General features: G+C 67.4%; 30 protein-coding genes (1 of these 30 running past the window's edge). 13 read left to right on the forward strand and 17 right to left on the reverse strand.

Annotation, left to right across the window (positions count from 1 at the left end; genetic code table 11):
• Positions 1-842 precede the first annotated feature (842 nt).
• Entirely contained in the window at positions 843-1,967 is a 1,125-nt protein-coding gene (gene ald, locus ACODS4_RS19815) for an alanine dehydrogenase (protein WP_488866707.1), read from the reverse strand.
• 185 nt (positions 1,968-2,152) lie between these two features.
• Here ald and ACODS4_RS19820 point away from each other — a divergent pair, with 185 nt between their 5' ends.
• On the forward strand, positions 2,153-2,629 hold the full coding sequence (locus tag ACODS4_RS19820; protein ID WP_488866709.1) for an Lrp/AsnC family transcriptional regulator: 477 nt from the start codon (positions 2,153-2,155) through the stop codon (positions 2,627-2,629).
• Positions 2,630-2,730: 101 nt separating this feature from the next.
• Here the strand turns inward: ACODS4_RS19820 and ACODS4_RS19825 are convergent, their stop codons facing one another.
• From ACODS4_RS19825 to ACODS4_RS19840, 4 genes are all read right to left on the reverse strand, one after another.
• Positions 2,731-4,425, reverse strand: coding sequence for a methyl-accepting chemotaxis protein (locus ACODS4_RS19825; protein ID WP_488866711.1), 1,695 nt, complete (start codon positions 4,423-4,425; stop codon positions 2,731-2,733).
• A gap of 121 nt (positions 4,426-4,546) precedes the next feature.
• Complete coding sequence (locus ACODS4_RS19830; protein ID WP_488866713.1) at positions 4,547-5,359, reverse strand: transporter substrate-binding domain-containing protein; 813 nt, start codon at positions 5,357-5,359, stop codon at positions 4,547-4,549.
• A 510-nt stretch (positions 5,360-5,869) separates the two neighbouring features.
• Positions 5,870-7,312 carry an MmgE/PrpD family protein gene (locus ACODS4_RS19835; RefSeq protein WP_488866715.1) on the reverse strand — a complete coding sequence of 481 codons (1,443 nt, stop codon included), beginning with the start codon at positions 7,310-7,312 and terminating at the stop codon, positions 5,870-5,872.
• Positions 7,309-8,160, reverse strand: a complete 852-nt coding sequence (locus tag ACODS4_RS19840; protein WP_488866717.1) for a class I SAM-dependent methyltransferase — start codon at positions 8,158-8,160, stop codon at positions 7,309-7,311. Before ACODS4_RS19840 ends, ACODS4_RS19835 begins: the two co-directional genes overlap by 4 nt.
• Positions 8,161-8,667: 507 nt before the next feature.
• Here ACODS4_RS19840 and ACODS4_RS19845 point away from each other — a divergent pair.
• Positions 8,668-10,338 (forward strand): DUF3369 domain-containing protein, encoded by a 1,671-nt coding sequence (locus ACODS4_RS19845; protein ID WP_488866719.1) that lies wholly within the window; start codon positions 8,668-8,670, stop codon positions 10,336-10,338.
• A 6-nt stretch (positions 10,339-10,344) separates the two neighbouring features.
• On the opposite strand, the gene ACODS4_RS19850 is transcribed toward ACODS4_RS19845, so the two are convergent.
• On the reverse strand, positions 10,345-12,654 hold the full coding sequence (locus tag ACODS4_RS19850) for a SulP family inorganic anion transporter (protein WP_488866721.1): 2,310 nt from the start codon (positions 12,652-12,654) through the stop codon (positions 10,345-10,347).
• Positions 12,655-13,231: 577 nt separating this feature from the next.
• Here ACODS4_RS19850 and ACODS4_RS19855 point away from each other — a divergent pair.
• Genes ACODS4_RS19855 through ACODS4_RS19875 form a run of 5 tightly spaced genes read left to right on the forward strand, consistent with a single transcriptional unit; the run spans position 13,232 to position 17,795 of the window.
• Positions 13,232-14,596 carry a lyase family protein gene (locus ACODS4_RS19855; protein ID WP_488866723.1) on the forward strand — a complete coding sequence of 455 codons (1,365 nt, stop codon included), beginning with the start codon at positions 13,232-13,234 and terminating at the stop codon, positions 14,594-14,596.
• A 17-nt stretch (positions 14,597-14,613) separates the two neighbouring features.
• Positions 14,614-15,423, forward strand: a complete 810-nt coding sequence (locus ACODS4_RS19860; RefSeq protein WP_488866725.1) for a transporter substrate-binding domain-containing protein — start codon at positions 14,614-14,616, stop codon at positions 15,421-15,423.
• A 27-nt stretch (positions 15,424-15,450) separates the two neighbouring features.
• Positions 15,451-16,212, forward strand: a complete 762-nt coding sequence (locus ACODS4_RS19865) for an amino acid ABC transporter permease (protein WP_488866727.1) — start codon at positions 15,451-15,453, stop codon at positions 16,210-16,212.
• On the forward strand, positions 16,209-16,988 hold the full coding sequence (locus tag ACODS4_RS19870) for an amino acid ABC transporter permease (protein WP_488866729.1): 780 nt from the start codon (positions 16,209-16,211) through the stop codon (positions 16,986-16,988). The genes ACODS4_RS19865 and ACODS4_RS19870 overlap by 4 nt, the downstream gene beginning before the upstream one ends.
• Positions 16,989-17,000: 12 nt before the next feature.
• Complete coding sequence (locus tag ACODS4_RS19875) at positions 17,001-17,795, forward strand: amino acid ABC transporter ATP-binding protein (protein WP_488866731.1); 795 nt, start codon at positions 17,001-17,003, stop codon at positions 17,793-17,795.
• A 19-nt stretch (positions 17,796-17,814) separates the two neighbouring features.
• Here the strand turns inward: ACODS4_RS19875 and ACODS4_RS19880 are convergent, their stop codons facing one another.
• The 3 genes from ACODS4_RS19880 to ACODS4_RS19890 form a co-directional block, all read right to left on the reverse strand.
• The gene (locus ACODS4_RS19880) at positions 17,815-18,543 is read right to left on the reverse strand and encodes an SDR family oxidoreductase (RefSeq protein ID WP_488866733.1); all 729 of its coding nucleotides are present in this window, start codon (positions 18,541-18,543) and stop codon (positions 17,815-17,817) included.
• Between the two features lie 69 nt (positions 18,544-18,612).
• On the reverse strand, positions 18,613-19,620 hold the full coding sequence (locus ACODS4_RS19885) for an alpha/beta hydrolase (RefSeq protein ID WP_488866735.1): 1,008 nt from the start codon (positions 19,618-19,620) through the stop codon (positions 18,613-18,615).
• A 220-nt stretch (positions 19,621-19,840) separates the two neighbouring features.
• Entirely contained in the window at positions 19,841-20,089 is a 249-nt protein-coding gene (locus ACODS4_RS19890) for a hypothetical protein (RefSeq protein ID WP_488866737.1), read from the reverse strand.
• A 502-nt stretch (positions 20,090-20,591) separates the two neighbouring features.
• Here ACODS4_RS19890 and ACODS4_RS19895 point away from each other — a divergent pair.
• The 6 genes from ACODS4_RS19895 to ACODS4_RS19920 all read left to right on the forward strand — a co-directional run bounded on the left by ACODS4_RS19895 (position 20,592) and on the right by ACODS4_RS19920 (position 32,121).
• Entirely contained in the window at positions 20,592-24,140 is a 3,549-nt protein-coding gene (locus ACODS4_RS19895; protein WP_488866739.1) for a hybrid sensor histidine kinase/response regulator, read from the forward strand.
• Positions 24,141-24,194: 54 nt separating this feature from the next.
• The gene (locus ACODS4_RS19900; protein WP_488866741.1) at positions 24,195-24,884 is read left to right on the forward strand and encodes a response regulator transcription factor; all 690 of its coding nucleotides are present in this window, start codon (positions 24,195-24,197) and stop codon (positions 24,882-24,884) included.
• Between the two features lie 130 nt (positions 24,885-25,014).
• The gene (locus ACODS4_RS19905) at positions 25,015-26,187 is read left to right on the forward strand and encodes a DNA polymerase IV (protein ID WP_488866743.1); all 1,173 of its coding nucleotides are present in this window, start codon (positions 25,015-25,017) and stop codon (positions 26,185-26,187) included.
• A gap of 204 nt (positions 26,188-26,391) precedes the next feature.
• The gene (locus ACODS4_RS19910) at positions 26,392-28,536 is read left to right on the forward strand and encodes a response regulator (protein ID WP_488866745.1); all 2,145 of its coding nucleotides are present in this window, start codon (positions 26,392-26,394) and stop codon (positions 28,534-28,536) included.
• A complete protein-coding gene (gene hypF, locus ACODS4_RS19915) occupies positions 28,536-30,773 on the forward strand; it encodes a carbamoyltransferase HypF (protein WP_488866857.1) in 2,238 nt (745 codons plus the stop codon). The genes ACODS4_RS19910 and hypF overlap by 1 nt, the downstream gene beginning before the upstream one ends.
• A gap of 61 nt (positions 30,774-30,834) precedes the next feature.
• A complete protein-coding gene (locus tag ACODS4_RS19920) occupies positions 30,835-32,121 on the forward strand; it encodes a hypothetical protein (protein WP_488866747.1) in 1,287 nt (428 codons plus the stop codon).
• Positions 32,122-32,134: 13 nt separating this feature from the next.
• On the opposite strand, the gene ACODS4_RS19925 is transcribed toward ACODS4_RS19920, so the two are convergent.
• From ACODS4_RS19925 to ACODS4_RS19960, 8 genes are all read right to left on the reverse strand, one after another.
• Positions 32,135-33,241 carry a prohibitin family protein gene (locus ACODS4_RS19925; RefSeq protein WP_488866749.1) on the reverse strand — a complete coding sequence of 369 codons (1,107 nt, stop codon included), beginning with the start codon at positions 33,239-33,241 and terminating at the stop codon, positions 32,135-32,137.
• Positions 33,241-33,435 (reverse strand): hypothetical protein, encoded by a 195-nt coding sequence (locus ACODS4_RS19930; protein ID WP_488866751.1) that lies wholly within the window; start codon positions 33,433-33,435, stop codon positions 33,241-33,243. The genes ACODS4_RS19925 and ACODS4_RS19930 overlap by 1 nt, the downstream gene beginning before the upstream one ends.
• Positions 33,436-33,562: 127 nt before the next feature.
• Positions 33,563-34,240 carry a YcjF family protein gene (locus ACODS4_RS19935; RefSeq protein WP_488866753.1) on the reverse strand — a complete coding sequence of 226 codons (678 nt, stop codon included), beginning with the start codon at positions 34,238-34,240 and terminating at the stop codon, positions 33,563-33,565.
• Positions 34,230-34,577, reverse strand: coding sequence for a hypothetical protein (locus ACODS4_RS19940; RefSeq protein WP_488866755.1), 348 nt, complete (start codon positions 34,575-34,577; stop codon positions 34,230-34,232). The genes ACODS4_RS19935 and ACODS4_RS19940 overlap by 11 nt, the downstream gene beginning before the upstream one ends.
• The gene (locus ACODS4_RS19945) at positions 34,574-36,229 is read right to left on the reverse strand and encodes a cyclic peptide export ABC transporter (RefSeq protein ID WP_488866757.1); all 1,656 of its coding nucleotides are present in this window, start codon (positions 36,227-36,229) and stop codon (positions 34,574-34,576) included. Before ACODS4_RS19945 ends, ACODS4_RS19940 begins: the two co-directional genes overlap by 4 nt.
• Positions 36,226-37,875, reverse strand: a complete 1,650-nt coding sequence (locus tag ACODS4_RS19950; protein ID WP_488866759.1) for a cyclic peptide export ABC transporter — start codon at positions 37,873-37,875, stop codon at positions 36,226-36,228. The genes ACODS4_RS19945 and ACODS4_RS19950 overlap by 4 nt, the downstream gene beginning before the upstream one ends.
• Positions 37,876-37,917: 42 nt before the next feature.
• Complete coding sequence (locus tag ACODS4_RS19955; protein ID WP_488866761.1) at positions 37,918-41,424, reverse strand: alpha/beta fold hydrolase; 3,507 nt, start codon at positions 41,422-41,424, stop codon at positions 37,918-37,920.
• A protein-coding gene (locus ACODS4_RS19960) for an amino acid adenylation domain-containing protein (RefSeq protein ID WP_488866763.1) crosses the window boundary here: on the reverse strand, positions 41,421-57,671 show its 3' portion. It continues 756 nt past the right edge of the window; only the last 16,251 of its 17,007 coding nucleotides appear in the window; the start codon falls outside the window, past its right edge — the gene reads right to left on this strand; its stop codon occupies positions 41,421-41,423. Before ACODS4_RS19960 ends, ACODS4_RS19955 begins: the two co-directional genes overlap by 4 nt.

Below are 57,671 nucleotides of genomic sequence, written 5' to 3' on the forward strand. Positions count from 1 at the left end.
CATAAATGGCCCCAAGCGATAGGCCGTTGATCAATTGCTGTAGAAAATAATCCATAAGGTCAGGCTCTCCCAATCTCCCAGACGACGTCTCCCAGACGACCGGCTTTCGTCGATGGCATGGAGTGATCGAAACGGCTGTCGCCGCCTAATCAATGGAACCGGCGTGTGTGGCGGCGAGGGGCCGGGAATGGATGAACGGGGGAGAACATCCAAACCCGAGGCAGGGGACGCTTGGCCCCCCGCCGCCGCACCCGGTTTTGACCGCAACCCCGCCGAAGGATGGCCCGGCGGGGTTGCTGTCAGCGACAGCGCTGCGCGCGCAGCATGGCGCGGGGAGCCGTCGATCGCCGGACGCTTGCCCGACCAACCGACGCGCCCACGCGGCGCGCGTGCAAAATGATAGGAGTCACGGTTGGCGTGGATAGGACGTTGGCCCCTCGATTCCAGCCAGAAACACGGCAAACCACCATACCCACAGCTCCCCCTTACGCGGCGTGGCGACAGGCCACGGCGTTCCCACCGGCCGTAATAGCCGGGCTGCGTCCGAACGATGCGATGACCAGAACGGGCGGCGTTTCCACCCGTTCTGGTTCAGTTGGCGTTACACGCCGAGCCTTAACCCTGTTCAAAACTGTTCTTGATCTTTGGCCCCGGCACTTTGGCGCCGGTGGTGTATGCTGACCTTATTCTTGTCACAAACAGGTAAGGCAAAGTGATCCGTGGACGCAACACTCTCTTTCAAACTCTCAAAAAAAACAACAATCCAACGGTTTGGCGTGATTGTTTCCGTTGAAAGTTTCTTGAAATAAGCGTGTGGCGATATTTTGTTCAGTTTTGCGATTTCAGTCCGCAAGCAGTGAATTCGGGTCCCGGAAGGGGTGTCCCAACGCCTCGGCGACCGCTGGGTGCGTGATCGCGCCCGCATGGACGTTCAGGCCCGCGACCAGATGCGGATCCTCCGCCAGCGCCCGCTGCCAGCCTTTGACGGCGAGCGCCTGGGCGAAGGGCAGGGTGGCGTGATTCAGCGCCTCGGTCGAGGTGCGGGCGACCGCGCCCGGCATGTTGGCGACGCAGTAATGAACAACGCCGTCAACGATGTAGGTCGGATCCGAATGGGTGGTGGCGTGACTGGTTTCAAAACAACCGCCTTGATCGATGGCGACGTCGACCAGCACCGATCCCTTGCGCATGCGGGACAACTGGGCGCGCTTGACCAGCTTTGGCGCGGCGGCCCCGACCACCAGCACGGCGCCGACCACCAGATCGGAGTCCGCGACCAGCTTGTCCAGCGCGTCGACCGAGGCGTAAACCGTCTTCAGGCGCGGCCCGAACAGATCGTCAAGCTGGGCCAGACGCGGCACGGAGCGGTCGGCGATGACGACGTCGGCTCCCAGCCCCAGCGCCATGCGCGCGGCGTTGGCGCCGACCACGCCGCCGCCGATCACCAGAACCTTGCCCGGCAGCACGCCCGGCACGCCGCCCAGCAGCACGCCCGATCCGCCGGTGCTTTTCTGCAAAGCCACCGCGCCGACCTGGATGGCCATGCGCCCGGCGATTTCCGACATTGGCGCCAGCAGAGGCAGGCGACCATTGCGGTCGGTGACGGTTTCATAGGCGATGGCGGTGCAGCCGCTCTCCATCAGCAGCCGCGCCTGTTCCGGATCGGGGGCGAGATGCAGATAGGTGAACAGCAATTGGCCGGGGCGCAGCATGCGGCATTCCGCCGGTTGCGGCTCTTTCACCTTGACGATCATGTCGGCGCTGGCGAACACCTGTTCGGCGGTCGCCGCGATTTCGGCTCCGGCGGCGCGGTAATCGTCATCGGAAAAGCCGATTTCGGCTCCGGCTCCCGTCTGGACCAGCACCGTCTGGCCGCTCGACGTCAATTCGCGAACCGATCCCGGCGTCAGGCCGACCCGGTATTCGTGATTCTTGATTTCTTTGGGAACGCCAACGCGCGTGACCATTCGGATCCTCCCAAAATGTCCAGAGCCAGACCGTACCGGGCGCTGAAAACGTCAGCGGGGCGGATTGTCTTGATGGCCCTATCTTACGTCGGGGGAACGGGGAGGATCTCTGCAAAGCCTTGCATGATTCCACGATAATGCGATTGTGGATTCGCACGAATCACCAATGTCTCGTATAAACTTGCATGCACGCTCTGGACGCCCTCGATCACAAAATTCTCCGGCTTCTTCGCAAGGATGGCCGCATGAGCAACGCCAAGCTGGCGGCGGAAGTCGGCTTGTCGCCATCGGCTTGTCTTCGCCGTTTGCACATGCTGGAGCATTCCGGCGTCATCCGGGGCTACACCGCCATCGTCGAGACGGTGGACGAGGAAAAATCGGTGGTGGTGATCGTTCAGATCACGTTGGAGCGGCAAACCGATGATTATTTCCGCCGTTTCGACGCCGCCGTTCGCCGCTGCCCGGAGGTGCGGGAATGCTATCTTCTGTCGGGAAGTTCGGATTATTTTCTGAGGGTGGTGGCGCAGGATGGCGCTGATTATGAGCGGATTTTTCAGGATTCGCTGTCGCGCCTGCCCGGCGTCGTGCGCATCCAATCCAGCTTCACCATCCGCAGCGTGATTCGCCCCGGCATGGCGATGCCGGACGATTCGGGGGGCTGAACGGATTTTGGCTGAGCGGCTTTGTGATCGAAAAGAAAAAGCGCGCGGCCAGCGTCTGCGCCACGCGCTTTTTTGATTGCGGCCTTGCTATCCGAATCGCCTCACGCCGGGGTGTCCGGATGGACGCTGCTGATGAAGCTTTTGAACTCGCGCGACAGCAGATCCGATTGCTGGGCCAGATCCTTGGAGGCCCGCAGCACCGTTTGCGCGGTCGAGCCGGTCTTTTCGGCGGCTTGCGAGACGGTGGTGATGGATTGCGTCACCTCCGCCGTGCCGCTGGCCGTCTGGTGGACCACATCGACGATTTCGGTGATCGACACGCGCTGGTCGCTGACCGCGTGCATGATCTTGTCCACGGTGTCGTGGATCGAGGTGATCGTCCGCCCGGTGGTGCGGATGGCGTCGATGGCGCTGCTGGTCGCCGTCTGCATCTCGATGATCTGCTGCGAGATCTCTTCAGTCGCCTTGGCGGTCTGATTGGCCAACCCCTTGACCTCGCTGGCCACCACGGCGAACCCCTTGCCCGCCTCGCCCGCGCGCGCCGCCTCGATGGTGGCGTTCAAGGCCAACAGGTTGGTTTGTCCGGCGATGGCGCCGATGAGCTTCACCACCTCGCCAATCCGCTGCGCCGCGTTGGACAGGCCGGAAATCACCTCATTGGTGCGCTCAACCTCGCGGACGCCGGCTGTGGCGATGTCGGCGGAGGAGGCCACGCGCTTTTCGATGGTGGTGACGGAGTTCAGCAGCATGTTCGCCGAATCGGTGACGCTCTGCATGTTGAGCGACGCCTGATTGGACGTGGACACCACCGCGACCACCTGTCGGCTGGTGTCTTCGGCGATGTGCAGCATGTTTGACGCGTTGTTCTCCATCAACTGGGCCGAGGAGGAGACCGCGTTGACCACGCTCTGCACATTTTCCTGGAGCGTGTTGACCAAATGGACCAGCCGTTCGCGCTTCTGCCGCTCTTCTTCCGCCGCTTGCATCTTGCTGACCTGCTCGTCCTGGATGCGCAGCAGGTTGCCTTTGAAGACTTGGACGGCTTCGGCCATCTTGCCGATCTCGTCCCGCTGGTCGGCGCCGGGGATTTCGACGGTGACGTCCCCGTCCGCCAGTCGAGTCATCGCCTTGGTCATGCCGATGACCATCCGGGCGATGAAGCGCGTGACCAAAAGGCTGAGCAGCGTGCACAGAATCAGAACGACGGTGAGACTGCCGATCATCGTGATCCGCGATTGCTCGGTGTCGGACAAGGATTCGGTGATCTGAGTGTCGAACGTGGATTCGATCTTGGTGCGAACGCCCTTGATGCCCGCGTTCAGGCTTTCAAATTCCTTGGCGACGTCGTTGAGCTTCAGCGTGCCGGTGCTCATGTCGATGTGAAGCAGCCGGATCGTCTCGTTCACATGGGACAAATAGAGGTCGGTCGGCGTTATCAGCTTGCCAACGTCTGAGGTGGCTCCGCCTTCCTGGGCCATGCCCTTCAGCATCGCGGCGACGCTTTCGCCATCCTTGGTGATCTGGCCGGTCAAGCGCTTGATGTCGTCCGCCGGGAAATAGTTACCCTCCCAACTGGCGAGGAGGAAGAGGTTGCGTTGGACGTCCCCCAACCGCTGAACCACCTCATAGACGCGCTGGAGACGGGGCAGGCCCCGTTCATGAAGGTCAACGGCGACCTGCATCGCGTTCCGGCCCTGTTGCAAGCCAACAAACAGGATGGCGAACAGGGCCACCGTGTAGACCACGGGAGCGATCAGCAGCTTGATCCGCAGAGGAAGATGAGCCAACGCAGTCATAGACATTATTCGAACCCACCCTTTTATCCGGTAAAGAACAAGTGGCGGCGGTCGGTTGGGCTTCCAGGATCAACCGCCGCCACTTCCAAATTATCAATCGCTGACTATTGTTCAGCCGATCTTACGTGTTTTTTTCCTTTTGAGCCTTGAGGAAGCTGGAGGCCGGAAGCTTCCAGGTTCCTTCCAACTCGATCAGCTTGCCGGTCTTGTGCCAATCCTTGACGACGCCGACCATATACTCATGAAAAGCGGTCTCGCCCTTCTTGACGGCCAGCACCCACGGATCATCGTTGCGTGACGGAAGCGGCAGTTCATAACCCGCCCATTCCGGTTCCTGGAGCTTGCCCGCGAAGAAGGTGACGTCAAAGGCCATGCCGACGCATTTTCCGTCCTTCAGGCCGTTCAACGCTTCGGTCGTGTCCTTGAAGTTGACGATCTGCGCGCCGAAGGTCGCCACGTCGGCGTTGTAGAAGGCGCCCTGAACGCCGCAGACCTTCTTGTCACGCAGGTCTTCCCAAGCCGTCAGCTTTGGATTGGCGTTCTTGGGGGCCAGAAGGCTTTGCGCGCTGGCGTAATAGGCCGGCTGCACCACCTCGACCGCTTCCGCCCGTTCCGGCCGGTAGGACATGGTGGCGATCATCAGGTCGATTTTGCCCTGTTGCAGGAACTGCATGCGGTTGGCGGACACCACCGGCACGATCTTCAGCTCCACGCCCAAGCGCTTGGCCACATCGCGCGCAAGGTCGATCTCGAAACCAGCGGGTTCGCTGGAGGCGTTGAGCGCGCCGAACGGAGCGAAGTCGGTTTTGTTGCCGACCACCAGTTGACCACGCTTCTTGACCTCGTCCAGGACGCCGTCGGCCTTGGCGGATCCGGCAAAGGAAGACCCCAAAAGGATGCCGGCCACGGCCAGGGCTGCCCATTTCATCGTCATTGCGTCCTCCACATGAGTTGAAAGCGGGATGGGATGGCGACGTTGCCGATCCAGAGCGGCCCCACCGACAGGAGCAGGCGAACCTGCCGCCTGACCGTAGGCGCCGGGCCGTTCAGGCCGTTGTTTGTCGCGCTTCGTTCGCAAGGTCGCCCGTCCGCAATCCGGTTGTGCAAACAGTGATGTTTTTTTCTTATCAAGTGCAACGGTGACGGAGACTAACCTCTAACCGCGCAGCCATCACCGCGTTTATATTCCTTTAGGATGCTAATCAAATACAAGAATTTGAAAAAATTGGTAATATATAACTTTAGATAGATTTTTCCGCGCTGGAATTGGCGATTCGCGGCGGCATGGTGGTTTCGGCAATGGTGATGGAGCGATTCCGGTCGCAAATCAGCGCGAGGGGGCGGAATAAGAGCGTTTGGGGACCGTCAGCGACTTTTGGCGCGCCAGAACGCACAAGGCCCGCCGATGCGTTCATCGGCGGGCCTTGTGGGGGCTGGGCTGGGTTTATGATTGCTCGGGGAACAGCGCTCCGAGATCGTCCAATTGTTCCAATGTCAGCAAACGCCTCAGCAGGCTGTCCGCCGCCGCCGCGCCGATGACCGGATCGGCGCAGGCGTGGAATTTGGCGTGGAGCATGGCGTCGGGCATTGGTTGGGTCGGCATTCCCGTGCAAACGCCTCGGAACCGGCTCAGCGTTCGACCATCCCGCAGAGTCATGGTGACGCGGGAGCCTTCGGGGTACAGCTCCATCGCCTTGGGGTCGGCGGCCATCTCGGGATCAAGCCGCATCTCGACCCGAGCCATCGCCGTCAGCAGGGCGGGATCGGCCAGGACGGTCGGGTTCAGATGGCTTGGCGTCAAGGCGCCGAAGGCCAGGGCGCAACCAACGGCGAACGGCATGCTGAATTGGGATTCGGCGGGGGTCTGCGGTTGGGGATAGCGCAGGCTGATGTGAACCAGCGGCGTCACGTCGCACCGGACATGGGCGACGTCGTCCCCGCTCAGGCTGTTTTCGCGCAACAGTTCGCAGACGGTTTCGACGGCGGCCTGGGCGGCGGAGCACACCGGGTACATCTTGAAAGCCACGCCCGGTTCGATCAACACCGGGGGGGCGCCAAGCTGGTCCAGCGCCGTTGGATCGATCTGGCCATCGTTCAGCACCTTGGCCCAGCCGTTGTCGCCTTCCAGAATGGTCAGCGGGCCGTCAATGCCCATGCTGGCCAGAAGGGCGGCGGTGACGCCGGCTTCCGACGCGCGCCCGGCCATCACGGGCTTGACCAAGCGCCCCAGACAGGCGCGCAGCCCCATCACCTGGGTGGCGGCGATGGCCATGGCGTGCGCCGTCTCGTCGGGAGCGAGGCGGGAAATCCGGGACGCGGCGGCGGCGGCCCCGATTGCGCCCAGCACGCCGGTGTTCCAGAATCCCTTGAAATAGAGGTGGTCGCCCATCATGCGCCCCACCGCGTAGGTCGCCTCCGACCCGGCGATGAAGGCGTCGAGCAAGTCGCGCCCGTTGGCTCCCACGGCCTGACCGGCGGCGAGGGCGGCGGGGAGAACCACGGCGCTGCCATGCGCGATGCCGACGTAACAGGTGTCGTCCAGATCGTCGGCGTGGGCGGCGACCGTGTTGGCGAAGGCGGCGCCGGCGCTGACCAGTCCGGCTTCGGCCCGATCGGCGGGCGTCGCGCCGAACAGGGCGCCGGCGCCAGGCGCGTATTGCATCCGGGCCAGGCGCCGCGCTGTTTGGGCCGCCGGGCGTTGGGTTCCATCCACAGCGACGCCGACGGTGTCGATGATGGAGCGGATGGCGGCGCCGCGCAGACGGCTGCGGACATCCGGGTCCAAGTCAGGGTTGTCGAGGCGGAAGGCGGACACCCAGACGGCCAGCCGCCGCAGCAGGGCGTCGGCGTCGGCGTTGGCGGCGTCGCCGGTGGTTGTGGCGTTCATCGGCTGGACACCGCGTAGAGGCCATAGCCCGCCATTGCGGGAATCATCCGTCGGGCCACATCGTCGACGACGGCCCAGCGCAGGGAGTGCGAGATGGTGGTTTCCGTCAACAAGCTTTCAGCCTCAAGCTTGTTGACGGAGAAACCGGCGTCGGACAGATCGCGGCGGAAGGTTCCGCTGAAATACACATGATAGTAGAGGTCGAGGCGCGCGCCGTCGTCGGTGAGGCGCGAATAGGCGATGTCGTTCGGCTCCAGCGGCGTGCCTTCAAACTCGCGCGGCCCGAGGCCGACCCGGCGCAGGAGGTTTTCCTTGTGATAACGACGCATGCCGTTTGGCACGGAGGCGACGAAACGACCGCCGATTTGAAGACGCTGGCGGATGCCGCGCAGGGAGGCGAGGCGACCGGCTCTGGTCGGGATGTGCGACAGGACGCCGAACATCGACATGGCGCCGTCATATTCGGGGCATTCGTTGAAATCGCCGCAGATCAGACGCACGCGATGCCGCTGGGGGTGATTTTCCAGGCGCTTGCGCAGCTTCTCCAAGGCGATCGCGCAGACGTCGAAACCGATCAGCTCAGCGTCGGTGTGTTCCAACATCCGCATCAGGTAACGGCCTGTGCCGCAACCGAAATCCAGGATGCGTTTGCTGCCCTTGAGATCCTTGACGACGCGTTCGAGGGCGAAGGGGCTGACGTCGGGGTAGCGATTGTCATAGAGACCGCTTGTGTAATATTTACGATACGTCTCCACCATCGCATCCGCCGCACGTCCCTTGACGGAATCCATTTGCATTGGCGTCGCCTCGGCGCTGATAGGCGGCAGGCATTGCGATTCGGGCGTCATTGTGAATATCTCCGGTCTCTGAGATAAAGATGATGGGCGATTTCGATTTCGGAATTTAAATAAATTTAGTTCCGTGAATAATCAATAGAAAAGTAAGCTTTTTAGAATGTATACTATGGTATGTAGCTGCGCTTCCAAATTTGGGTTTAAAGTCCTTAAAAATACTTCTTCGCATCGCGTGTGAATACATAAATATTTCATAAATGAAACAATAACTTGTTTTCCCAGAAACAGACATGATTGAGCGGACATCCGTGAGAATGAAGGAGAATTTAGAAATTCATAATGTTGAAGAGGGGCGTTTGCCGCTTGGAGCGCATGGTGGAGCGCCGCTAAAGGGAATCAATTTATAAGGTTATTTCTATCAAGGCGGCATTGGTCAAAAATAGGCTTGATTCAACTTATCAATCTAAAAAATTGTCCATCATAGACCCGCTCCGTCGTTTTTAGTATGTTGCCCCCGGCCACGGGCCGAGGCGTCCATCTGGTTTCAGCAGGTCATCAGCCATGAAGCAGTCGCAGATTCACGATGGAAGCAACGGCGGCATCGGCGCGCCGCCCCCGTCCTGGAAGGTGTTGATCGCGGATCCCCAACCGGATCTGCACGAGGCGGTTGGCCGTTGTCTGGCCAGCCTGCGTCACGATGATCGGGGCGTTGAGTGTCTGTCCGCCTTTTCTGCGCGGGAGGCGACGGCTCTGTTCGGTCAGCACCCGGACATCGCCGTGGTCCTGATGGATGTTGGCCTGGACGGGCCGGAGGCTGTGTCGCGCCTGATCGAGCATATGGACAAAGCGACGGCGACCTGGGCTGGTCCCGGCCTGCGGCCCCGCGTTGTTTTGGGCGTCCGCGATCCCGACCAATGGCCGGAGCGCGCCGCCTTCGAGGCCGCCGCCATCGACGGGTATGTCGTCACGGCTCCGATGGCGACGGATCGCCTGTATGGCGCCGTGTTGTCGGGGATTCGCCTGCACGCGTCGATGATCGCGCAGGACCGCAGCCAAAAGGGAATGGCGCGGGTGATGGTGTCAACCGCCGGGATATTCGAGCTGCGGTCTTCTCATCATTTCTATTTCAATCTTCTGTTGCAGATCAACAGCCTGTTCAATGTTGTTCAGGATTCGTTGCTCTTCGTCGTTGGCGACAGCGCGCCCAAGGACGATGTGGCGCGCATCCGCGCCGCGTCCGGGCGGTTTTCCGCCCTGCGCAACCAAACCATTGCGGCCATTGAGGATCCACGCATCGCCGCCGCCGTGCGCGAGGTCTTTCAAAATGGGCGCACGGTGCAGACCGGCGAGCATTTCGCTTTCGCCATCAAGACACGGTACGAGGTGATGGCGGTCGCTTTCATCGATGGGGCGCTTGGCCTCAGCCCGATGGAACGGCAAATGATCGAAATCTTCCGCACCAAGGCGACCACGGCCTTCAGCAACATGATGCTGATCGACGAGTTGAACGCTTCGCAAAAGGCGGCGGTGTTCGCTTTGGCGCGGGTGGCTGAATACAAGAAAAACCTGATTCAGGGGCATCACAAGCGAATCGAGCGCCTGGTCAGCGAAACCGCGCGCGAGATGCTGCAACGCTCCTATCACCCCGAGGAGTTGGACGAGGATCTGGTGGCCAAGGTTGGCGTCGCCAGCGTTTTGGCCGACATCGGCATGATGGTGGTGCCGGATCAAGTGATGCACAGCACGCGGGTGCTGGATGGCGATTCCGTCGAATTGATCCGTCAGCACACCATCGTTGGTTGGGAAATCCTGCGTGACGCCGCGACCATGCTGCGCGGGCGCTCCATCCTGGCGATCGCGGCGGAAGTGGCGCTGTCTCACCACGAACGGATGGACGGCAGCGGCTATCCGTCTCGTCTGGTCGGCAAGGCGATTCCGATATCCGGGCGGATCGTGTCGGTGGTCGATGTGTTCGACGCGCTGATTTCCGACCGTGAGCATCGCGAAGCCTGGGCGGTCGACGCCGCCCTGTCTTGGGTGACGGAGGAGTCCGGGCGGCTGTTCGATCCTTTGGTCGTCAAGGCGTTTCAGACTGTGGTGGCCCGCATCCGCGAGGCCGAACCCGACTGGCTGGCGACCGAAATCGCGTCCCCAGCGTTGGCGGGCAAGATCACGACGGCCAAACGTGATCTGCGGCGCATGATCGACCGCATCACGCATCTGTTGAATTGAAAGGGTTTACGCCCGCTTCAGGGAGCGGCGGGAGGCCGCTTCCCGACGCAACATGGCGCTTTCGTTTTGCGACAGCCGCAGCCGCTTGGCCATCAGGCGCAGGATGATGGCGTGGAAACGGGCCGCCAACCGGGGATGGTCGATGTTGAGCTGCTCCATGCTGTCGTTCGGCAGACCGTAAACCACGCTGGGAACCTCGGCGATCGCCGTCGCCTGGTGGGTGCCGGAGGTGTAGAGGTCTTCCTCCCCCACCATGGCGCCGCCGACCAGACTGGCGACGCGGCGGGGAGAGCCGTTTTCATCCTCGACCATCACCGAAACGCGGCCTGAATCGACCAGATAGAGCATCGTCGCCGGTGTTCCCCGGCGAAACAGCAACTCGCCGCTGTCCAGATAGAAGGGCTGGAGATAGGTTTTCAGAAACTCCACGGCGATGCCGTCGCCCAGCCCGGTCAGCAGCCATTCGTTCAGCATCGGGAACTGATCGTCCATCCGCCCCTCGAAGGTCGCCAGAATCTGCTCCTCGGCCCACTCCGTCGCGGCGTCCAGCGTGGGAAAACTGTCTTTTTTTTGCAGGCGCAGGCTGCCCGCGCTGTTGAGGACGCGGAGGATTCGCGGAGAAAGTCCGGTGAACACCACCGTCACGCCAGCCCGTTGGGCAATTTGCCGCACCTTGAAGAAGGTCATCGCCGCCGAGGTGTCGACGCCATCGACGCCTTTGAAGTCGAGAATCAGGAAGCGCATCACATGGCGCACCGCCAGATCATGGCGAATCCGGTCCAACAGCGGGCTGGCCATGCCGAAGAAGATGAAACCGCGAAAGACGATGACGCGAATCGCCTCGCCCTGCTGGTCAAGAACCGTCTGCTCCTCCTCCGACCGTTGGAAGGTGCTGCGGAACTCAACGCCGCTCAGATCATGCTGGACGACGTCGACGCGGCTGTAATTGATGGCGAAATCCAGGCAGGCGCCGATGATGCCCGCCAGCATCCCGACGGTGAAGCCGAACAGGATCGTCACCACCAGGATGAGGATGATGAGCAGATACTCGCGAACCAGCAGGCGCGACCAGGATTCGACCAGCCACTCGTGCATCAACGTCGCGCCCAGCGAGAGCAGGAAGGCGCCCAGAACGATCTTCGGCAGATAGCCGACCAGGGTCGGCGCGACGAACAGAACGGCGGCGCACAGCGCGGCGACGATCAACCCGCTGACCCGCGTCACCGCCCCGGCGCGCAGAATGGTCAGGCTGCGCCCTGGCGACAGCAGCGCCAGATAACCGCCCGCCAGCGCCGTGACCAGATTGGCCAGCCCATGGCCGCGCAATTCCCGATCCAGATCCATGTCCTGGCCGGTGGCCACCTCCATGCCGGTGGCGCACAGCAAAATGGTGATGGCCGCCACCATCATGACCGCCGCCATTTCGCCAGCGTGGGACAGCAACAGCGCCCACTGAAAATTTTGGACGTTCAACAGATCCCAAGGGGGGAAGACGCGGATGTCGGTCAATCCCTGGAACAGCCAACCATCGGCCCGCGCGGTGGCCAGATCGACGCCGGACAAAGCGAGACCGGCGTAGACGGCGGCGATGTCGACGACGAGCAGCAGCGGCAGGGCCAGCGGATGACGGGAGCGTTTCATCACGGCGAAAAACAAGGCCGCCATGGCGACGGCCACCAGCAACTGAAGCGATGGCCCCTGGTCCAGCAAGCGGTGCAAACCAGCCAGAGTAAGGGGGGTGTTGGCGACGATTCCCAGCGCGCCGCTGGTCATCAGCCAACCCGTCGCCGCCAGAAAGCCGCCCATCACCGGAAAGGGCACGAAGCGCACCCAACGCCCCATGCGGAAGCTGCCCAGCAGATACAGCATCGCGCCGGTCGCCAGCGTGCTGATGAACAGCGCCAGCATGACGTGCGGCAGGACCATGCCGCCCAGGCCCATCTCGTTGAGTTGGGTCGCCAGCGCGGCGAGCATGATGGACAGGACGGAGGTCGTGTTGGAATCAGGACCGGCGACCGAGAAATAAAGGGAACTTATCAGGCTGACGATCAACGCGCCCAGAATCGCGGTGATGAGGGTGACGGCGACGCCATAAGGCAGATAGCCCTCCAGCGGCCCGGAAAACAGGAGGGCGGCGTACGAGGAGCCATAGGTGATGGAGATGAAGCCGGACAGCGCCCCACCAGACAGGTCGCCGATCAAGGCGTGCGAGGTCAGATAGGCGCCGATCCGGCGAAGAGGATCGGACGGCATCCAGCGCGGCGTTGCAGCCCCTGTGGCCCCGCCGTCCTGTTTCCGCCCTTCACGCTCTGTCATGCCGCCTCCCACACCATCCGACAACGGGTCGTCCGACTGGAGTTCCCGTTTTGGAGCCTTGTTGAGCGATGGCGGTGAAACCGCCCCCATGGGTCAACCGGCGCTTATTCAATTCGCCTGAAATGGACCTGATCGCATATTTTCCGAAAGGCTCGCGAGTATATTGTTATTCATATGTCTTTAAGGTAGTACCATGCAGCGTGTTGCACGTTCTATATGATTTCAGCACAGTCATCGCGATTCGAAGGATGAACGGTGTGTCACTCCGGTTGTCGATCAGACAGGCGTCCGATCCTGAGCGTGCCCGTGTCGCCAGCCTTGGTTTTTGGCGGGCGTATCTTCATTCGCACGATGAATGGATAATATTTATCAATATATCATGGGAAAAAAGAGAAAATCTGTAACAAAAGAAATTTGGTTGTGCGGCGGATGTTGCTCGCATACTCTGGTATTAATCGGATGACTGCGCAAGCAATATTCTGAATGGCGGCTTATGGGTGATGGAATGATTGGTAGTTCTGAAATAGGCCCATCAAATATTTTTGATTCTTCGGAATCGAGAATCGAATTCGACTCTTTGGGGCAGGTCGTCCTGGCCGCCGATTGCCTTTATGGCGTCCACACATGGCGGGCGGCGCGCAATTTTCCGGTATCAGGGCGTGGGCTGGCTCAAGAAGCGACTCTTCTGAACGCCCTGACCCGCGTCAAGGAGGCCGCCGCCCGAGCCAATCTTGCGCTTGGTCATCTGGCGCCCGATCAGGCGCAGGCGATCATCGACTCCTGCCGCGCGGTGTTGGACGGCGCGCATCGCGACGCCTTCGTCGTCGATCTGATGGAAGGGGCCGGCGGCACCTCCTGGAACATGAACGTCAACGAGGTTCTGGCCAATCTGGGGCTGCTTCGGCTTGGCCATCGACCGGGCGACTACCGCCATCTGCAACCCAACGATCACGTCAATCTCAGTCAATCCACCAACGACGTCGTGCCGACCGCCATTCAATTGGCGGCTTGGACCTATGGCGACGGGCTGGTCATCGCGTTGGGTCGACTGGCGGACGCGCTGGGTGAACGGGCGGTGGACTTTGCCGACGTGTTGCGTTTGGGCCGAACCTGCTTGCAGGACGCCCAGCCGATGACGCTGGGGCAGGCCTTTGGCGGATACGCCAGTCTGGTTCGTCGTCTGGCGCGGCAGGTGGGCGCGCTGTTGCCGGGTTTGGGCGCGGTTCCCTTGGGGGGAACCGCCATCGGCACCGGATTTGGCGCCGCGCCCGGCTTTCGGGATCGGGCGTTGGCCGAACTGTCCGATCTGACCGGACGCGCCTTGCGCGCGCCGGACGACGCGTTTGACGCGATGCAGAACGCGGACACGCTGTCCCGCCTGTCGGGCGAGTTGCGCACCGCCGCTCTGGCGCTGGCCAAGCTGGCCGGGGATTTCAGCCTGTTGGCGTCCGGTCCGGTCGGTGGTTTTGGCGAGGTGACGTTGCCGCCGGTGCAGTCCGGTTCCTCGATCATGCCGGGAAAGGTCAATCCGGTGATGCCGATGACCCTGTCGCAGATTGGCTTCGCGGTGGCCGGAAACGACGCCTGCGTCGCCATGGCGGCGCAGCAGGGGCAGTTGGAGATCAACGCCTTTGGCCCGGTGATCGCCAACCGCCTGTTTGAATCCTTCGCGTTGCTGATCCGTGGCGTCACCCTGTTCACCGACCAATGCGTGACGGGCCTGACCGCCAACCGGCAACGCTGCCTGGATCATCTGCTGGCGTCGGACGCGGTGGCCACCGGCTTGCTGCCCCGCGTCGGTTATGTCCAGGCGACGGAGCTGGTGAAAGGCGCGCGCCGCGCGGGCCAGCCCTTTCTCGACTCGTTGGAGCAGGCCGGGTTGCTGACCCGTGACGAGGCGCTTACCCTGATCCGCACCACGGCCATTGCCCGCAATCTTTGATACGAGAGAGGTTCCTCATGCTCTCCAGAATCGCCGCTTCCTTGCTTTTGCTGCTGCTGACGATCACGGCGGCCGTCGCGGGGGTTGACGATATCAAGGCGATCCAGGCGAAGGGCGTCCTTGTCGTCGGTGTGAAGGCCGACTACCGGCCCTGGGGGTTCATCGACCCGTCGGGGGACTTCGTCGGCATGGAAATTGACATGGCGAAGGAGATCGCCAAGCGTTTGGGCGTCCGCCTGGAAATGGTGCCCGTCACCACGGCCAACCGCATCGAGTTTTTGCGGCAGGGCCGCATCGATCTGATCCTGGCGACCATGTCGGACACCCCGGCCCGCCGTCAGGCGACGACGGTGATTGATCCGCCCTATTACGCGGGGGGCACCAACATCCTCGCCCGCAAATCGATGAACTTCCACCGCTGGCAGGATCTGCGCGGACGGCGCATCTGCGGCCTTCAGGGCGCCTACTACAACCGTCCGGTCGCGGAAAATTGGGGCGCGATCATCGTCGCCTTCCCTGGCGTGCCGGAGGCTTACATCGACCTGCTGGCGGGCAATTGCGACGCCTTCGTGCAGGACAGTTCGCTCATCGCGTCCGCTTTGGTCAGCGACAGCGCGAAATGGGCGGATTTTGAGATGCCGATGGAGACCTTTGGCGAACAGGCCTGGGTGATGGCGGTGTCGGCGGCCAATCGTGACGGCACGTTCGCCACCTTTCTGTCGCGGTTGAGCGTCGAATGGCACCGGACGGGACACTTGATCGAGCTGGAAAAAGTCTGGGGCATCCCGCCGTCCCCTTTCCTGAAAATGATGCACGAGAAGTTATAGGTCGTTGTTTTTCCGGAGCAGACTGGCATGAGCGGCGTTTGGGAATGGTTTGCTTGGTTGAATCAGGCGCACGGCATAAATCTGCCGGTGTTCTATGATTCCTATGACCGGCAACGCTTCTTCGCCGGTCTGCTGACCACGTTGGAATTGTCGGCGCTGAGCGTGGTCGCCAGCGTCGTCATCGGGCTGATCGGCGCGTGGCTGTTGGGCACCTCGTCGGTCATCGCCCGGCGGCTGGTGCATGGCTATGTTCACGCCTTCCGCAACACGCCGCCGTTGATTCAATTGTCATTTCTGTATTTCGCGGTGGGCAATCTGTTGCCGCGTCTGGAGGGGGCGGGCGGGAGCAGCCGTCCGCTTCTCGACGGGTTCGCTTGGGCCGTCATCACCCTGTCGCTGTTTGGCGGTTCTTTCAACGTCGAGATTTTCCGTTCCGGAATCGAGGCGGTTCCAGAATCCACCGTGGAGGCGGCGGAGGCGTTGGGGTTTGACCGTTGGCGCTTGTACCGTCATGTCGTTTTGCCGTTGGCGTTGCGGATCTGCTTGCCGGCGCTCAGCAACAATCTGGTCAATCTGGTGAAGACCTCCACTCTGGCTTACGCCATTGGCGTGCCGGAGCTGTTGTACGTCTCGGCGCAAGTCTGGTCGGACACCATGAATGTGCGGGAGATGATGAATCTTCTGCTGGTCGCCTATGTCGGCATTGTTGGCGCGCTGTCCTTTGGTCTGCGTCGGCTGGAGACGGCGTTGCGGGTGCCAGGCCTTGGCACGGTCGGGGGGCGGCTGTGAACGCTCTTCGGATTTCCGGCTGGTTGGGCGTCGGCTTGATTGGGCTGCTGCTGGTCAGCGTGCTGTTTGGCCAAGTCCAGGCGGCGGACGGATCGGCCAGTCTGTTGGCGACCATGTGGAAATGGGCGCCGCTGATCGGTCAAGGGTTTTTGCTGAACATCCTCATCAGCGTGCTGGCGATGGCGCTTGGCACCATCGCCGGGCTTGCGCTTGGGTTGGGGCAGATGTCGCTGGTCTGGCCGTTGCGGCACGCCGCGCGGATCGTGACTCAATTCTTCCGCAACGCGCCGTGGCTGGTTCTGCTGTTCTATTGCATTCTGCTGCTGCCCTATGAATTGCGGTTGGGCGATCTGGTGGTGGCGATGCCCGCCTGGATCAAGGCCACCGTCGGCCTTGCCCTGCCGGTGATGGGCAACGTGTCGGAGATCGTGCGCGGCGGGGTCCAGGCGTTGCCCCCGGCGCAGTGGGATTCCGCCGAATCGCTGGCCTTCAACCGGCGTCAGACATTGTGGATGGTGATCCTGCCGCAGGCGATCAAGCCGATGCTGCCGCCCTGGATGAATCTTTACGCGGTGCTGATTATGGCGACCCCGCTGGTGTCGGTGGTCGGGGTCGAGGAGGCGATGACCCTGACGCGCTTCGCCCTGTCCGCCGAAAACCGCAGCGAACTGTTGTTGCCGATGTATCTGGCGCTGCTGATCGCCTTCTTCGCCTATTGCTACCCCATCGCCCGCTGGACCGCCCGCCTGGAGCGCCGGTTTGCCGTCAAACTCTGAGGAGGTCCGTTGATGCTCGACACCATCGCCGAACGCCCGGCCCCACCCGCCGCCGCGCCCACCCGTCCGGCGGCGGCTCCGGCGGTCATGCTCGCCAACGTCCGCAAAAGCTTTGGAGCGACGCGGGTGCTGAACGGGGTGACGCTGTCGGTCAAACGGGGAGACGTCACCTGCGTGATCGGCCCGTCGGGGTCGGGCAAATCAACGCTTCTGCGCTGCATCAACGCGTTGACCCCGATTGATTCGGGAACGGTCGTCGTCGAAGGCATCGCGGTTCATGCCCCGGCGCTCGACAAGATCGCCTTGCGCCGCCGCGTCGGCATGGTGTTTCAGCAATACAATCTGTTCCCCCACAAGACGGCGCTGGAGAACGTCATGATGGCGCCGCTCCATGTTCTGCAAGAGGACCGGGAGGAGGTGGAGGCGCGGGCGGTCGCGTTGCTCACCAAGATTCGTTTGCTGGACAAGGCCCATTGCTACCCCGGCGCTCTGTCCGGCGGGCAACAGCAGCGCGTGGCGATCGCTCGCTCGCTGGCGATGCGGCCCACCATCATGCTGTTCGACGAAGTGACCGCCGCCCTGGATCCGGTGATGGTCAAAGAGGTTCTGTCTACCATCCGTGATCTGGCGGAGGAGGGCATCACCTGCATTCTGGTGACTCACGAAATGGGTTTCGCCCGCGAGGTCGCCGATCAGGTGTGCTTCACCGATCATGGAATCGTTGTGGAGGAAGGGCCGCCGGAGAAGATCTTCACCCAACCCGAGGATCCGCGCACTCGCGATTTCCTTGGCCATGTGACGTTCTAAACTGTGATTTTTTAGGGCTTTACGCCAGATTGCGCACGTCGGCGACGGGATCGCGTCCGAACGCGTCGCTCAACAGGTGGGCGAGCATGGTGGCGGCGCAGGCCTCCGGCGAGGTCAGGGCGTCGCTGTTCTTCAAGGAGACGAATCGCTCCCGCAGGACGAAGCGGTCCTCCGGCGTGGCGCGCAGGGTGGCCTGCATGTCGGTGTCCACCACCCCAGGGGCGACGCTGGCGATGCGCAGACCGGCGCGCGCGTCGGCGACGACGGCGCGGGCGTGGTGGTCCAGCGCGGCTTTGGTCGCGCCATAGACGCTCCACCCCGGATAGGCGCTGCGCCCCGCCCCGCTCGACACATGCAAAACCCGGCGGTCGGGCTGGCCGTCGGTGGCGGCGATGACGGCGTCGGTCAGCATCAGCGGCGCCGTGACGTTCAGCGCGACGGCCCGCGCGATGGCCGCCGGATCCAAGGTTCCAGCGGGACCGATCGGTTCCACCATCCCGGCGTTGTTGATGAGCAGAACCGGGCCAACGCCGGGACCGTTCAGAAAACGGTCAAGCGGTCCGCCCTTGACCGTCAAGGCGGCGACCGCGTCGGGGTTGGAAAGATCGACGGGGATCTGTTCCATACGCCCAGCCAGCGCCTCATTGCCCACGCGCGCCAGCCCCAGAACGGCGGCGCCCCGGTCGAGCAGAGCGGCGGCCAACGCCGCGCCAAGCCCACGGGAATGGCCGGTGACGATGGCTTTCATGGTGATGGTCCTATGGGAGCGTGTGGTTTCGGCGGAACTCCAGAAAGGTCGGCGATGCGGACGCCCGCGTCAAGCTTGGGCTGGCTGTGCGCCGCGCGTGAACGCCTCGGTCAGACGCTGGCGCACCGCCAACGCGGCGCGGGTGACGGCCCCGTCCGCCGCCTCGACCAGCCGGGTCATGCTGGCGAAGGAGTGGGGCAGGGATTCATACACCGACAAGGTGAACGGAACGTCGGCCGCCGCCAACCGTTCGGCCAGCCGCAGGCTGTCGTCGCGCAGGCAATCCAGACCGGCGGCCAGCAACAGAAGCGGCGGCAACCCTTTGAGATCGGCCAGCAGCGGCGCGGCGCGCGGGTCGCGGGTTGGTTCGGCGTGGCCGAGATACTGTTCCCAATACCAGCGCATCCGCGCCGTGGTCAGGCCATAACGGCCATCGCCAAAGCGGCGGTGCGACGGCGTGTGAAAATCATGCGCGAACATGCCGTAGAACAGCAGGCCAAAGGACACGCGCGGTTCGCCCGGCGCGCGGGCGGCCAGCGCGACCCCCAGCGCCAGATTGGCCCCGGCGGAATCGCCGCCGACGGCGACGCGCTCGCCGTCCAGTTCATGGGAGGCGCCATGGCGAGCCACCCAACGCAGCGCGGCCAAGGCCTCGTCATGTTGATGAGGGAAGCGGTGTTCGGGGGCCTTGCCATAGGCGACGGCGACCACAGCCGCGCCGCTGCGCAGGGCGAGCAGCCGCAGCAGCCGGTCGTGGGTGTCCACGCTGTTCACGGCGAAGCCGCCGCCGTGGAAATAGAGCAGCACCGGCAGCGGGCCGTCCTGTGTCGTTGGCGGGCGGTAGAGCCGCAGCCGCAAGGGTCCGACCGGCCCCTCGGCGACGATGTCGCGGACGGAAATGGGGGGCGCGTCCTGGTTCAAAAAGACATGGGCGCGCTCCGCCGTCGCGCGGGCCAGGGCGATGGGCATGGTCAAGGGATCCGCCGAAGCCAACCCCAACGCGGCCATCCGCTCGTGCAGGGCGGTGACTTGCGGGTCCAAACGGTCGAGCGCGAAAAGCTGATTGGTGTCCGGCATAACCCCATCCCCTTGATCGAGCGATCCATGGGCCAGACGCTACGCGGCCATATATCTACTGTCAATATAGATTATATATAGAATAAACAGCAAAATAATTTTGTTAAAAAATGACGCAGCCAAGATTCTGGCGGCGCGTCGCGGTCGCCAGAACAAGGGGCGGGCGGGGGCGGCGGAGAAACGGGCGGGAGGAGGGCGCGCGCCTCCCGTCCCATTGGGGTCAACGCACGCGGTGGCGCAGCGGGCGGACGTTGGTTTCTGTTTCCGCCGCTTCGGTTGGTCGAACTTTTTTCAGTTGAACGATGAACCGCTCGGCGCCGTTTTCCATCACGGCAATGCCGGTCAGCCCATGCGCCCAGTCGCACGGAACGACGTGAATCTCCTTGATGGTGGCGGTGCCGGCCGCAAGCTCGGCGCGGTCCAGCACAACGTCACCGACCCGGAACCCCAAATAGGCATCGATCAACATTCTGATTGGGTGTCCGTCTTCCGTTTCCGGGAGCCTCCCGGCAGGGGGCGTGATCCCGCGTGGTTCAACCTGGACTCCATCTTGCCACAGATTGCGCCACGCGCGACGCTTTCCCAAGCAGAATGGCGAAAGCGCAATTTTGTTTCAATGGGCGTGATGCGGGCGGCGTGGAAAATGTGGAAGCGGCCATCCGCGCGTGAGGGAGGGTGCGCGAATGGCCGCTTCCCTGGTTCCGGCCTGGACCATCGCGGCAGCGGCGACTGGGACGGGCCTGCCCATTCCCGGAGTGGGAGATGCGCGCCGGACCCTGAGTGGGGGTGTTCTACTCCGTCCTCCCAACCATGCGCGCCCCCTACCTTGGTTCAAAAATGCCCACAGATTGGGCAGTTCTGGCGCTGGGCGTTGTCGCTTCCCCCGCTGTTGCTTTAGGCTGCAAGCCGTGGAGATCCGGTGGTTGGCTGAGCCAACCATGGTCTCAAAAGAGGGCATAGGGGATGTCGCCGTGCAGAGTTGGCTGGTGTTGGCCGTGTCGGCGGCCTATCTGGGCGTGCTGTTCGCCATCGCCTGGTGGGGAGATCGGCGCGCCGCTGGTCGGGCAGGCGGCGGGCTGTTGTCGATGGGGTCGCGCTGGTCGGCGGTGTTCTACGCGTTGACCCTTGGCATCTACAACACTAGCTGGAGCTTTTACGGATCGGTTGGCCGCGCGTCGGTCAGCGGGGTGGATTTTCTGCCGATCTATCTGGGGCCGACCGTGCTGCTGTTGCTGGCCCGCCCCGTCTTCACCAAGACCATCGCCATCACCAAGGCGCAGAACGTCACCTCGATCGCCGATTTCATCGGCGCGCGCTATGGCAAAAGTCAGGCGGTGGCGGCGCTGGTGACTCTGACGGCGCTGATCGGCGTGCTGCCCTACATCGCCTTGCAACTGAAGGCCGTGGCGGCCAGCTTCGACGTGCTGACCGCCGCGACGCTGGAAGAGGCGGCGCGGATTCGCCCGGTGTGGGGCGACACCGCCTTCGCCGTGGCCCTGTCGATGGCGGTCTTCACCATTCTGTTCGGCGTCCGCCACATCAACGCCAGCGAGCATCATCGCGGCCTGATGCTGGCCATCGCCTTTGAAAGTCTGGTGAAGCTGACGGCCTTCCTCGCCGTGGCTCTCTTCATCGTCTTTGGCATGTTCGACGGCTTCGGCGATCTGCTGACCCGTCCACAGGCGGCGGCGCTGCTGACCCCGGATTTTCTGCACCCGACCTGGTGGTCGAACACGGTGATTTCGGTCATCGCCTTTCTCTGCCTGCCGCAGATGTTCCATGTCGTGACGGTGGAGAACGACAACCCCCGCCATGTCCGGGCCGCCGCCTGGATGTACCCGGCCTATCTGCTGGCGCTCAGCCTGTTGATGATTCCCATCGCGGTGGCCGGGCTGGTGACGTTCGGCGATGGGCGGATCAACCCCGACACCTTCATGATTACCCTGCCCATCGCCGCCGAGGCGGGGGCCTTCAGCCTGATGGCCTTCATCGGCGGGCTGTCGGCGGCGACCGGCATGGTCATCGTCGCGGCGGTGTCGCTCAGCACCATGCTGTGCAACGACGTGGTGATGCCGCTTCTGTTGAGCCGCCCGCGCTTCGCCGCCCGTGTCGGCAGCCGCGACATGGTGGGCGCGCTGTTGCTGGTGCGGCGGCTGTCGGTGGTCGGCATTCTGCTGCTGGCTTACGCCATGCATCGTTTGGTGGATCGCGACTACCCGTTGACGGTCATCGGGTTGCTGTCCTTCGTCGCGGTGGCGCAGTTCGGCCCGGCTTTTTTCGGCGCGCTGTATTGGCCGCGCGCCAATCGTGTCGGGGCGTTGGCCGGGTTGGGGGCTGGGTTTCTGTTGTGGGTCTACACGTTGCTGATCCCATCGATGACGCGGATCATTCCGGTGTCCGACGCCTTCCTCGACAACGGTCCTTGGGGGCTGAGTTGGTTGAAACCTCAGGCGCTGTTCGGCGTCGAGGGGATGGATCCGATTTCCCACGCCAGCTTGTGGAGCTTGTTGGTCAATCTGCTGGCCTTCGTCATTGGCTCCCTGCTGGCCCGGCCCAGCGCGGTGGAACGGACTCAAGCCATCGCCTATCTCGACGCCGTTTGTGACGATGGCGAGGAGGAGGAACGACGCCCGTCGGCCCGTTCGCTCGCCAAACTGGCTGACTTGCGGGCGCTGGCCATCCGTTTTGTCGGGCCGGAGCGCGGCAACGCCGCCTTTGACGGCTATGGCGTCGGGCGCGGCGGCGGGGCGGGGCCGGCGGATCTGGACGCTGTGCGATTCACGGAAAACCTGATCGCCGGGGCGGTGGGCGCGGCGTCCGCCCGCGTGGTGATGGCGGCGTCGCTGCAAGGCCGCGCCCTGTCGCGCGGCGACGCCATGGCGATGCTGGACGAGGCGTCGGAGGCGTTGCGCTTCAACCGCAAACTGCTGCAAACGACCTTGGAGAATGTTGGACAGGGAATTTGCGTGATCGACGCCGATTACCGGCTGGCGGCTTGGAATCACCGTTATCTGGAGCTGCTGGATCTGCCGCCCGACCGGGTGCGGGTCGGCGTTCCCTTCGCCGAATTGATCCGCTTCAACACCGAGCGCGGCGAGTATGACGCCGAGGATCTGAAGGCGCTGCTGGTCAACCGCGACACCACGACCATGGCGTGGCCCTACCGCTACGAGCGCCGCCGCCCCGACGGCACCGTGCTGGAGATCGCCTGCAACCCGATGCCGGAGGGCGGCTACGTCTCCACCTACACCGACGTGACCGAACGTTATCGCGCCGCCGAAGCGCTGCGCGAGGCCAACGAGAGCCTGGAGCGCCGGGTGCGCGAACGCACCGTCGCCCTGCAACAGGCCAAGGGCGAGGCGGAGGCCGCCAACGCCAGCAAGACGCGTTTCCTTGCCGCCGCCAGCCATGATCTGTTGCAGCCGCTCAACGCCGCCCGGCTGTTCGTGTCGGCGCTGGAGGAAAGCGTGCGCGGACCATTGCCGACCGGGCCGCAACGCGAGGCTGAGCGCGGCATGGTGGACAACGCGGCGGCGTCCTTGCGCTCCACCGAAATGCTGTTGGGCGGGTTGCTCGACATCTCGTCGCTGGACGCCGGGAACGTCCGGCCCAAGATCCGCGCCTTCGCCATCGGCGATTTGCTGAGCGGCCTCGCGGTGGAGTTTTCCGCCTTGGCGCAAGAGCGCGGCTTGACCTTGCGCGTGGTGTGTTGTGGGGCTGTGGTGCGTTCGGATCCGCAATTGCTGCGTCGGGTGTTGCAGAATTTCCTGTCCAACGCCATCCGCTACACGCCCAAAGGCCGGATTCTGCTGGGCTGCCGACGTCGTGGCGAGCATCTGCGGATTGAGGTGTGGGACAGCGGCCCCGGCATCCCCGAAAGCAAGCGGCGCGAGGTGTTTGAGGAGTTCCGCCGTCTGGGAACCGCCACCAGCGGCGGCGTGGCGGCGGACAAGGGGTTGGGCTTGGGGTTGGCCATCGTCGATCGCATCGCGACGCTGTTGGGCCATGCGGTGACGGTGCGGTCGACGTTCGGGCGCGGCACCGGCTTTTCCGTGGATGTGCCGGTGACGGAGCATCGCCCGATGCCGCTCAACCGACCCTCCGCCCCGCCCGCCGGGGTGCTGGCCGGTGGGTTGCTGGTGCTGTGCGTTGACAATGAAGACGCGATTCTGGCGGGCTTGCGGGCGTTGTTGGGGCAATGGGGCTGCCGGGTGGCGACGGCGTCGGACGTCGATGGAGCCTTGGCGGCTCTGGCGGGGATGGGCGAGACGCTTCCCGATGTGGTCTGCGTCGATTATCACATCGCCGAGGGGTTGACCGGCCTTGCCGTGCTGGAACGGTTGCGCGAACTGTGGGACCGTCCGGTGAAAGGGCTGCTGCTGACCGCCGACCGTTCCGAAGCCGTGCGGCTGGAGGCGGAACGCTGCGGCTGCGGGGTGATCTACAAGCCGGTGAAACCGGCCTCGCTGCGCCGCTTTCTCAACGGGGCGGCGCTGCAAACGGCGGCGGTCGCCGAATGAAAAGCCGGAACCGGACAAAAGCCGGACGGTCCAGCGTTAGGGGGAAACGACGGCATGAGCAGCGACAAAGAAACCACGACCACAACGACCGCGACCACGACCATCGTCATCGGCGACGACCATCCGCTGGTGCAGGCGGCCCTGCGCGACGCGCTGGGCCGGGCGATGCCGGAAGCCGCCGTGATCGAATGCCCGGATCTGGACGCCGTGATGGCGGCGGTGGCGGCCCGGCCCAACGCGGTTGATCTGGTGTTGCTCGACCTCAACATGCCGGGAACCCATGGCTTCGCCGGGTTGTTCCTGATGTTGGCCCATCACCCGACGGTGCCGGTCGCCATCCTGTCGGCGCTTCAGGACGCCGACACCATCCGCCGGGCGCTGGCCTATGGCGCGTCGGGCTACATCCCGAAATCGCTGTCAATGGCGGCGATGGCCGACGCGATCCGCGCCATTCTGGCGGGCGACGTGTGGGCGCCGCCGCTCAGCGCGCTCGACACCCCCGAAGCGGACGAGGCCGAAGCCGCCCGCCGCTTCGCCTCCCTCTCGCCGCAGCAGTTGCGCATCTTGACGATGATCGTCGACGGCAAGCTGAACAAGCAGATCGCCGGGGATCTGAACGTGTCGGAACAGACGGTCAAGGTCCATGTCTCCAGCATTCTGCGCAAGCTGAACGTGGTCAGCCGCACCCAGGCGGCGGTGGTGGCTGGGCGGCTGGCGGTGGACGGCGACGGGTTGCGGCCCTAAGTCTCAGGGCATTTGTTCCTCATTCGTACTCAACAGGCTGGTCCGGCGCGCGCGATGTTGCTAGAATGGGCGGGCGCGGATCGCCGCCGTTGGGTTGGGCGGGCGAACCGGGCCGGAGGTTTTGGCTGGGATGAGCGCGCCCTGTGTTTGCCGTGATTGCGCCGCCGCGTTTGACGGGGAGGCCGCGCGTTGCCCGAAATGCGACAGCCGCCGCCTGTTCCGTCACCCGGAACTGCATGATCTGACCATCGGCCATATTGATTGCGACAGCTTTTACGCCACGGTGGAAAAGCGCGACCGGCCAGAGCTGGCCAGCCGTCCGGTGATCGTCGGCGGCGACGACCATCGCGGGGTGGTCGCCGCCTGCTGCTACGTCGCCCGGATGTCGGGGGTGCGCTCGGCCATGACGATCCGCGAGGCGCTGGACCGCTGCCCCGACGCCACCATCATCCGGCCCGACATCGCCAAATACAAAGAGGTCGGCCACCGCGCCCGCGCGATCATGGAGGCCTTCACCCCGCTGGTCGAACCGATCAGCATCGACGAGGCCTATCTCGACCTGACCGGCGTTGAGGAGCGTCTGAGCGTCAGCCCGGCCCAGGCGCTGGTCGAGATCGTCCGTCGCTTTGAAAGCGAGTTGCGCATCACCGCGTCCATCGGCCTCAGCTACAACAAGCTGTTGGCCAAAATCGCATCCGACCTCGACAAGCCGCGCGGCTTTTCCGTGCTGGGCCGGGCCGACGCGGCGGCCTTTCTGGCGCCCAAGCGCGTCACCATCCTGTGGGGCGTCGGTCCGGCCTTGGAACGCAAGCTGTTCACCGACGGCGTCACCCGCGTCGGCGATCTTCAAGACAAGGACGAGCATTGGCTGGTCAAGCGTTATGGCGCGATGGGCCGGGTGCTGTTCAACTTCGCGCGCGGCGAGGATTCCCGCCGGGTTCAACCGGAATCGGTCAGCAAGAGCGTTTCGTCGGAAGAAACCTTCGATTGGGACGTCACCGCCTTGCCCGCGCTGACGCAGGAGCTTCGTCCGCTGGCCGCCAAGGTGTCACGCCGTTTGGAGCGCGAGGGGCTGTTGGGCCGCAGCGTGGTGCTGAAGCTGAAGACCAAGGATTTCCAACAGCTCACCCGTTCCCGCCGGGTTGAGCCGACCAGCGCCGCCGACGTCATTTTCGCCGCCGGGCTTTCCCTTTTGGAGCGCGAGGTGGACGGGCGCGCTTTCCGCCTGATCGGCATTGGATGCACGGATCTGGTCCACCCGGCGACCGATCCAGATCCGGAACTGGATCTGTTTGGTCACTGATTTGTCGCTATGGCCTATGCGACTTGGCTAGGCAGGGTCGCGCGGAACGCCACCTTGACGCTTGCCACGGCGCCCCCGATGATCCACAAACCGCGCTGGTTGCAATCTTGGCGGTGGGGGGTGAGCCTTAGCGTCATGGTTGCACGATCCATCTTGCCGTCCTGGCCTGGCCTGTGGCTTTCTCACTTGCGCGCGAGTCGGCCCTTGAGACTTCTGCTTTTGATCGGCGCGTTGGCCTTGACCGCCATCCTGGCGGCGACGGCCCAGTACATCCAGATTTTGCGCGACAAGGAAATCGACGGCGCCAAGCGCGAGTTGGCGACTCTCAATCTTTCCCTGTCTGAACAAACGGCGCGGGCGCTTCAAAGCGTCGATCTGGTGCTGACCAGCGTCATCGACCGGATGAAGACCGAAGAGATCGCCACGCCGGAGGATTTCGTCCGCCTGCGTTCTGACCAGGACACCTACGACCTGTTGAAGGCCAAGGCTTCGGTGGTGCCGCAGATCGACGCGGTGACGCTGATCGGGGCGGATGGACAACTGGTCAATTTCTCGCGTTTTTACCCGCCACCGGCCATCAGCGTGGCCGAACGCGATTACTTTCTGGCCCTGAAAGACCGCGACACCGACGAGCCGTTTCTCAGCCAGCCGGTGGAAAATCGCGGCAACGGCGCTTGGACCGTCTATCTGGCCCGCCGGGTCAGCGCGCCCGATGGCCGCTTTCTCGGGCTGGCGCTGGGGGCCATCGATCTCGATTATTTCCAGCGGCTCTATCGCGGCTTGCGGGTTGGCGACGCGACCAGCAGCATCAGCTTGTGGCGACGTGACGGCATCTTGTTGACCCGCCATCCGGCGCTGCCCGGGGTCGGCAAGCCGGTTGGTCAGCGCCTGTTCCTGGATGTGTTGTCAAAGGCCGAATCCGGGGTGTTCTTGGCCCCGGACGGGCTGGACGCTGGAACGCGGGTGGTGGCGACCCGCGCCGTTCAGACCTATCCGGTGGTGGTGAACGTCACCCGGACTTTGGCGGATGTGTTGGCGGGATGGCGATCCCAGGTCGCCACCATCGTCGTGGCCGGGCTGGTTGGGGCGCTGGCGGTGCTGTTGGCGTTGTGGGCGCTGGCCCGCCAGTTTTGGGCTTATGAGGCGACGACCCAGGCGCTGGCGGAGGCGCGGCAGGCGATGGAGGGGCGGGAGCAGGCCGAACAGGCGTTGCGGCAGGCTCAAAAAATGGAAGCCATCGGCCAGTTGACCGGCGGCGTCGCCCATGACTTCAACAATTTGCTTCAGGCCATCGGCATCAACCTGCACGTCATCGAAAGCCGCTGCCAGGATGAGCGGGTGGTCGGGCCGGTCCGCATGGCGCTTCAGGCGGTGGAACGCGGGGCGACGCTGACTCAGCATCTTCTGGCCTTTTCGCGTCGTCAGCAGCTTCGCCCGGCGATCGTCGATGTGGACGCGCTGACCGCGCGGGTGGCGGCGTTGCTGGAACGGACGCTCGGCGGCGCGGTTCGGGTGGAACGCTGGTCGGCGCCCGGCCTGTGGCCGGTGATGATCGACGCCAACCAGTTGGAAATGGCGCTGCTCAATCTGGCCATCAACGGGCGTGACGCCATGCCCGACGGCGGCGTCTTGACCATCACCGCGACCAACCGGACGGTCGGCGAGTTGTCGGTCGCTGGTTTGCCGTCGGGTGACTGCGTCGCCATCGCCGTTCGCGACACCGGGACGGGCATGACGCCCGAGGTGGCGGCCCGCGCCTTTGAACCTTTTTTCACCACCAAGGAGGTTGGGCGCGGCACCGGCCTGGGTCTCAGCATGGTGCATGGGTTGGCCACCCAATCCGGCGGCGGCGTGGCGATTGACAGCCAACCCGGTCATGGAACCACGGTGACGTTGTTCCTGCCGCGCGCGGCGGCCAAAGTGACGGCGCTTTCTCCTGCGCCAGCGCGGGCGCTGGTGGGCCAGGCGGCGAGCCTCTGCTCGATCCTCTTGGTGGACGATGAGGATCTGGTGCGCGGCGCCACCGCCGATTTTCTGACACAGGCGGGTTTTGCCGTGCAAGAGGCGGCGGACGCGGAAACCGCGCTTGGCTTGCTTGACCAGGGATCGCCGGTTGACGTCATCGTCACCGACCATATGATGCCAGGAATGAACGGGTTGGACATGGTCCGCGCCATCCGGGCGCGCAACAACCCCATTCCCATTTTGATGGTCACGGGTTACGCCGAGGAGTTGATGGCGGAGGTGGTGGATGTGGCCGATGGTTTGTCGCTGCTGGCCAAGCCGGTGATGCCGCAGAGCTTGGTTCGTTCCATCCGATCCATGACGGCGATGAATTCGGCGGCTTGATGGGCGTGACGCGGCGGTTGCGGATTCGGGTGCGCGGGCAGGTCCAGGGGGTGGGGTTTCGCCCGCAAGTCCACGCGCTGGCTCTGCGTTTCGGTCTGACCGGCTGGGTACGCAACGACGTTGAGGGCGTGCTGATCGAGGGGCAAGGGGATGAGACCGCCGCTTTCCTCGAAACCCTGACGGTTGAGGTCCCGCCGCTCGCCCGCATCGACGCGGTGGAAACGGTCGAATGTCCTTTGCTGGTGGGTGAGATTGGCTTCGCCATCCGCGCCAGCGACGCCAGCGGGATGGTCGCCACCGGCGTGGCCGCCGACGCCGCCGTCTGTCCGGCCTGTCTGGCCGAACTGTTCGATCCCGCCGACCGACGGCATCGCTACGCTTTTTTGAACTGCGCCCATTGCGGCCCGCGCTTCACCATCACCCGCCGCTTGCCCTACGACCGACCGCAAACGGCGCTGGCGGGCTTTCCGCTCTGCCCGGCTTGCGCGTCGGAGTATGACGACCCGACCGACCGGCGCTTTCACGCTCAACCCACCGCCTGCCCGGACTGCGGCCCCCGGCTGTCCTGCCCGCCGGAGGTCATTCTCGACCATCTCCGCGCCGGGCGCGTCGTCGCGCTGAAAGGGTTGGGCGGCTTTCATCTGGTTTGCGACGCGGCGCAGGGCGACACGGTGGAGCGCTTGCGCCGGGTCAAGCAACGCAACGGCAAGCCCTTCGCCCTGATGGTCGCCAACGCCGCTTCCGCCGCCCGTTTCGTCGTCTTGTCGGGGGAGGAGCGCGCCCTGTTGACCGGCCACGCGCGCCCCATCCTGTTGGCCCAACGGCGTGACGACGGTCCAACATTGGCCCCCGGCGTCGCCCCCGATCTGGCGTGGTTGGGCGTCATGCTGCCCTACACGCCGTTGCATCATCTCTTGTTCCACGAGGCGGCGGGGCGACCCGTTGGAACGGAGTGGTTGGAAAACCCACAGGATTTGGCCCTGGTGATGACCTCGGCCAACCCCGGCGGCGAACCGCTGGTCATCGACAACGACGAGGCGCGGGCGCGGTTGGGCGGCATCGCCGACGTCATCGTCGATCATGACCGGCCCATCATCGTCCGCGCCGACGATTCGGTGGTGCGCTGGCTGGCTGGCGCCCCCGCCGTGCTCCGCCGGGGCCGTGGGCGGGTTCCTGAACCAATCCGGCTGGCCCATTCGGTTCCGCCGATTTTGGCGGTTGGCGGTCATTTGAAGGCCGCTGTTTGCGTGACGCGGGGGAGCGAGGCGTTCCTGTCGCAGCACATCGGCGACCTCGACAACGCCGCGACCATTGGTTTTTTCGAGGAGACGGTCGGCCATCTGCTGCATCTGCTGGGGGTGGCGCCGACAGTGGTCGCCCACGACGCCCACCCTGATTTTCCCAGCACCCGCTTTGCCGAGCGCTTGGGCCTTCCGGTCGTGGCGGTGCAGCATCATCACGCCCATCTCGCCGCCGTGTTGGCCGAACACCGGGTGACGGAACCGACGCTTGGCTTGGCGCTCGACGGCTTCGGGTTGGGGCCGGGGGGCGAATCCTGGGGCGGGGAATTGCTGCGGATCGACGGTGGGGCGTTCGCCCGGCTTGGGCGGCTGGCCCGACTGGCCCAACCCGGCGGCGACGTCGCCGCCCGGCAGCCCTGGCGGATGGCGGCGGCGGCCTTGGCGCGGATGGGCCGGGCGGAGGAGATTCCCGTCCGCTTCGCCGCCCACGGCCCGGCGGAGGGCGTGAGGCGGATGATCGAGCGGGGGATCAACGCGCCGCTGACCAGCTCTTGCGGGCGCTGGTTCGACGCGGCATGCGGCATCCTCGGCGTGCGTCCGCTGGCTGGGTTCGAGGGCGAGGCGCCGATGGTGCTGGAATCGCTGGTCCGTCGCCCGCGCGTCGCCGAGGGGGTTTGGAGCGTTCGCGACGGCGTGCTCGACCTCACCCCCCTGCTGGAACGCCTGTTGACGGCGACCGACGCGACAGAGGGGGCGGAGCTGTTCCACGGAACCTTGGTCGCCGCGTTGATCGCCTGGACGCTGCCGGAGTTGCAAGCGCGCGGGGAGCGGCGGGTCGCGCTGTCGGGCGGCTGCCTGATGAACGGCGTGCTGGCGGCGGGACTGCTGGACGGCTTCGCCGCCGCCGGGGTGGAGGCGCTGCTGCCGCGTCAGGCCCCGGCCAACGATGGTGGTCTGGCCCTGGGGCAAGCTTGGGTCGCGGCGCTGACCCTGTGAGGGCTGCGGTTGCGGTGGCGGGGCGGACAGCCCATATGTTGCGTTCCTATGAATTTGGAAAGTGACGGTGTTCGTCATGGGTGTGGTCAACGAGGGACGCCGGGCGGCGTTGGGAACGATGGTCGCGGTGGCGGCGCTGCTGTGGACGGCCAACGTCCCGGCCCGGGCCGAAACCGCGTCAACCGCCGGGGCGGAACTGGCGGCGAAAACCTGCGCCACGCTGACCGCGCGGGTCGATGAGATCCCTGGTTCGGGATCGGTGTTTCTGCGCAGCTACGACAACGCCTTCGCCGCCGGGCCGACCTCGGAACCGGCGTTGTCCATCGCCGCCTTCACCTACGACAACGCGCTGGCCGTCATCGCGCTGCACGCCTGCGGTCAGCGCGGGCAGGCGTTGCGGATCGGCGAGGCGCTGTTGGACGCGGCCAATCTTGACCGCGCCGGGCGCAAAGGGCGGCTGCGCAACACCTACCGCGCGGGTGCGCAAAAGCAGCGTCCGATTCCGCCGATGGGCTGGTGGGACGTGGTGGAAAACCGCTGGCTGGAGGACCCCTATCAGGTCGGCACCGCCACCGGCAACGTCGCCTGGGCCGGGCTGGCCCTGCTGACTATGGCCGAGGCCACCGGCGAAAAGCGCTTCCGCGACGGGGCGGCGGGGTTGGCCCGCTGGGTGGTGGAGCACGCCGCCGACCCGCGCGGGCCGGGCGGCTTCAACGGTGGGGTGCAGGGTTTCGACAACGCGCCGCAAGCGCTGACCTGGAAGGCGACGGAGCACAACACCGATCTGGTCGCCCTGTTCGACCGGCTGGGCGGCGGCGGCGAATGGGCGGCCCCGGCCAAGGCGGCGCGCGGTTTCCTGGACGCGCTGTGGACGGCGGGCGGCGATCACTTCCCCGTCGGCGCCATGCCGGACGGGGTGACGGTCAGCCGCGCCACCTCCGGCTTGGACGCCCAGCTCTGGCCGCTGCTGCTGCGCGACGCGCCGACGGGCTGGCGGGCGGCGCTGGCCTACGCCGAACGCGCCCATGGGGTGGAGGGCGGTTTCGACTTCAACGACGACCGCGATGGCGTGTGGGTGGAGGGCACGGCGCAAGCGGCGCTGGCCTACCGCGCGGTGGGGCGCAAGGCCGACGCCGACCGGCTGTTCGCCGATCTCTTGCAGGACGTCAGCCCCGGCGGCTTCCTGTGGGCGACCCGCTCAGCGGTGCTGACCACCGGTCTCGCCATCGGGCCGGAGAGCAAGACCGCCGATTTCCTTTATTACCGCCGCCCGCATCTGGGGGCCACCGCCTGGGCGGCGCTGGCCGCCCAAGGCTGGAACCCCTTCACCGGCGTGCGGCTTCCCTAACGGCTTTGTCCGGTTACGGCGTCGCCGACGGCGGCGACGCAGCGGGCGGCAGGGGCGGGGCGTTGGACGGCGGATTGTGCGTCGGCGTGGCTGGCATGGTTGTGGTCGGCGGGGCGGCGTTGGGCAGGGCGGCGTTGGGCAACGGCGCGGTCGGTTGTTGCGGCGCGGCCTCCCGCGCTGTGGTCGTCGTCGGCTTGGCGTCGTCGGCGGTGTTCAGGATGACCGGCAGGCCGTCGCGTCCGCCGATGATGATCGTCTTGGCGTTGGTGGAATCGGCGAAGGCGCGCGTCGCCTCGATGCCGCGCAGGCGCAGATATTCCGGCGTGATGGTGTGGGCGACGGTTTCCTGGAAATCGCGGATGCCCTCGGCCTCGATCCGCTTCCGGTCCCGCTCCTTGGCCTCGCGGGCGACGCGGAAGTCATACTCCTGCATGATCTGTTGTTGTTCCATCTTGCGGTCGATGGCCTGACGGACCAGCGGCGGCAGGGCGATGCCGCTGACCAGCACATCCTCCACCCGGATCATCGCTTCGCCCGCATGTTCCGGCGCGATGTCGTATTCGTCGGGGGGAACCGGAAAATTCCGGCGCGCGTGGGTCAGCAGGAAATTCTGAATGTCGGCGCGGTCAAAGGAATAAAAGGTCTCCGGGTTGCGTTCCGAAATGAACTCGTACACCAGGCTGGCGATTTTGGGATGAACCAAGGTTTCGGCGTAGGCCGGTCCGGTCAATTTGTGCAAGAGACCGGCGGCGGGCGGGTTGACGCGGTAACGCACCGCCACCTCCACCGTCAACGCCATGCCGTTGGCCGACACCGCTTCGTATTTGCGGCTGTCGTTGCGCAGGCGCACATCGTAGAGGGTCACGATGTCCCACGGAAAAATGATGTGCATGCCTTCCTTGAAGACACGCTCGGTCACGGTGCCGCCAAAAAAACGCAGCCACAACACGCCGACGTGACCGGCCGGCACCTCGATGAACATCGACGGGCCAAGCGCGAACAGCGCCATCAGCATGGTCAGAATCAGCGCGTAAAAGGAAATGGCGTGCCGCGTCATCCACAACCGGGCGCGCTGTAGGGCGGATGGGTGGTGGGGGGCCAAATCGATGGTGGTCGTCATCAGGATCTCAGCGACAGGATCTTGTCGCGCAACCGGGCGCTGGGCCGTCCAACCGCCTGGATGACGAAATCAACCAGCGGCGTCAGGAACAGGGCCAGCAGGAAATGCCCCATGAACCCGAACACGGTGTTGCGCCCCATGACGCCGCAAACCACGCAGGCGGCGACGTACAGGCCAGAAAAGATGATCGGCATGGTCCGGGCCTCAAGAAAAATCAGGCGTTGCTCAGACGTCGCGCGGGACGACGCGCCGGGTGGGCTGGGGGGGGGCTGGGGCGGAGACGCCGAAACGGCCCCTCCGCCCCTGTCCTCCTAGCACGGATCAGGCCGCGACGGCGTCGGGAACCGGGTCAGGAACCACGCCCTTGCGGCGGCGCAGCTCGTCATACTTCTCGCGGAAATATGTTTTCACCTTCTCCGGGTCGAAGGTCAGGAAGGTGCCGCCCGAGGCGAAATGCTGCTGGAACACCTTGCCAAGGGCGTAGGTGAAGGCGGCGTTGAACAGCGGCTGCGTGGCGAAGCGCGTGACCGCGCCGACCACCGGCACGCTGCGCAGCGCCGCGTTGACCGCCGCCGAACCCAGGACGCCGCCGCCCAACAGGGCCGGGGTGACGCTGGCCAGCAGGGTTCCCACCGCCGAACGGCCGATGTCGGCGCGGAAGCTGACGCCATAGACGTCCGACAGCTCTTTCAACAGACGGAGCTGAACGACGGCCACGGCGGCGGTGTCCACGAAGGCCACGGGGATGACCCCGGCGGCGGCCGACAGCAGCACATGGTTGCGGATGATGGTGTGGGCGTGACGCTCACGCTCGCTCTCAACGGTGGCTTCGGCGGCGACCGCTTCTGAAACCGTCGCGTCCGGGGCGGCTTCCGAAGCGGTTTCGGCGGCGCCCTCCGTCACGACCGGGGCGGTCGGGGCGGTGGACGGCTCAACCACCGGATCCGGCGTGATCGGCGGGGCGCCGTCGCCGGTCGGGGGGTCTTTCTTAATGACCATCGGTTGGTGCTCCCAAAAAAGCATCGCTAAAGACCGTGCGCCGAACCGGCGCGCGGCGTGTGACGGCCCCAAGGGGACGGCCCGGGTTGAAACGCCGACGGTTGGAACCGGCGGAGTCTTGATATGGGCTAACGAATGAACACGTCATCGTCAAATCGGCAACAGCGCAATCAGAGAAGGGGATGGAGGATCCAATCCCATAAGATGAAAAATTGGAAAACTCTACAATTTCAAATCTTTGCTCGATTGGGAGAAAATGATCGCCGGGCAAGGCGTCGACGGCGACCGTGTCCTGGGGCGCCGGATGGAAACCTTGCGGCCAGGGAGAGCGGATCATGCCTCGCCTCCGTTTTGCGCCGAAGCGGGGCCGACGCGCCCGGCTTCGATCCGGCCCTCGTTCATGTGGTACACGCGGTCGGCCAACCCGAACCAACGGTCGTCGTGGGTGACGCAGATGACGATTTTTCCCTTGGCCTTCATCTCGGGCAGCAGCTCTTCGTAAAAGACGCGGCGGAAATGGGGATCCTGGTCGGCGGCCCATTCGTCGAGGACGATGACCGGCTTGTCCTCCATCTGGGCGACGACCAGGGCCAGTCGCTTGCGCTGGCCGGTGGAGAGATCGACGGTGGTGAAGGCCCCATCCTGAACGTTGGCCTTGTCCTGCATCTCCAACCGCTCCAGCAGGGCGCGCGCGCGGGCCGGGTCGGGATCGGCGACGCCGTAGAGCCGCCGCGACAGGTGATAGTCGGAGAAAATCGCCGAAATCTGGTCGCGGTAGCTTTGCATCCGCTCCGGCTCCACCGGCTCGCCGTCGGCCAGCAGGCCGCCGCCGCTGAGCGGCATCAGCCCGGTCAGCAGCCGCAGCATGGTCGATTTGCCCGACCCGTTGCCGCCGGTGACGAAGGCGATCTCCCCGGCGTGGAACTCCGCCGACAGCGGCCCGACCGAAAAGATCGGGTTCCCCGCCGCGTCGGCGTAGGAAAAGCTGGCGTTGCGCAACGCGATCCGCTGCGGCGGCTGGTCGAGCGCGCGGGCGGTCTCGTCGGGGGAATCGCCCGCCGCCGTGCTCAGCAGCGTCGCCATGCTTTCGATGTTGGCCAGGGCGAATTCGGTCTGCGTCACCAGCGGGGTGACGTGGGCCAGCGTGCCGACCGGCCCGACGATGAACAGCGCCGCCATGGTGGCCGGGACCACCACCTCGTGATAGCTGGTGGTGAACAGCGGCACGACGAAGACCATCAAGCCGACCAGCACGTAAAACAGGGCCTGGAGCAGGGCGAATTCGCGGCCCCACTGCGCCTTCATGCCGGTGTTGACCCGCCGCGCGGTGTCCGAGGCGTGGGCGAGATCGTCGATCACCCCGTCGGCCCGCCGCACGCTCATCCGCACCTCTTTGAAGCCGCGCAACAGGTCGGTCAGCCCGTTGAAGACGGCCATCTCCGCCCCCATCGCCGCCCGCATCGCTTGGCCAAGCGCCGCCATCCGCGAAAAGCGCAACGCCACGGCGAACCCGGCGAAGCCGAAGGCCATCACGCAGGCGATGGGCGACAGCCACGCCAGATAAAGGGCGAGGAAGACCAGCATCGTCGCTTGCTGCCCGCCGATCACCAGCATCGGCAGGGTGCGGGCCAGCGTTTGGGTGTCTTGCGTCAAGGCGCCGTGCAGGGCGGCGCGGCCCACCCGTTCGACCGTCACCAGATCGGCCCGGCGCACCGCGTCGAACAGGCGCACGCGCAGCCGGTGGATCAGCCCCTCGACGTCCTGCGAGGCGGTGACGAGCACGTAATTGTGGGTCACGCCGAACAGGGTGATGGTGACGGCGAACAGCAGCAGCAGGCGGACGCTGAGCGTCCCCTTGGCCGCGTCCTTGGCGGCGAGATCGACGACCCAGAGAAGGACCGAGGTGGACAGCGCCGACAGCGCGGTCATGATCGCCAGCGACCGCAGATTTTGCGGAATTTCCTGCCGGATCAGACGGATCAGCCTCACGCGGCGCCTCCTTGCGGGATCGCCAATTCGCTCAAACGGCCTTCCTCCATGTGCAGGCGGCGGTCGGCGACGTCGAAATAATGATCGTCATGGGTGACGGCGATGATGGTCAGGCCGCGCCGTTTCAGCTCCGGCACGATCTCGCGGTAGAATTTCAGGCGGAAATGCGGATCTTGATCGGCGGCCCATTCGTCCAGGATCAGAATCGGCTTTTTCTCCAGGATGGCGGCGACGAGCCCCAGCCGCTTGCGCTGCCCGGCGGACAGGTCGCGCCGTCCGAAACGGTCGCCCTCCACGGCGGTGACGCGCTCCATCTCCATCCAGCGCATCAGGGCGTCGGCCTCGGCCCGGTCGGGGCGATCCATGCCGTAGAGGCGGGCGAACAGGTGGAAATCGGCGAAGACGGTGGCCATCAGGGCGCGGTAGGCCGTCTGACGGCCCGGCCCGACGTCCACGCCATCCACCGTCAACCGCCCGCGCAAGGGGTGATAGAGGCCGGTCAGCAGCTTGATGAAGGTCGATTTGCCCGACCCGTTGCCGCCGGTGACGAAAATCGTCTCGCCGCGCCGGATGGTCAGGTCGAAGGGACCGACGGCGAAGCTTTGCTCCCCCGCCGGGGCGGGAAAGGCGAATTCGATCCCCTCCAGGCGGATCTCCTGGAAATCCTCGGGCACCGGCAGGGGCGGGGCGCCAGCCCCCGGTTCGGCCAGCCCGTCCAACTGGCTTTCCAGTTCGATCATCCGCCCGGCGGCGGACTCCGCCGCGCCCATCACCGCCATCGACTGCATCAGCCCGAACACCGGCGAGGCCATGAACAGGATCGCCGCCGTCACCTTCACCACCTCCTGCCCGAAGGCGGAGGAGTAGTTGGGGACGACGAAAACCACCATGCCCAGCATCATGTTGAAAGCGGTTTCGCCAAAGACGAACTGTTGCCAGCCGTGGAGATGCACCTCGTTGCGGGCGGTGGTGGTGGTCGCCGACACGCGGTCGAAGGTGGCGTTGAGGTCGCGGCTGCGGGCGCTGTTCAGCCGCTGCTCCTTGAAGCCGTCGAACAGGTCCGACACGCTTTCAAACAAGCCGGCCTCTTGGGCGTTCAACGCCTCCTGCCGCTCGTTCAGCGCGCGGCCAAGCTTGATGTAGCTGACCGCGCCGACGCTCATCAGCACGCCGATCAGCAGGAAGGCCAAGGGCGACAGGATGGCGATGTAGACCAGCACGGCGACGATCATCAGGGCCGAGCGCAGCGACAGCGCCAGAAACTGCGAATTCATCGAAATGACTTGGCAGCTCTGGGTGATGCTCTCGAACAGCGGGGTTTCGCCGAAACGCTCCAGCTTCCACAGGTCGGCGTGGCGCAGCCGGTCGAGCAGCCGCATGCGCAGGCCGTCGATGGCCTCCTCGATGTCGGCCCCCATGCGGCTGACCATCCAGCTTTCCGACGCGGTGTAGAGCAGCACGCAGACGACGAACAGCGCCGCCATCCACAGATTGACGACGTCGCTTTTGTTGTCGGCGATCTGCTGCGCCGCCTTGTTGACGACGGCCAGCACCACGGCGCTGCTGAGCGCCGAGGCCGCCGCGCCGACCACCAGACGCCGCAACGGCAGCGGCCCCAACCGGGCCAGCAACAGCGCGACGTTCATCGCGCCGCCTTCGGGGCGGCAAGGCCCCGTTTGCGCGCCCAATCACCCATTGACCGCATCCAACCAGCTCCGCAGACACTTCGCCAGTTCGTCCAGCCAGGGTTTGACCAGCATTTGACCGTGGGTGCCTTCCATCCAGCGGAGAGTCACCCCGCCCGACGGCAACGGCCCCCAGCCGTTCAGCGGGTCGCCGGACACGCCGGGCGCCTGCTTGGTCTCGACCTTCGGACGAACGAGCAGCAGCTTGCCATCGAAGCGGCGCGGGCGATAGCGCACGGCGGCCAAGCCGTTGTTTTGGAACAGCGCCATCAGGCGGCGCATCCCGGCGCGGTCCATGCCGTCGGGCAGAAAATGGCCGCCTTTGCCGCGTTCCAGGATCAGGTCGAGCCGCTGTTCGGGCGTCAGCGGGCGCAGGGTTTCGGCGTCGAACAGGCCCATTTCGTCGAACAGGGCGGCCAGATAGTCCGACTCGTCCTTGCGCAGCAGGTCGCGCACCACGTCGGGAATCGCCACGCCGTCCAGCACGACCACGGCGCGGACGTCCACGCCCGCCCGCTGCAACTGGCACGCCGCCTCCCAGGCCAGCAAGCCGCCGAAGCTCCAGCCCGCCACCGCCACCGGCCCGTTGGGAACGACGCCCTTGGCGGCGGCGAGATAGGCGGCGACCATCGCCTCGACCGAGGCGTGGAGCGGCTGGCCCTCCTCCAGGCCATAGCTTTGCACCATGTAGACCGGCTGGTCGGGGCCAAGCGCCTCGGCCAATTCCCGGTAACACAGCACGTTGCCGCCGACCGGGTGGAAGCACAGCAGCGGCACGCGGGCGCCGCCCGCGTTGACGGCGACGACCGGATGCCAATCCGACTCGCCGCCGCGCCGTTCGATCAGCGCCGCCATGCTGGCGATGGTCGGGCTGGTGAACAGCTCGGCCAGCGGCAGACGGACGCCGAATTCCTGCTCCGCCGCCGCCAGCAGCCGCACCGCCAGCACGCTGTGACCGCCCATGGCGAAGAAATCATCCTCGCCATCCTCGACCGGGATCTCAAGGATGCGGGTCCACAGCGCCGCCAACCGCTTTTCGGCGTCGGTGGCCAGCGGGCGGCGGGTCCGGTTCGGGTGGGCGTTGAGTTCGGCGGGCGGCGGCAGACGGCGCTCGTCGAGCTTGCCGTTCGGCGTCATCGGCAAATCGTCGATGGCGACCAGCCAGGACGGGATCATCCAGGCGGGCATGGCGGCGTCCAGATCGGCGCGCGCCTGCGCCGGGTCGAAGCCCGGACGCGGCACGACATAGGCGACCAGCAGCTTGTCGCCGTCGCCGCGCGGGTCGGCGGCGACCACGGCGACGCGCCCGACCAGCGGATGGGCGGCGAGCTTGGCCTCCACCTCGCCCAGTTCGACGCGGTAGCCGCGAATCTTGACCTGCCGGTCCTCGCGCCCCAGGAATTGCAGCAGCCCGTTCGACAGGCGGCGGGCCATGTCGCCGGTGCGATACCAGCGTTCCCCGGCCTCGTCGGTGACGAAACGGCTGGCGGTTTGCGCCGCGTCGTTCAGATAGCCGCGTGCCAGCCCGTGCCCGCCGATGCGGATTTCGCCCGGCACGCCGTCCGGCACCGACCGCCCGGCCCCGTCGGTCAGGTTGACCAGGATGTTGTCGAGCGGCAGGCCGATGGGCGGGGGCAGATGCTCGGCCCAATTGACGGCGGTCATGATGTGCTGGGTGGCGCAGACGCAGCTTTCGGTCGGGCCATATTGGTTGACGATTTTCAGGTCGCCGTGGGCGGGCAGGCTGTAGAGGCGGCGCAGCATCTCGGCCTTCACCGGCTCTCCGCCCAAAATGGCCAGCCGGACCGACGTCGCCGTTCCGCTGTCGTGCCAGTGATCGACCAGCATGGCGAACAGGCTGGGGGTGCCGTCGCAGACGTCCAGTTCGTGCGCCTCGATGAAGGCATGCAGGCGGGCGGGGTCGCGGCGCGTCTCTTCGCCGGGGATGTGCAGGGCGTGGCCGTTGAGCAGCGCCGTGCCGATGGAATGCATCGACCCGTCGAAGGCGAAGGCGAAAATACAGTTCAGCGCCAGTTGATCGCCTTGCCCCAGCGGCTCGTACAGCGTCCGTTCGATGGCGTCGGCCAGATTGACCAGCGGGGCGTGCTCCACCAGAACGCCCTTGGGCGTTCCCGTGGTGCCGCTGGTGAAGATGACATAGGCGCCCTGGTCGGGCGTGATCGTGACGGCGGGTGGGCTGTCCGGCAGGCTGTCGAGCGCGCGGCGCCCGTCGAGATGGCGGCAGGGCTGCGCGCCCTCGCCCCGGCCATCCAGGCGGATGACCAGATCGAAGCCGTAGGGGGCGGGGTCGAAGCCCGGCGCGTCGATGGCGGAGAATTCCAGCGAGGGCTTTTCCGCCCGCTTGGCCGCCCAATCGCGGAAGAAGGCGGGGGGAACAAAGAAATCATCGCTGAAATCCAGGCGCGTCGCGTAACCCTGCCCGGCGTGGTCGCGGGCGAAGGCGGCCAGATCGGCGAGATAATCGTCCTTACGCTCCAGATTCCACAGGCTGCCGAGGAACAGCGACCCGCCCGGCGCCAGCAGCGTCACCGCCTTGTCGAGAATGTCGGCGAGGTAGCCGAAGCCGGGGAAGCTTTCGATCACGCTGTTGAAGACGATCAGATCCAGGCTGCCCGGCTCCAACAGGTCGATGTCGTGCGAGGTCAGATGACGCCCGGCGACGTGGGCCAGCCCCAGCTTGCGGGCGTTGGCCTCCACCCGCTCGGCGTTCAGGCGGCTGATGTCCGACGCGATGTAGGATCCGCACAGCGGCGCGACGTGCCGCATGGTGAAGCCCGACGCGCAGCCGACCTCCAGCACGCGCGACGACGGGGTCAGCAGCGGCGCGGTCTTGGCCCGCGCGTTGGCCCCGAAGGCGGCCAGCGCCTCGCCCGGAATCGGCAGCCCGGTGAAGGCGCTTTTCCAGCCGCCCGCCCCGGCGTCGTCGGCCTGCTCCCCGGCCAGATGGTCCCACAGCTCGGTGGACATCATCACGCCCGGCGCTTCGATCACCCGCTCGGCGTCGTCGGCGTCCAGGCACAGGCCGTGGCGCAGGGTTGGGCAGCGCCATTGCAGGCTGCGCAGGTCGCCCAGCGCGGCGGCCTCGGTGACGACGGCCTCGACCCCGGCGGCGTCGATCAGGGCGCGGCGGCGGCTGAGCGGTTGGGTGGGGTCGAGCGGGACATAGACGCAACCCGCCTTCATGACGCCGACCATGGCGGCGAGCGCGCCGCGCTGGCGGCCCATCATCACGCCGACGCGGGTCTCGCGCGCCAGCCCTTCGCGGGTCAGCCATTGGGCGATGCGGTTGGACCACAGGTCGAGCGCGCGGTAGCTGGTCGATCCAACCTCGTCCACCAGGGCCGGGGCGTCGGGACGCCGGGCGGCCCAGGCGGCGACGCGCGAAACGATGGTGTCGGTCGATGGGGCGTGGACGGCGGCGGAGGCCGACGAAACGGGGGCCGCCGTCGGCTTGGCGCTGGCGTCAAAGACGAAATCGGCGATCCTCATTCGGCGGCATCCTTGTTTGCGTGGTTCACAACCATCGAGGCGAATTGCTCCAGATAGGCCAGCCAGCGTTCCGCCGTGGCCCGGTCGAACAGGTCGGTGTCGTATTCCAGGGTCAGCGTTCCGCCGTCGCGCCGTTCGGTCAGGAACAGCAGCAGATCATGTTTGGCGGTCGGCGTGCGGATGGCCTCTTCCAAGGCCCCGCCAAAGGCCGGATCGACCGGGCGCCCGCCGCCGAACAGGCGGTCGCCCAGCGCGTCGGCGCAGGCCGCGTCGGCGTCCAGATCCTCAAAACGCTGATACTCGAACACCACGTTGATGAGCGGCTGGCGGTTGGCGACGCGGCGGGGGGCGACGCTGCGCACCAGCAGATCGAACGGGAAGTCGCGATGATCCATCGCCGCCATCATCGCGGCGTGGACCTGATCGACCAGCGCGCCGAACTCCGTCTCGTCGCCGATGCGCACGCGCAGCGGCAGGACGTTGACGAAGAAGCCGATCAACCCTTCCACCTCGGCCCGGTCGCGCCCGGCGACGCCGAAGCCGATCACCAGATCGCCCTGGCGGGTCAGGCGGTAGAGCAGCCCGGCGAACATCGCCAAGGCGACGGACGCGCTGGACGCCCCGCGCTGGCGGGCGTAGGCGGCCAAGCCCTGAGTCAGCGCGGCGGGCAGGCTGCGGCTGATGGTGTCGCCCCGATGCGATTGGACCGCCGGGGCCGGACGGTCGGCGGGCAGCGCGACGCTGTCCGGCGCGTCCGACAGGATCGAACGCCAATGGCGGGCGGCGTCGGTCCAGTCCCGGCGGTTCTGCCAGACCGCGAAATCGCGGTAGGCCACCGGCAGGGCGGGCAGCGGGGCCAGCGCGTCGCCGCCGGGGCGGGCGGCGCGGTACAGGCTGCTCAACTCGCGCAGCAGGATGCGCGACGACCAGCCGTCGCCGACGATGTGGTGCAGCACCAGCAGGACCAGCCAGCCCTCGCCTTCGCCCGCAACATTGTTGTTCGGATCGAGAAGGCTGGCCCCCATGCGGATGGCGCGGGCGCGCAGCAGCGGCGGCGCGGCGAGGTCGAAGGGGGCAGCCGCCTCGCGCCGGGCCAGACGCAGGCTTTCGCCGCGCGGGTCGGAGCTGGCGGACAGGTCGTCCACCGCCAGGGGCGGCGCGGCGCTGGCGGCGACGCGCTGGCGGATCGCCCCGTCCTCTTCGATGAAGCCGGTGCGCAGCGTCTCGTGACGCTCCGTCAGGCGGGTCAACGCGATCCGCAGCGCGTCGAGGTCGAGCGGCCCGCCGAAGGGCAGGGCGAAGGTGATGTTGTAGGCGGCCCCGCCCCCGGCGGATTCCCCCTCCATCCGGCTGGCCAGATAGAGCCGCGCCTGGGCGTGGCTGGCCGGGTGGCTGGGGGCGTCAGGAACCGGAACGATGTCGTCGCCAGCCTCCGCCTCGCCGTCGATCAGGGCGGCCAGACCGGCGACGGTCGGGGCGGCGAAGAAGCCGCGCATCGACAGCCGCACCCCAGTCGCCTGGGCGATGCGGTTCACCACCTTGATCGCCAGCAGCGAATGACCGCCCAGATCGAGGAAATTGGCGTCGCGGTCGGCGATCTTGCGCCCGAACACCGCGCTGAACACCTCGGCGACCAGGGTTTCCGCCCCGTTGCGCGGCGGATCGCCCGCCGCGTCGTCGTCGTTGGCCTCCAGCGGCGGCAGCGCGGCGGCAAGCTGGCGACGGTCGATCTTGCCGTTTTCCGTGACCGGCAGCGCCGACACGGTGACGAAGCGGCGCGGCGTCATGTAGGCGGGCAGGCGCCGCCCCAGCCAATCGCGCAGCGCCGCCGCGCTGGGGGCTTCGCCCTGCGGTTGGACGCAGGCGACCAGCGCGCCGTCGGCCTCGGCGTCGCCCGTCGGGTCGGGCCGGAACAGAACGGCGCTGTCGGCGATGGCCGGATGGCTGTTCAGCGCCTTTTCAATCTCCTCCAGCTCGATGCGGTAGCCGCGCAGCTTGATTTGCCCGTCGCGCCGCCCGCCGAACTCCAACGCGCCGTCGGCGCGCCAGCGTCCCAGATCGCCGGTGCGGTAGAGGCGTTCGCCGCTGAGCGGGTCGGTGACGAAGCGATCCGCCGTCAGGTCGGCGCGGTTGAGGTAGCCCTCGGCCAGCCCCAGCCCGCCCAGCAGAATTTCACCCCACACCCCTGTCGGGGTCGGCGCGCCGCCCGGTTCGACGATGCGGACGGTGGTGTGGGCGATGGGACGGCCCAACGGAACCGGCCCCGGCGTCGCATCGGCGGCGCTGATGTGGCGCAACGTCGTGAAGGTGGTGTTTTCCGTCGGCCCATAGGCGTTGAGAAAGATCACGCCGGGGCAGGCGCGCAGCGCGCGCGCTGCGTGCGGGGCGCTCATCGCCTCGCCGCCCGTCACCACGAGGCGCAGGTTGGCGAAGCTGTGCGGGTTCGGGTCCACCTGCCGGTTGAACAGCCCGGTCGTCAGCCACAGCACGCTCGCCTGATGGCGGGCGATGGCGGCGGACAACGCCGCAGGATCCAGAACCTCCTCGCGGTTGGCCACGCACAGGCGGCCGCCGTTCAGCAAGGTCGCCCAAATCTCGTAGGTCGAGGCGTCGAAGGCCAGCGGCCCGGTCTGCATCACCCGGTCGTCCGCCGTGATCGTCAGATCGCCGCCGCCCAGCGCCAGCCGCAAAATCGCCGCCTGCCCCACCACGACACCCTTGGGCGTTCCGGTGGAGCCGGAGGTGTACATCACATAGGCCGGTCCGCTGGCGGGCGGGCGGGTCAGGCTGTCGGCGACCAGCCCGGCCAGCGTTTCCGCTGACAGGACGCGGCGTTCGGGGTTGGCGTGAAGCTGGGCCAGAACCGCCCGTCCGGCGGCGTCGGCGATCACCGCGCGGCAGGCCGAATCCTCCAGGATCCAGCCGATCCGCTCGGCGGGGTAAGCGGGGTCGAGCGGGACATAGACGGCCCCCGCCGCCACGCAGCCCAGCAGCAGCAGGATGGCGTTGGCGTCGCGTTCGACATGCAGGGCGACGCGGTCGCCGGACAGGATCCCGGCGTCGCGCAGCGCGCGGGACACCCCGGCGACGCGGCGCAGCAGGTCGCCGTAGCTCACCGCGCCATCGCTTCCAACCAGGGCGAGGGCGTCGGGGTTGGCCGCCGCGCGGTCGGCCAGCGCGCCGAACAACCCGCGCTCCAGCGGCAGCGGCGGGGTGGGGCCGACGCCGACGGCGGCGAGCCATCCGCGCTCCTCCGCGTCGGTCAGCGGCAGGCTCGCGGCCAGGGCGTCGGGTTGCGCCGTGACCAGGGCGGTCAGCAGGGCGCGGAAATGACGGCCCATCCGCTCCATGCGGTCGCGGTCGAACAGGTCGGCGTAATACTCGACCGCCATCACCATATGGTCGGGCAGGTCGCGGACATAGAGGCCAAGGTCGCTTTTGCCGTCGTGGCGGGCCAGCCCGAAGGGCGTCAACCCGTCCTTGACCCGCGTTTGCCCGGCCCCCTCGGCGAAGTTCATGTAAGAGAGCGTGACCTCCGACAACAGCGCCCGGTCGGGCGAGGCGGGCGGAGCCAGATCGGCCAGCAGCCGCCCCAGGCCATAGGCGCGGTGGCGCATCGCCTCGGAATGGGCGGCGTGGGTGCGTTGGATCAGGTCGGCCACCGTGTCCTCGGCGCGAACTCCCAGCCGCAGCGGCAGCAGCGAGACCAGCATGCCGGTCATCGCCGCCATCGCCGCGCCTTCGCGCGAGTTCACCGGCACGGCGAAGACCAGATCCTCAACACGGGCGTAGCGGGCGAGCAGCAAGGCCCAGGCCGCCGTGACCACGGCGAAGGGCGTCGTCCGCCGTTCCGCCGCAAAGGCGCGCAGACGGCTGACCGTGTCCCAGGCGATGGGAAACTCGGTGGTTTCCGCCCGCCAGGTGTGGCGGGCCGGGCGGGGACGGTCGGCGGGCAGGTCCAGCGCCGGCAACGCGCCCTTGAAACGGTCCAGCCAATAGCCGCGCGCCTCCTCAGGCGCGGCGGCCCCCTCGCCCGAACGGCTCCACCATGCGTAATCCTTCAACTGGATGGTCGGGGCCGGGGGGGCGGCGCCGTCATACAGCGCGATCAGGTCGGCTTGCAGAACCTCCATGCTGAAGGCGTCGGCAAGGGAGTGGTGAACGTCGAGCAGCACCGCGCGCGGCTTTCCGGCGACGCGGCCCAGCAGGATCCGGGTCGGCGGTTCGTCCGTCCACAGCGCGAACGGGCGCACGGCGGCGTTGAGAGTCTGCAACAGCCCCTCGTCCGTCGGGCAATCGACCTCCTCGATCCGCGCCGGGCGGGGGGGCAGGATCGCCATGGTCGGCTCGTCCGCCTCGCTGGCGGCGGGGAACAGGCGGGTGCGCAGGATCTCGTGCCGGGCGACCAGCGCGTCGAGCGCGGCGCGCAGCCGGGTCATGTCCACGTCCGGCGGCAGATGCAGCCCGTTGGGCAGATTGTAGGCGGTTCCCATGTCCGCCGCCGCTTCGGCGCGCAGCACGGCCAACTGCTCCCACGCCACCGGGTAGCGGTCGCGCTGCGGGGCGGGTCGCAGGCCGTTTCCTTGCGGGCGCAGTTCGGCGGCGCGGCCGCGCAGCCGTTCGGCCAGCTTGGCGACGGTCCCCGTCTCAAACAGATCGACCAGCGTCATCATCTGGCCAAGGTCGCGGACCACCTGTTCGACGATCTGCATGCCGCCGATGGAATCGCCGCCCAGCGCGTAGAAATCATCGTCCGACGCGACCGTCTCATAGCCCAGCACGTCGGCCCAGACGGCGGCGAGCGCAGCCTCCAACGCCCGCGCGCCGCCCGCGCGTTTGACGCCGCTCCGCGCCGACGTGATCGGGGCGGGCGCGTTCTGAGCCGGAACGGCGGGCGCCTCTGGGGTGGGCGCGTTTTGCGGGGCGAGCGCCGCCTTGATCGTCGGGTCGAGGATGGCGACCTGCGGGGCTTGCGTCGCCAGGGCGCGGCGCAGCAGCGGGCCGACGTCGGCGGCCCCGGCGTCCACGCCGACGCTGCGGCCCTTCAGCAGACGGGCGGCCATGCCGACCTCGCGGATGCCGCACCAGTCGATGGACAAAGCCGGTTTGCCCCGGCGGCGACGCTGCGCGGCGAAGGCGTCGAGGAAGGCGTTGGCCCCGGTGTAGGCGGCGTGTCCTGCCCCGCCGGTCAGCCCGGTCAGGGAACCGGCCAGGACGAAGGCCTCCACCGGGTCGGCGGCGGTCAGCTCGTCGAGCAGGCGGGCGCCCTCAACCTTGGCGGTCAGCGCGTTGACGTATGCGGCGACGGCGCGCTCGCCGCTGCCCAGGAACGCCCCGTCGGCGACCCCGGCGTTGTGAACGACGGCGGTGATCGGCCCCATTTCGTGACGAACGCGGGCGAGCGTCGCCGCCAGCGCCGCCCGGTCGGCGACGTCGCAGGCGTGGACGGCGACCCGCAGCCCGGCGGCGCGCATCGCTTCCAGCAACTCCCGCCGCCGGATGGAATCGACGTCGTCGCCGGTCGGCTCGCCGCCGCGCGACAGCAGGGCCAAGGCGACCTTGCCCCCGGCGGCCAATGTGTCGGCCAGCATCAACGCCAACCCGCCCGTGCCGCCCGAAACGACGCAGCAGCCGGAGGTCGGCCACGCGGCGTCCTCGGCCTTGGCGTCGGCGGGGTGGAAATGACGGATCAGGCGGCGACCCCGCCGCCACGCCACGGCGCGTGGGTTGCGTTCGAGAACCGCCAGTTCGGCCAGCAGGGCCGCCGGGCCGATGGCGTCGTCGCAATCGATGTAACGGGCGGTCAGCATCGGTTCTTCTTGGGCGGCGCAGACGACCACGCCGTAAATCAGCGCCTGGAAGGGATCGAGCGCGTCGGCGGCTTCCGCCGCGAAGGCCCCCTCGCCCAGCGCCAACAGGCGGGTGGGGTGGCGCAGGGCGGCCAACACCGCGCGCATCGCCGCCGCCGCCCGCGCCCCGGCGTCGGGACCGCTGGCGGGAACGAAGAGGATGGCGGGGTGATCGGTGCCGCCAATGCGCGCCAGGGTCTCGGCGTCGGGGGCGGCGCTGCCGCTACGCGCGGCCAGACGCCCGGCGGCGTTGAGATGGGCGGCCAGACGGTCGGCCAGCGGGCCTTCGCCGATCAAAACCACCGGCCCGCCGGGATCGGCGGCGGTCAAGGGAGCTACCTCCCACACCGGCAGGGCCGGGGTGAGGTCGCCCGTCGTCCGCGCGCCGGTCAGCCGGGTCCAGCGCAGGGCCAGCAGGCTGACGGCGATTCGTCCGCTGTCGCGGTCGGCCAGATGGATGTCGGCCTCCGCCCCGTCGGCGGTCGCGCGGCGGGTGACGTGGGCGACCGGATCGGCGGGAAGCCGACCATGGATCAGGATGCTCCCGCAGCCGGTCGGCACCATGCCGCCCTCTTCCAGCGCTTGGCTGGTGGCGACGTCGAGCAAGCCGGGGTGCAGGCGCACGCCCTCGTCGCCCGACGGCGCGCGCAGCCAGGCCAGCGATTCCCCCGAACCAGGGGCGACGCGCTCCAGGCAGTTCCAGCGCGCGCTGACCTCGACCACGTCGTTCTTGCTTTGGAAGGGCGGGACGTCGCCGGACGGGGCGCAGCGCGCCGCCAGGGCGGCGAGGTCGAGCGTGTCGGCGGCCAGCGTCGGTTGCGCCGTGACGGTCGCCTTGGCGAAGGTCTGCCAACGCCCGTCGAGCGTCCGCCCGGTCAGCGTCGCCGCGCCGTCGTCGGCGATGGTGAGCGTCACCGTGCCGGGGGCAAGCTCCGCCGGGCGCAGCGGGCGGATCCAGCGCAGATCGTCGATGCGGACGGGGCCGTCGGCCAACGCCTCGGCCACCAGCGCCGGGAAGCCCATGCCGACCAGGGTCGGCGCGCCCTCCAACCGATGGTCGGCGACCGGCCAAAAACGGTCGGCGTGCGCGTCCACCGGGTGGAAACGCCCGTGCTGGGTCACGACCGCCGGAGCGAGCAGACCGACCGGAGCGGCGACCAGCGCCGGGGCGGGGAACAGGTCGGGCAGGCAGCGGCGGCGGGCCAGGGGGGCGGCGGGCAGATGAACCCGTCCGGTCGGAATGTCCTGCGGCCACAGCAGGCGCGCGCCGCCGACGAAGGCGGTCGCGGCGGCCAGCGCGGCGCTTTCGTCACGATGCAGGACGGAATGAGCCTCCGCGCCGTTGGCGCGGGCGGCGGTTCCGGTCAGCGCCAGCCCCTCCACCGCGTCGGGCGCGGCGGCGAAGACGGCCAGCCGGGCCATCAGATCGCCCCGGTCGCGCACCCACACCGCCAGCCGGGCGTCCAGCGCGTCGCGCCCGTCGGTCAGGGTGCGGGCGACGTCGGCCAGCGGCCAATCGGGGTGGCGGCGCAGCGCCGTGACCAGCGCGCCCGCGTAGCCGCGCAGGCTGTCGGCGTCGGGGGCGGACAGGCCGACGGCGAACCAGCCCTCCGCCGATTGGGCGCGGCGGACGACGAGCGGCGCGGCCTCCACAACCACATGGGCGTTGATGCCGCTCAGGCCAAAGGCGCTGACCCCGGCGCGGCGCGGGCCGCCCCGGTCGGCCAGCGGCGTCAGCGCGCGGGCGACGGCGACGGGGGCCTTGGCGAAGTCGATGCGCGGGTTCGGCGCGTCGAAGAAGGGCTGCGGCGGGGCGTGGTCGTGGATCAGGCACAGCAGGGCGCGGGCCAGCCCCAGCGCCCCGGCGGCGCCGTCGAGATGGCCGTAATTGCCCTTGGCCGAACCGATGGCGGCGAAGCCGACCTCGGTGGTTTCCGCCGACGCGGCGCGGGTCAGCCCGTCGATCTCGATGGGATCGCCGAGCGCGGTTCCGGTGCCGTGCGCCTCGACGTAGGACAGGCTGGCGAGCGGAATCCGGGCGTCGCGGGCGGCGGCGGCGATCACCTCGGCCTGGGCCGCCGGGTTGGGGGCGGCCATGCCGCTGCTTGCCCCGTCCTGGTTGACGGCGCTGCCCAAAATCACGCCATGGATGGCGTCGCCGTCGGCCAGCGCAGCGGCCAGCGGGCGCAGCAGGAAGGCGACGGCCCCCTCGCCCATGCCGGTTCCGTCGGCCCCCTCGGCGAAGGCGCGGGTCCGCCCGGTGGAGCTGTCGATGGTCAGGCGTTGCCCGTCGGCGGGCGGCGTCAGCAGGGTTTTCGCCCCGCCGACCAAGGCCCAGTCGCAATCGCCGTCGCGCAAGGCCCGGCAGGCGGCGTGAACGGCGGCGAGCGAGGCGGAACAGGCGGTGTCGATCAACGCCGCCGGTCCCCGCCAATTGTGCAGGAAGGACAGGCGGGTGGCGATGTTCGACGCGACGTTCAGCGCGAAGATCTGCTCCACCCGGTTGGCCGCCGCCCCGCGCATCAGCGCGTCGCGCCACGCGGTTCCCGGCACGCCGCCGACGAAGACGCCGACGCGGGCGTCGTCCAGCGCCGCGCCGCCGCGCCCGGCGTCCTCCAGGGCGCGCAGCGCGGTCTCCAGAAACAACCGCTGTTCGGGATCGAGCAAGGCGGCGTCGGCGGGCGACAGCCGCAGCCGCTTCGGTTCAAAGCCCATCACGTCGTCGAGATAGGCGGCCTCGCGGAAGCGGTCGGGCTGCGGCAGCCCCAGCGCGGCGAGCAGGGCGTGGGTTTCCGCCTCGCGCGCGGCGGGCAGCGGGCGCACCCGGTCCACGCCGGTCGAGACGTCGCGCCAGAATCCGGCGAGATCCTCGCTGCCCGGCAGGCGGACGGCCATGCCGACGATCGCGATGGCGTGCGGGGCTTCGGCGGCGGTGGCGGTGATCTGTGGCATGGCGGCGGCGGGGCGGTCCGTGTTCGGCAAGGGGGTGGTTGCGACAGGCGCGGCGGCGACAGGCGTGGAGGCGGTAGGCGCGACCCGCTTGGCCTGTTCGGCGATGGTGGCGCAGGCGAACAGGTCGGCGACGCCGAACACGCCGGGCCAGCGGGCGTTCAGCCGCTCGTGCAGGCGGATCACCAGCAGGCTGTTGCCGCCCGCCTCGAAAAAACCGTCGCGCGGCCCCGGTTCGGCGTCGGGCAGGATGGTCCGCCAGATGGCGCGGATCTCCGCCTCCACGTCCGACAGCCGTTCCACCGGCGCGGCGGCGGCGGGACGGTCCAGCGGCGCGCCGGTCAGGTTTTTGCGGTCCAGCTTGCCGCTGCTGGTCAAAGGCAGTCGGTCCAACCGGAAGAAGCGGGCGGGAATCATCACCTCCGTCACCCGGTCGCGCAGCAGGGCGCGCAGCGCCGCCGAGGTCACGCCGCCGCCGCGCGTCAACACATAGCCGTGCAACTCGGTCAAACCGTCCACAGTGACGGGGACGACGACGGCGCGTTCAACGTCCGGATGGCTTTCCAGCGCGTGTTCGATCTCGCCGGGTTCGACGCGCTGGCCGCGCACCTTCACCTGATGGTCGATGCGGCCCAGATACTCGACGGTCCCGTCGCGCCGCCAGCGTCCCAGATCGCCGGTGCGGTAGAGCCGTTCGCCCGGCGCGGCGGGGTCGGCGATGAAGGCCGCCGCCGTCAGTTCGGGCCGGTTGACGTAGCCGCGCGCCACCTGCGGCCCGCCCAGATGGATTTCCCCGGCCACCCCGATGGGGGTCGGCGCGCCGCTGGGGTCGAGCACATGCACCGTGGTGTTGGCGATGGGCCGCCCGATGGGAACCACCGCGCCGCCGGTCCAGGGCGAGCAGGACTGCCACGTCACGTCCACCGTCGCCTCGGTCGGGCCGTAGAGGTTGTGGAGCTGCGCGCCGAAGGGGCGGTGCAGCAGCCGGTCGAACCGTTCGACCAGCGCCGGGTCCAGCGCCTCGCCGCTGGCGAAGACGTAACGCAGGCGGGCCAGCTTGCCGACGTCGGCCCGGCCATCCTCCAAACAGGTCAGGAAGGCGGCGAGCATCGACGGCACGAAATGCAGCACGGTGACGCCGTCGCGGGCGATCTGTTCGACCAGCGCCTGCGGGTCGCGCTCCGCGCCCGGCGGCGGCAGGGCGACGGCGGCCCCGGTCCAGCCCCACCAGAACAGCTCCCACACCGACACGTCGAAGGTCGCCGGGGTTTTTTGCAGGATCACGTCGCCGGGGCCGATGGGGAATGCCCCTTGCATCCACAAGATGCGGTTCAGCACCGAATGCTGCTCCACCGCCACCCCCTTGGGCCGCCCGGTCGAGCCGGAGGTGAAGAGCGTGTAGGCCAAGCCGTCCGGCCCGCCCAAATCAAGCGGTTCCGCCTCCTCAGACCCGCCCAGCTCCAGGACGCGGGCGGACAGCCCGTCGAGCGGCGGGCGGGAATCGGCGGTCGCCAGCACCAGCGGCTGGCCCAAATCCTCCAACATTCCGGCGATCCGCGCCGCCGGTTGATCGGTCCCAAGCGGGGCGTAACCGGCGCCCGCCATCAGGATCGCGTGAATGGCGATCAACAGGTCGGGCGAACGCGGGGCGCAGACGGCCACGCAATCGCCGGGCTTGACCCCGGTGGCGACCAGACGGCGGGCGACCGCCCCGGCCCGCGCGGCGAAGGTTCGGTAGGACAGGGGCGGTTGGCCGTTCCACAGCAGGGCGGGCGCCTCGGGCCTTTGGGCGACGCGGTCCAGCAGGGGGCGGATCAGGCTGCGCAGGGTGTCGAGCGGCGCGCGGGTGTCGTTGAAACGGGCCAACAGGGCGCGTTCGGACGCGGGCAGGATCGGCAGGCCGCCGACGCGGCGGTCGGGATCGGCCAGCACGGCGGCGGCCAGCGTGTCCAGCCGCTCGAACAGGGCGGCGATGGTTTCCGGCTCGAACAGATCGGCGCTGTGTTCGATCTGGCAAAGGATGCGGTCGCCGCGCCGCCCGAAATGGAATCCCAGATCGAATTTTGCGAAGGGGAAGGAGATCGGAACCGGGCGGGTGGTCAGGCCGGGCAGGGCCGGCGGCGCGCCGTCTTCGGATTGCCAGACGACCAGCACGTCGAACAGCGGGTTGCGGCCCAGATCGCGCGGCGCGTCCACGGCCTCCACCAGCGCCTCGAACGGGCAATGCTGCTCGGCGACGGCGTGCAGGCAGGTGGCGCGGGTGTCGGTCAGCAGACGGCGGAAGCCGACCGTCGGGTCGATGGTTTGGCGCAGCACCAGGGTGTTGACGAAGAAACCGACGGTGTCCTGAACCTCCGCCCGGTCGCGCCCGGCGACCAGCGTTCCCAGCGCCAGATCGCTTTGCCCGGTCATCCGGTTCAGCAGGGCCTGGACCAGCGCGGTGACGACGGCGAAGGGCGTGGCCGATTCCGCCCGCGCCAGCCGGTCGAGCGCGGCGCTGCGTTCGGCGTCGAAGGTGAATTCGACGGTGTCGCCCCGGAAGCTTTTGACCGGCGGGCGGCGGTGGTCGGTCGGCAGGTCGAGCGGCGCGGGGCGCGGGGTCAGCCGCTCCACCCAGCGGGCGAGCAGGGCCTTGCCCTCGGCGCTGTCGGCGTGGTCGCGCTGCCAGGCGGCGACGTCCTGGAACTGGACCGCAGGTTCTGGCGTCGGCGTGGCGGGCGCGCCCCTCGCGGCGGCGTAGAAGGCGGCGAGGTCGCGCAGCAGGATCCCGGCGGACCAGCCGTCCATGATGGCGTGGTGCAGCACCAGCAGGACGCGCCAGCGGTTCGGCGCCAGCCGCATCAGCGCGGCGCGCGCCCCGGCCTCCCGCTCCAGCGCGAAGGGGCGGGACAGTTCGGCGATCTGGCGGGCGGCGGCGGCTTGATCGGGGTCCGGCTCCGCGCTGAGATCGACGGCTGCGGCGACCAGCGCGCCCGTCGGGAACAGCCGTTGGCGCGGACGCCCGTCCGCCCCGGTGACGACGCGCAGCCGCAAGGCGTGGTGACGCTCCTCCAGCGCCGTCAGGGCGCGGGCGAGCGCGGTTTGATCCAACGCGCCCTCAACCTCGAACGCCAGCGGCACGTTGTAGACGCCGCTGTCGGGGAACAGCCGCTGCATCACCCACAGCCGTTCCTGTCCGGTGGACAGGGGAAAACCCTCGGCGGGTTCGGAGACGAGGCGGGCGACGGGCGGAAGCGGCATGGCGGCGTCCGTTTTTCCGGTGGAATCGGTGGCGGCGGTCGGCAGCAGCGCGGCGATGGCGGCGACGGTGCGGGCGGCGAACAGGGCGCGCATCGACACCCGCGCGCCGCTCTCCTCGCTCAAGCGGGCGGACAGCCGCATCGCCGTCATCGAATGGCCGCCAAGGTGGAAAAAGTCCGACGCGGCGTCCAGCGCGACGCCGGGGAACTGCTCGGCGAACAGGCGCAGGACCAGCGCCTCGGCGGGGTTGGTCGGGGGCGTCGGGGCGGCGGCGTTGGGGGTGGCGGCGTTCATCACGGCGGCGACCAGCGGCAGCAGGGCGCGGCGGTCGCGCTTGCCGTTGGCGTTGACCGGCAGCGTCGGCACGACGATGAAGCGCGCGGGCATCATGTAGATCGGCAGTTGTTCGGCCAAGCGCCGCCGCCACGCGCCCTCGCCCGCCGGGCTGTCGGCGGCGACGCAGGCGACCAGCGCCTTGTCGGCCCCGTCGCCGGTGACGAGAACGACGGCGTCGCGCACATCCGCGCACCCGGCCAGCACGGTTTCGATGGCCCCGGTTTCGATGCGATGGCCGCGAATTTTCACCTGCCCGTCGCGCCGTCCGGCGAATTCGATCACGCCGTCGCGCCGCCAGCGGGCGATGTCGCCGCTGCGGTAAACCCGCTCGCCGCCGCTCCAGGGCAGGGCGACGAAGGATTGCGCCGTCAGATCGGGCCGCCCGGCGTAGCCCAGCGCCACCCCGTCGCCGCCGCACAGCAACTCGCCCCAGACGCCGACCGGCACGGGGTTGAGCCGTTTGTCAACGATGTGGACGCGGGTGTCGCTGATCGGTCGGCCAATCGGAATCGCCCCGTCCAGATCGGCGGCGGTGATCGCGTGCAGCGTGGTCAGGCAGGAGTTTTCCGTTGGGCCATAGCCGTTGAGCAGGCGCAAGCCGGGGCAGGCGGTCATCACCTTGCGGACATGCGGCGGGCTGAGCGCTTCGCCGCCGGTCATCAGCAGGCGCAGAGTCTTGAAAATCCCCGGCGCTTCGTCGGCGGCGCGGTTGAACAGCCCGGCGGTCAGCCACAAGGTGGTGACGCCGCTGGTCGCCAGCGCGGCGCCCAGCGCTTGCGGGTCGAGCAACTCCTCGTCGTCAAAAATCCGCAGACTGGCCCCGTTCAGCAGGGCGCTCCACAGTTCCAGCGTCGTCGCGTCGAAGGCGAGCGGGGCCAACTGCCCCATCACGTCGTCGGGGCGCAGATCCAGAACCTCGCGGTTCAACGCCAACCGGGCGACGCCCCGGTGCGGCACGACCACCCCCTTCGGCGCGCCGGTGGTGCCGGAGGTGAACATCACATAGGCGGGCGATCCGCCGTCTTGCCGCGCGGGACGCGCCGTCGCGGGGCTGTTGGCGGTTGGCAGGGCGTCCAGCCGCAGGATTGTGGTTCCGGGGATTTCCGCCAGCCGGGGGGCCTTGGCGGCGTCGGTCAGGATCAGGCGGGCCTCGGCGTCGGCCATCAATTGGGCGGTGACGGCGGGCGGCAGCTTGGCGTCGAGCGGCAGATAGGCGGCTCCAGCCTTCCAAATGGCGAGGATGGCGGCGACGGCGTCAAAGCCGCGCTCCACCGCCAGGGCCACGGTCGGCCCGACCGGCCCGGCGGCGAGCAGCGCCGCCGCGATGATGTCGGCCCGGCGGTCGAGGTCGGCGTAGGTGATGGTGTCGCCGTTCGACCGGCGCAAGGCCACGCGGTCGGCGTGCTCCAACGCCGCCAGCCGCCACAGGTCGGCAAGCGAGGCGTCGCGCGGGTAGGCGCTGGGCGCGGGGTTGAAGCGATCGATCAGCAGGTGGCGTTCCGCGTCGGGCATGACGACCAGGTCGCCAAGGGCGGAATCCGGGCGGGCGGCGGCGTCGAGCAGCAGAACGTTCAACCGCGCGGCCAGCGCGCGGGCGTCTTCCGCGTCATAGAGCCACTCGTCATGTTCCACCGTCAGCAGCGCGCCGCCGTCGGGCTGCCGACCGACGATGAAGGCCAGATCATATTTCCCCGCGCCCAACAGCGGGTCGAACCAGTCGCGCGCCGACGGTTCGGCGTTTTCCAGAACGGCGACGACGTCGTACAGGGGCGTCGGTTCGCCGCCGCGCGCGTCCAGCATGTCCTTCATGATGTGGCGCAGCGGGTAGGTCTGGTGGGCCAGCGCGCCGGTCAGCGTCCGACGGGCCGCCGCCAGATGCGCGGCGAAGGTCTGGTCAAGCGCGCCGGAGAAGCGCAGCGGCAACACCTCGACAAAGCAGCCGACCAGATCGGCGTGCTCCGTCTCCGTGCGTCCGACGAAGGGGGTGGCGACGGAGACGTCGCGCCCGTCGCTTTTCAGCCGGATCATCAGGGCGCTGACGGCGGCGATCAAGGCCACGGTCGGGGTCGTGCCGCCGGTCTTGGCGATGCGGTCCAGCGCCGCCATCGTCGCGGCGGGCGCATCCAATTGGGTGCGGCGCCCGCGCGGGGCCGCGCCGGGCGGGCGGGAACCGGGGGCGGCGGGATCGCCAAGCTCCATCCCGCGCAGGGCGTCCAGCCAATAGGCGCGGTTGGCCGCCATGGTCGCGGCGTCGGCCAGCCGCTGGGCGGTCAGCGCCATCGGGGTGCAGGTCAACTCCGGCAGGTCATGCGGTGGTCCGCCGCCCGCGTCTTCGATCAAGGCCACCACGTCGCGGCGCAGCACGTCGAGCGACCAGCCGTCGATCAGCGTGTGGTCGGCGGTCAGGAACAATCCGCCCGTTCCGTCTGCGTTGGCGAACAGGTGAAAGCGGTAGAGCGGCCCGCGTTCCATGTCCATCGGGCGGGCCAACTCCGCCCGCATCACCGCGTTGCGGGCGGCGGCGTCCAGACCCTGGTGGATGGTCAGATCGACCGGACCCGGCGGGGCGACGCGCTGGATGATCGCGCCGCCGCGTTCGCACAGGGTCGTGCGCAGGGCGGGGTGACGGGCGGCCAGCCGTTCCAGTCCCGCGCGCACCGTCGCCGGGTCGGCGAAGCGCGCCAGCGGAATCAGCAGCGGCACCGACCAGGCGGTGGTGGACGCATCGTCCCGCCGGGTCAGCCACATGCCCTCTTGGCCGGGGTTGGCGGGGTGCTCCTCGACGGTCGCGGGGCTGACGGAAACGGCGGGCGGCGGCGCGGCGGGCAGGGCGACGCCGTCGATCAGGGCGGCCATCTCCATCAGACGGGTGGCGCCCAGCGCCTGGGCTAAGTCGATCCGCCCCAGCGGACCGCTGTTCACCATGTTGATGACCCGCATCAACAGCAGGCTGTGGCCGCCCAGAACGAAAAAGTCATCCTCCCGCGCGGTCGGCGGGGTGGCGAGAAATTTCGCCCAAACCGTCGCCAATGCCCGTTCGGTCTGCGTGGCGAAGCCGTCTGCTTGCGGCGCCGGGGACAGTGGGACCAGCGGGGAGCGGTCGAGCGGGGCGTCCCAGACGCGCGGGGCGTCGCGCAAAAAGGCGCGCAAATGGTCGGCCCACCCGGCGACGGTGGCGGCGTCGAACAGGGTCGCCGCGTAGGTCAACGGCCCTTCCAGCGCGCCGTCGGACGTGGTTTCCAGATTGAGCGTCAGTTCATAGCGCGCCGCCGCGTTGTGGCTGGGCAGCACGGCGACGCTCAGGCCGTCCAGCGCCGGGGCGGGAACCGCGCGCGGCTGCATGGCGAACACCGCCTGAACCAGCGGCGTGGTGGCGCGCGAACGCGGCGGGGCCAGCGCCTCCACCAGCTTTTCAAACGGCACGCGCTGGGCGCTCATGACGTCGAGCGTGCGGTCGCGCACCTGAGCGACCAGCGCGCCGAAGCTGTCCGCCGCCCCGACGTCCACCGGGATCGCCACGGTGTTCGACAGATAGCCGATCACCGCCTCGTCGTCCGCGCCCTCGCGGGCGGCGACCGGCGCGCCGATCAACAGGCGCGACGCCCCGCTCAACCGGGCCAGCAGCAGCGCCCAGGCGGCGAGCGCCGCCATGTAGGGCGTCGCGCCCGTCCGCCGGGCGGCGGCGGCCAGCGCGGCGGCGTCCTCCGGCTCCACCCGCAGGGACAGGGCGGCGCCGCGTCCGTCGGCGACCGCCGGGCGGGGGCGGTCGGTCGGCAGATCCAGTTGGGTCGGATAGCCGTCGAGCAGGCGGCGCAGCCGTTCCAGCGCGGCGTCGAAGCCGCCCGTCGCCAGCGCGGCGCGCTGGGCGCGGGC

The organism is Azospirillum sp. FG154 (genome assembly GCF_057809575.1).

Bases quoted from the DNA above. Each gene is read 5' to 3' on its own strand.
- ald (WP_488866707.1), bottom strand. From the start codon at position 1,967: ATGGTCACGCGCGTTGGCGTTCCCAAAGAAATCAAGAATCACGAATAC.
- ACODS4_RS19820 (WP_488866709.1), top strand. From the start codon at position 2,153: ATGCACGCTCTGGACGCCCTCGATCACAAAATTCTCCGGCTTCTTCGC.
- ACODS4_RS19825 (WP_488866711.1), bottom strand. From the start codon at position 4,425: ATGACTGCGTTGGCTCATCTTCCTCTGCGGATCAAGCTGCTGATCGCT.
- ACODS4_RS19830 (WP_488866713.1), bottom strand. From the start codon at position 5,359: ATGACGATGAAATGGGCAGCCCTGGCCGTGGCCGGCATCCTTTTGGGG.
- ACODS4_RS19835 (WP_488866715.1), bottom strand. From the start codon at position 7,312: ATGAACGCCACAACCACCGGCGACGCCGCCAACGCCGACGCCGACGCC.
- ACODS4_RS19840 (WP_488866717.1), bottom strand. From the start codon at position 8,160: ATGACGCCCGAATCGCAATGCCTGCCGCCTATCAGCGCCGAGGCGACG.
- ACODS4_RS19845 (WP_488866719.1), top strand. From the start codon at position 8,668: ATGAAGCAGTCGCAGATTCACGATGGAAGCAACGGCGGCATCGGCGCG.
- ACODS4_RS19850 (WP_488866721.1), bottom strand. From the start codon at position 12,654: ATGACAGAGCGTGAAGGGCGGAAACAGGACGGCGGGGCCACAGGGGCT.
- ACODS4_RS19860 (WP_488866725.1), top strand. From the start codon at position 14,614: ATGCTCTCCAGAATCGCCGCTTCCTTGCTTTTGCTGCTGCTGACGATC.
- ACODS4_RS19865 (WP_488866727.1), top strand. From the start codon at position 15,451: ATGAGCGGCGTTTGGGAATGGTTTGCTTGGTTGAATCAGGCGCACGGC.
- ACODS4_RS19875 (WP_488866731.1), top strand. From the start codon at position 17,001: ATGCTCGACACCATCGCCGAACGCCCGGCCCCACCCGCCGCCGCGCCC.
- ACODS4_RS19880 (WP_488866733.1), bottom strand. From the start codon at position 18,543: ATGAAAGCCATCGTCACCGGCCATTCCCGTGGGCTTGGCGCGGCGTTG.
- ACODS4_RS19885 (WP_488866735.1), bottom strand. From the start codon at position 19,620: ATGCCGGACACCAATCAGCTTTTCGCGCTCGACCGTTTGGACCCGCAA.
- ACODS4_RS19890 (WP_488866737.1), bottom strand. From the start codon at position 20,089: ATGTTGATCGATGCCTATTTGGGGTTCCGGGTCGGTGACGTTGTGCTG.
- ACODS4_RS19900 (WP_488866741.1), top strand. From the start codon at position 24,195: ATGAGCAGCGACAAAGAAACCACGACCACAACGACCGCGACCACGACC.
- ACODS4_RS19905 (WP_488866743.1), top strand. From the start codon at position 25,015: ATGAGCGCGCCCTGTGTTTGCCGTGATTGCGCCGCCGCGTTTGACGGG.
- hypF (WP_488866857.1), top strand. From the start codon at position 28,536: ATGGGCGTGACGCGGCGGTTGCGGATTCGGGTGCGCGGGCAGGTCCAG.
- ACODS4_RS19925 (WP_488866749.1), bottom strand. From the start codon at position 33,241: ATGACGACCACCATCGATTTGGCCCCCCACCACCCATCCGCCCTACAG.
- ACODS4_RS19930 (WP_488866751.1), bottom strand. From the start codon at position 33,435: ATGCCGATCATCTTTTCTGGCCTGTACGTCGCCGCCTGCGTGGTTTGC.
- ACODS4_RS19935 (WP_488866753.1), bottom strand. From the start codon at position 34,240: ATGGTCATTAAGAAAGACCCCCCGACCGGCGACGGCGCCCCGCCGATC.
- ACODS4_RS19940 (WP_488866755.1), bottom strand. From the start codon at position 34,577: ATGATCCGCTCTCCCTGGCCGCAAGGTTTCCATCCGGCGCCCCAGGAC.
- ACODS4_RS19950 (WP_488866759.1), bottom strand. From the start codon at position 37,875: ATGAACGTCGCGCTGTTGCTGGCCCGGTTGGGGCCGCTGCCGTTGCGG.
- ACODS4_RS19955 (WP_488866761.1), bottom strand. From the start codon at position 41,424: ATGAGGATCGCCGATTTCGTCTTTGACGCCAGCGCCAAGCCGACGGCG.